This is a genomic window from Pseudofrankia coriaricola, from assembly GCF_001854805.1.
Lineage (GTDB): Bacteria > Actinomycetota > Actinomycetes > Frankiales > Frankiaceae > Pseudofrankia.
Map to the genome: position 1 here is coordinate 173014 of NZ_MBLO01000036.1, position 56624 is coordinate 229637.

A 56624-nucleotide genomic window follows, 5' to 3' on the forward strand; every position below is an offset into this window, starting at 1 on the left:
CCGCTGTCCCACCTGAGCCTGGAGGCCTACGTCAGCGGGTGGTTCGAGCGCTACGCGCGCACGTTCTCCGGCACGATCGCGGGCGGCACCTCCGAGATCCAGCGCACCGTCATCGCCGAGCGGGTGCTCGGACTGCCCCGCGGCTAGAGGGCCAAAGGAGGTGCGAAAATGCTCCTGCTTCGCACCTCCGGCAGCCCCCGTCCTCGGAAGCACCAGAGGGCCAAAGGAGGTGCGAAAATCTCCTCCTTCGAACCTCCGGCAGCCCCCGTCCTCGGAAGCACCAGAGGGCCAAAGGAGGTGCGAAAATCTCCTCCTTCGAACCTCCGGCGGCCCCCGTTTCTCGGAAGCACTGAGGAGCCTCCATGACCATCGACCTGTCACCCGAGCCGGCCGTCGCCGACCTGGCCGAGCGGACCGCGCGGTTCGTCCGCGAGGTGGTGCTCCCGGTCGAGAAACGGCACGCGGCCGCGACACCGTCGGAGGCGGTGCGCCGCGAGCTGCAGGACGCGGCCCGCGACGCGGGCCTGTTCGCGCCGCACGTCGCCGCCGAGTACGGCGGTCACGGGCTGGACATGCGCGGCCGGGCCGCCGTGTTCGAGGCTGCCGGGTACGCCCTGCTCGGCCCGCTGGCCCTCAACATCGCCGCTCCCGACGAGGGCAACATGCACATGCTGGAGCTGATCGCGACGGCGGAGCAGAAGGAGCGGTACCTCCGCCCGCTGGCGACCGGCGAGATCAGGTCCTGCTTCGCGATGACGGAGCCGGCGCCGGGAGCCGGCTCGGATCCCCGGGCGCTCGCCACGCGCGCCGAGCGCGTCGACGGCGGGTGGCGCATCAACGGGCGTAAGTGGTTCATCACCGGGGCCGACGGCGCGGGGTTCGCGATCTGCATGGCCCGCACCTCGGGCACGCCGGGAGACGAGGGCGGCGCGACGATGTTCCTGGTCGACGCGGACAACCCTGGAATGAAGATCGTGCGGCACATCGAGACCCTCGACGAGACCCTGTACGGCGGCCATGCCGAGGTGCTCTTCGACAACTGCGACGTGCCCGGCGACGCGGTGCTCGGCGAGGTCGACGAGGGCTTCCGCTACGCGCAGGTCCGCCTCGGCCCGGCCCGGATGACGCACTGCATGCGCTGGCTGGGAATCGCCAACCACGCCCGAGACATCGCGGTCCGCCGGGCCGGTGAGCGGGAGCTGTTCGGCTCCCGGCTGGGCGAGCTGGGCATGGTGCAGCAAATGATCGCCGACAGCGAGATCGACATCGCCGCCTCCCGAGGCCTCATCCTCCAGGCGTGCTGGGAGCTGGACCAGGGCCGCTCGGGCGCCCAGTCCACGGCGATCGCCAAGACGTTCTGCGCCGAGGCGATCTGGCGGGTGGTGGACCGCTCACTGCAGATCTGCGGGTCGCTCGGGGTGTCCGGTGACATCCCGCTCAGCCGGTTCCTGCGCGAGGTACGCCCGTTCCGGATCTACGACGGCCCGTCCGAGACCCACCGGTGGGCGATCGCGCGCCGCGCCCTCCGGCGCCACGCCCCGGCGGCGGCCCGATGAGCCCCACCGCGGTCGAAGGGCTCGACCTGCCCGCGCTGGAACGGTTCTTCGGCCAGCGGGTGCCCGAGTTCTCCGGCCGGCTGGACGCCACGCTCCTGGCCGGGGGCCGGTCGAACCTCACGTATCTGCTCACCGACGGGACGGGGCGCTGGGTGCTGCGCCGCCCGCCGCTGGGCGGGCTCACCCCGTCGGCGCACGACGTGCTGCGCGAGTACCGCGTGACGGCGGCCCTGTCCGGGACCGACGTCCCCGTGCCCCGCGCCGTCGCCCATGACGAGGGCGACACGCTGGGCGTGCCGTTCGCCCTCGTCGACTACGTCCCCGGCACGGTCATCCGAGGCGAGGACGACCTGCACGCCCTCCCCCAGGCCGACATCGACCGCTGCGCGTACGCGCTGATCGACGTGCTCGCCCGGCTGCACACCCTCGACCCCGAGGCCATCGGCCTGGGTGCCTTCGGCCGCCCGCAGGGCTACCTGGGCCGCCAGATCCGGCGGTGGAACGACCAGTGGCAGCGGGTCGGCACCCGGCCGCTGCCCGACATCGACACCCTGTACGCCCGGCTCGCCGCGATCCAGCCGACGGAGTCCGGGGCGTCGGTCCTGCACGGTGACTTCCGCATCGACAACGTCATCCTTTCCCCCGACGACCCCGCGGACGTCCGGGCGGTGGTGGACTGGGAGATGGCCGCGCTCGGCGACCCGCTCGCCGACCTGGGCCTGCACATCGCCTACTCGGACCCGGCGTTCGCCCCGGTGCTCACCGGCTCGGCGGCGTCGACCAGCCCGCGCCTGCCGAAGGCCGACGCCCTGCTCGACCGCTACGCGACGCTCACCGGCCGGGACCTGAGCGCCTTCTCCTTCTATCTCGCCCTCGGCTACTTCAAGGTGGCGGTCATCGCGGAGGGCATCCACGCCCGGTACCTGCAGGGAGTGACCCGCGGCGACGGGTTCGAGATCGTCGGTGAGGCGACCGCGCCGCTGGCCGCCGCCGGCCTGCGCGCCCTCAAGGGGCCAAAGGCCGCGCGAAAATGATCTTCTTCCACACGCCCGGCAGCCCTCAAAGCAAGATCGCCGAAAGGCGGCCCGAGAAGTCATGATCAATGTCCTGGACCTGTTCCGGCTGGACGGCCGGGTCGCCGTCGTCACCGGCGCGAGCTCCGGTCTCGGCGCCGGGTTCGCCCGCGCGCTCGGCCAGGCCGGCGCCGACGTCGTCCTCGCCGCCCGCCGCGCCGACCGACTCGACAAGATCACCGAGGAGGTGCGGGCGACGGGACGTCGAGCTCTCACCGTCGCCACCGACGTCAGCGATCCCGACCAGTGCACCGCCCTCGCCGAGGCGGCCGTCGCCGAGTTCGGCCGGATCGACATCCTGGTCAACAACGCCGGCATCGGCACCGCGGTGCCCGCCCTGCGCGAGAAGCCCGACGAGTTCCGCCAGGTCATCGACGTCAACCTCAACGGCGCCTACTGGGCCGCGCAGGCGTGCGCCCGGGTCATGGGGCCAGGTTCGAGCATCATCAACATCTCCAGCGTCCTCGGGCTCGTCAAGTCCTATGCCCCGCAGGCCGCCTACGCCGCCAGCAAGGCCGGGCTGATCGGCCTGACCCGCGACCTGGCGCAGCAGTGGTCCGGCCGCAAGGGAATCCGGGTCAACGCCATCGCGCCCGGCTACTTCGCCAGCGAGATGACCGCCGAGATCCCGAAGGACCAGCTGATGACGTTCATCGCCAACACCAGCCCGCTGGGCCGGCTCGGCGAGCAGCACGAACTCGACGCCGCCGTCGTGTTCCTCGCCGGAGATGGCGCCTCCTTCATCACCGGCACGACCCTCGCCGTCGACGGGGGCATGAGCGGGCACTGACCACCGCCGCGTTCCGGCCGATGACCGCGGTCAGCTCGCGTCGGCTGGCTTGTTGACGAACCAGACGAGTTTCTCGGCGAGCTTTTCGCTCTTCCAGCCGTCTGGGGTGCGGACGAAGTCGTGGAAGTAGTAGCCGCCGCAGTAGCTCGGCTCGGCGAAGCCCGGCAGCTGCATCGGGTTGTAGAACTGGGCGATCACGCTGGCGCGGTCGCCATCGAGGTCGATCTCCACGTTGGTGATGTAGTGGATCTTCCACGGCATCTGGCCGAGACCCTGCTCGAGCCAGGTCGCCATCTCGTCGCGCTTGCCGACGGGCAGCTGCGTCGACGTCGACGTGTAGTCAATGACCGCCTCGGGGGTGAACACCGACTTCCACAGGTCGAAGTCGTTCGTGTCCACGCCGCGGGCATACCGTGCCAGCTGTTCCTGGATCTCCAACTTGTCGGCGAGCGCCTGCAGGTCCATTGATGCTCCCATCACATTTCCAAACCGGCCGCCGGAGGCGCGAGGAAGAGAATTTTCGCGCCTCCTTCGGCCCTCCCAGCTAACCGGTCAGCTGACCGGTCAGGTCAGCTGACCGTCAGGCCGTTGTCGACGGCGTAGACGGCACCGGTGATCGACTTCGCCTCACCCGACGCGAGGAACGCGAACAGCGCCGCTATCTCCTCGGGCATGGCGATGCCGCGGTAGCCAGCCATCCGGTGCCTGAGGTCCGAGTCCTGGTCCTCGGGGAATGTCACGGTCCTGGCGATGTTGGTCAGGGTGCCGGCCGGCGCGATCGCGTTCACCCGCAGCGGCGTCTTGATGAACTCCACCGCGAGCGACTTCGTCAGCTGGACAATGCCGCCTTTGCTAGCCGCGTAGGCGGCCGAGTAGGGAACGCCCTGAATCCCGGCGTTGGACGCGATGTTGATGATCGTACCGCCGGCCGCCAGCAGGTGCGGAATCGCGGCCTGGGACAGGAAGAACGGCCCGTCGAGGTTCACCGCCATCGTCCGCCGGTACTGCTCAACCGTCGTATCGGTGGTGTGCGCCGGGCGGTAGATCCCGGCGACGTTGCCCAGCACGTCGAGGCGCCCGAACTCGGACACGGCCGCCGCCACCGCCTCGGCGCACCCGGTCGGGTCGGCGACGTCGACGACCCGGACCGACACCGTCCCGCTCGCCAGCGCCTTGGTCTCGGCCAGTGAGCCCTCGTCGATGTCCACCGCGAGCACCGACGCGCCCTCGCTGGCCAGCCGTATGGTGATCGAACGGCCCATGCCGGACCCGGCACCGGTGATGAGCGCCGCTTTGCCGTCAAATCGTCCCGTCATGGCTGTGTTCTACCTCACGGCGGTGAGGGGCGCACCCGTTGGCGAAGTTTGACGTCGAAGTCGAGAATTCGCGAACCTGTGGTCGAGGCATGCAAACGATGCTGGTCAGGACCCTGGTGGCCCGACGAGCGGATCGAGGTAATGGACCATGTTGCTGGAGCTGGCCCCTGATCAGGAGGTCCTCCGGGAGGCGACCGCGCGGTTCCTCGCGGACCGGGTGCCCCCAGAGGTGATCCGCCGCCTGCGCGAGGACCCCGCCGGCTTCTCGCCGGACTACTGGAGCGCCGGCGCGGAGCTCGGCTGGACCTCCCTGCTCGTCAGCGAGGAGCACGGCGGCGGCTCGATCAGCGGCGGCCCGCTCGTCGACCTGTCCATCCTCGCCCACGAGTTCGGCGCCCGCGCCGTCCCCGGCCCGCTCGCGTCGGCGAACGTCGTCGCGTTCGCGCTGTCCACCTGGGGCGGCGAGGCCCATGCGGCGACCCTCGAAGCGGTGCTGTCCGGCGAGTCGCTCGCCACCTGCGCGCTCGGCGAGCCGGCGACGCCGGGTGAGCCGGCCGGCGTGACGGTCCAGGTCCGCGCCGACGGCGGCGACGTCGTCCTCGACGGGACCGCCCGCCCGGTCGAGTCGGCCGCGCAGGCCGCCCACCTCCTCGTCACCGCGGCCGTCGCCGGCACCGCCGGCTTCGCGCAGCTGCTGGTCCCGACCACGGCCGCAGGGGTGACCATCACGCCGATGCGCACCGTCGACCTCACACGGCGGTTCTTCGCCGTCCAGCTCGACGGCGTGCGGCTGCCCGCCGAGGCGGCCGTCGGCGAGTTCGGCGACGCCGGTGAGCAGGTGGAGCGCCAGCTGCAGGTCGCGCTCGCGCTCGGCTGCGCGGAGACCGTCGGCGCGATGCAGACCGCGTTCGACCTGACCGTGAAGTGGGCGTTCGAGCGCTACTCCTTCGGCCGGCCGCTCGCGTCCTACCAGGAGCTCAAGCACCGGTTCGCGGACATGAAGACCTGGCTGGAGGCGTCGCACGCCATCACCGACAAGGCGGTGGCCGCGGTCGACGCCGGCGCCCCCGAGGCGGCGGAGCTGGTCAGCGCCGCGAAGGCCTACATCGGCGACTACGGCACGGAACTCGCGCAGGACTGCGTCCAGATTCATGGCGGCATCGGCGTGACCTTCGAGCACGACATGCACTTCTTCCTGCGCCGGGTCACCCTCAACCGAGCGCTGTATGGCACCCCCGCCAGCCACCGGGCCCGCGTCACCGGCATCTTCGAGAACCTCAAGGAGCAGGCGTGAGCACCGGAGCCCAGGAGAGCGTCGAGGAGTTCCAGGCCAGGGCGCGCGTCTGGATCCGCGCCAACCTGCGTCCACTGGAGGCGCACGAGGAGGTCGGCATCATGCGGCCGACCCGGACCGACGAGCAGGAGCTGGCCGCGGTCGCCCGCGACCGCGAGATCCAACGGATGCTCTTCGACGCCGGGTTCGCCGGCATCTGCTTCCCGCGCGAGTACGGCGGGCAGGGCCTCACCCCAGCGCACCAGCGGGCGTTCAACGAGGAGATCTCGGGCTACGAGTACCCGCAGCGCCTGCAGGTGCCGACGCTCACGCCGTGCGCCGCGGTGCTGCTCGAGTTCGGCACCGAGGAGCAGAAGCTCGCCCACATCCCAGCCATCCTCAAGGGCGAGGAGATCTGGATGCAGTTCCTGTCCGAGCCGTCCAGCGGCTCGGACGTCGCCGCCGCACTCACCTCTGCGGTACGCGACGGCGACCAGTGGGTGCTCAACGGCTCCAAGATCTGGACGACCGGCGCCTGGTGGTCCGACTGGGGGCTGTGCCTGGCGCGGACCAACTGGGACGTCCCGAAGCACCGCGGCCTCACAGTCTTCATCCTGCCGATCGCGGCGGCGGGCGTCGACGTGCAGCGCATCGAGATGCTCAACGGGATCATGGAGTTCTGTCAGGAGTTCCTGACCGACGTCCGCGTCCCCGACTCCGACCGGGTCGGCGAGGTCGACGACGGCTGGACGGTCGGCACCCGCTGGATGTTCCACGAGCGGATGAGCAGCAGCTCCCCGTACGTGACCAGTCCCGGTACGAGCTCGCATCACCGGATCGGGCCCGACTGGCTGCTCGACATCGCCCGCGACACCGGGCGGCTCGACGACCCGCTGGTGCGCGACCTGATCGGCGAGGGCCGGGTGCTCGACCTGGTCCAGGGCGCCCTGCAATCGCGGCTCGCCCTCGGCATGACGACCGGCAGGCTGTCCGACCAGTCGGCCGCGATCGGCCGGCTCTACAGCGGCGTCGCGGCGACCCGGCTCACCACGATCGCGTTCGACATCGCCGACGGCGCGGGCGCGGCCTGGGCGGAGGGTGACGGCGCGGCGGCCGACGTCGGCGCGGACTTCCTGATGCGCCAGACGGCCACGATCGGCGGCGGCACCACCGAGATGGCCCGCAACGTCATCAGCGAGCGGGTTCTCGGCATGCCCCGCGAGGCCGCGCTCGACCGGGGCCTCGCGTTCCGCGACGTCCCCCGCGGCGCCCGCAACAGCTGAGACGGGGCGAGGCGGGGGCGCGAAACGCCCCCGCCCGTCAGCGGCTCCCAGCTACTTCCCAGTCAGTCGATCGCGGGGACCGCTGCGACACGCTCGGTGACCGTCAGCTCGGACGCGACCCGCGGCGCGGGCATGGCCGGGACGGCAGGCACAGCCGCAGCGGGGGCGGCGTTCGCGGTCCTGCGCGGGAGGGCGAGGGCGATGAGGCAGCTCGCCAGCGCCGCGCCGCCGCCCACCAGCAGGCCGACCCGCAGACCGCTCTCCGACGGGACGACCGCCGAGCCGACCGTGGTCGTCATGCTCGACATCAAAGTGCCGAGCACCGCGCTGGCAACCGACGTGCCGATCGATCGCATCAGGGTGTTCAGACCGTTGGCGGCCGCGCCCTCCTCGGCCGGCACCGCCCGCATGATCAGAGTGGGCATCGCCGCGTACGCGAGGCCGACACCGGCGCTGATCACCGCGCAGAACGCGAGCACGCCGCCGGGGCTGCCCATCAGCGGGAGCGCGAGGACGTATCCGCCGGCCACGACGACCGCGCCGCCGGCCAGCGCGACCCGCGGGCCGCGCCCGGCGATCAGTCGGCCGGCGAACGGCGAGACGATCATCATCGCGAGCCCCGCCGGCGCCATCCACAGGCCGGTGCCGAGCAGCGACTGCCCGAGGCCGTAGCCCGTGGCCTTCGGCAGCTGCATCAGCTGCGGGGCGATCAGCGACTGCGCGTACATCCCGAAGCCCAGCGCCACGGAGGCGATGTTGGTGAGCAGCACGGGGCGCCGGCTCATCGTGCGCAGGTCGATCAGCGGGCTGTCGATGCGCAGCTCGAACGCGCCCCAGGCGACGAGGACGGCGACGCCACCGCCGAGCAGGCCCAGCGTCGTGGTGCTCGCCCAGCCCCAGTCGCCGCCCTTCGAGACGGCGAGCAGCACGCCGACCAGCCCGATCGACAGCAGGACCGTGCCCGGCACATCGAACCCGCCGACGCCGCGCACCGGCGACTCGGGGACCAGGACGGCGACGAGGGCGCCCAGCAGCAGGCCGATCGCGGCGGAGCCCCAGAACAGCACGTGCCAGTCGGCGTTCTGGGCGACCACCGCGCCGATCGGCAGGCCGAGCGCGCCGCCGACGCCGAGCGAGGAGCTCATGATCGCCATCGCGGAGACCATCCGCTTGGGCGGCAGCAGGTCGCGCAGGATGCTCACGCCGAGCGGGATGGTGGCGAAACCGACGCCCTGCAGCCCGCGGCCCACGACCATCGGCACGATCGACGAGCTCAGCGCGCAGATCAGCGCGCCCACGGTCTGGGTGCCCAGGGCGACCAGCAACAGCCGCCGCTTGCCGAACAGGTCGCCGAGGCGCCCGAACAGCGGGTTGGCGACCGCCCCGACGAGCAGGGTGGCGGTGATCGCCCAGAAGGCGTTGGAGGACGAGGTGTGCAGCAGCGTGGGCAGCTTCGGGATCAACGGCACCATCAGCGTCTGCATCAGCGACATCGCGGTGCCCGCGGCCGCGAGGACCGCGATGAGGGTGTTCGCCCGTGCCGACCGGCCCGCGACGCTGGCCGGGGCAGGGGCGGCGGTGGCCTTGCTGGCGCTCATGAGTTCTCCCAGCTGACGCTGCACCCAGGATATGTAGGGTGCATATCATGTGTATCACGCACATCCAGGAATCCAAAGCGCCACCGGCCGCGACATGAGGTGACTTCGCCCACCCGACGTGCCAGAATTCGATTCTGATGACGCAGAACGCAGATCGCCTCCTGGCGGCGACGCCGGGTAGCCCGCCTCCCGAGGCACCGGGCGGCACGTCCTCAGCGGCACCGGACACCCAGCCTCAGCCGGCCGGTGACGTCGCCGCGCGCACGGCGGCACGCACGCTCGCCGCGCGCACCGCCGGCTACACCAACGAGGTGCGTCGGCTGCTCGACGCCGGCCTCGAGGTGATCCGGCGCAACGGCATCTCATCACGCCCCCGGGTCGCCGACATCGTCGCCGAGGCCGGGCTGTCCAACGACGCGTTCTACCGCCACTTCCCGTCCAAGGACGCGCTGGTCACCGCGCTGATCGAGGACGGGAGCGAGCGGCTGGCAAGCTACGCCGCCCACCAGATGAGCAAGGAGCCGACGCCCGCGGGCCAGGTGCGTCGCTGGGTGGAGGCCGTGCTCGGGCAGGCCAGGGGCGAGGTGGCCGCGTCGACGCTGGCCGTGATGTGGAACGGGAGCAGCACCAGGAACGCCACTCCCGGCCTCCACCCGGCCGCCGGGTCGATGTCGGTGCTGCTGTGCGCGCCGTTCACCGCGCTGGGCAGCGAGCACCCCGAGCCGGACGCGACGCTGGCCGCGTACGCCGTCTTCGGCGCGTTGTCGGACTTCCTGTGGCGACGGACCGAGCCCAGCGACGCCGAGATCGATCAGGTCACCGCTTTCTGCCTGCGGGCGGCCCAACCACCGATTCCCCAGCCCAGTCAGGGAGCACGCCCATGAAGGCTGTCCGTTCGGCGGACGGCGCCGTGTCCGTCACCGACGTCGACCTACCGCCAGGTGAGGGCGACGAGCTGCTGACGATGAGGTCCGCGAGCATCTGCAGCTCGGACCTCATGTACATCAGGTACGGCCTGAGCCAGGTCGTCGGCCACGAGCTCGCCGGAGTCCGCGCCGACGGCACGCCGGTCATCGTCGAGGCGGTGTTCGGCTGCGGCACGTGCGACCAGTGCCAGATCGGCCGGTACAACCTCTGCCCAGTCCATTTCACCCGCGCCCTCGGTGCCAACGCCGACGGCGGCATGGCCGAGCAGTTCCGCGCCCCGAGCCCCCGGCTCGTGCCGGTTCCCGACGGACTCGCCGTCACGGACGCGTCCCTCGCCGAGCCGGCCGCCGTCTCCTGGCACGCGCTGCGCCTGGCCGGCACCGGCAAGGACACCACCGTGGCGGTCGTCGGCGCGGGCGCCCTCGGCCTGCTGGCCGTCGCCGGCGCCCGCCGGCTCGGCGCCTCCGAGGTCGCGCTCGACGCGCGCCACCGCCACCAGGTCGAGGCGGGCGAGCGCCTGGGTGCGCGGATCGGCGCGGACGGCCGCTACGACGTCGTCGTCGACGCCGCCGGCACCAAGGAGAGCCTCGCCCGCGCGATCGACCTCGTCGGCCCGCGCGGGACCGTGGTCTCGGTCGCGGTCCACCAGGGCCCGGTCGAGATCAACTGGAGCGCCCTGTTCCACCTGGAGGCCCGCGTCATCCCGTCCATCGGGTACTGCACGCACGACGACGGCGCGGGCGGTAGCGTGACCGAGCTGGCGGAGGCCGCGGCGATGCTGGCGGAGAACCCCGAAATCCCCAAGACGCTGATCACGCACCGGTTCCCGCTCGAGGACGCCGCCGAGGCGTTCCGGGTGGCGGGCGACAAGACGACCGGTGCTATCCGAGTGGTGGTGGAGCTGTGACGACGCTACGGCCCGAGGACCAGTTCCACACCGGGGTCATCGTCGAGGACTTCGAGGGCACCCTCGACCGGCTGACGGAGCTGTTCGGCTTCGAGTGGTGCGACGAGCTGGTGAGCGACGTGGCGGTGCGGATCATGACTCCGGACGGCCCGGTGGACACCACCATCACGACGCGGTTCTCCTACTCGGTGAACGAGCCCCGCCTCGAGGTCATCCGGCCCATTCCCGGAACCGTCTGGGTGCCCGCCGACTCGGGCGTGCACCACCTCGGCTACTGGTCGGACGACGTGCCGGCCGACTCGGCGGCGCTCGCCGCGCTCGGCATGCCGCTGGAGGTCGCCGGCATCGGCCCGGACGGGCAGCCCTACTGGACGTACCACCGGGGCTCCGACGGTCCGCGGATCGAGCTGGTGAGCCGGAGCATCAAGCCGGGGCTGGAGCAGTACTGGGCGAACAGCCGGCGTCCGGCGTGAGCCTGGCGGCGCCCACCGAGCTGGTCGAGCTGACCGGCGGCAAGGGGGTCATGCTCGCCTCGCCGGTGCCGGCCGACGTCGCGGCCGTCGGCTACGTCGAGCACGAGCTCGCCGCGGCCGGGACGGCGACCGCCTACCGCGCCGTAGGCGAGCTTGCGGCCGACGGCCGCTGGGCGTTCGAGCCCGCCGGCACGGCGCCGTACCGCACCCGGGTCGTCGTGCGCCGCCCGGTCACGGCCGAGCGCTTCAGCGGCACCGCGGTCGTCGAGTGGCTCAACGTCAGCTCCGGCCACGACGCCGACGTCATCTGGGCGAACAACCACGAGGAGATCACCCGCCGCGGCCATGCCTGGGTCGGCGTGTCGGCCCAGCTCATCGGCGTCGCCGGCGGCCCGGTGCTCGCCTCGACCATCGAGGGCTCCGACGCGCCGGGGCTCGTGGGCTCCGACCCGGAGCGTTACGGCTCGCTCGCCCACCCCGGCGACGGGTTCGCGTTCGACCTGTTCACCCAGGCGGCCCGCGCGGTCCGCGACGGGACGCTGCTCGGCGGGCTCGTACCGCGGCTCGTGCTCGCCGCCGGCCAGTCCCAGTCCGCCTACGCGATGGTCACCTACGTCAACGGGGTCGAGCCGCTCGTCCACGGGCTGTTCGACGGCTACCTGCTGCACAGCCGGGGGCTGGGTGCGCTGAACCTCGCCGCGCCTGGCCAGCCGGCGGCCCTCCAGGCGCTGGTCGCGACCAGCCCGGTGCTCGTCCGGGAGGACACCGCCGCCCCCGTGCTCATCCTCCAGGCCGAGGGCGACCTGAACCAGGTGCTGCACTCCCTCGGCTCCCGCCAGGACGACCTCGAGCGTGTCCGCACGTGGGAGGTCGCCGGCGCCGCCCACGCCGACCAGCACACCGTCGGCCCGTTCGCCGACCTGCTCGGCTGCGGCGTCGACGTCAACAACGCCCCGATGCACGTCGTCGTCAAGGCCGCGCTGCGCGCGCTGGAGACCTGGGCGCGCGGCGGCACCCCGCCGGCCGCCTCGCCGCGGATAGCGACCGCGGGCGGCGAGATCGTCCGCGACGGCGACGGCATCGCGCTCGGCGGGATCCGCACGCCACCGGTCGACGTGCCGGTCGACGTGCTGTCCGGCATCCCCGGCCCGAACCCGTCAATGATCTGCCAGCTGTTCGGCTCGACGATCGCGCTGCCGGCCGCGCGGGTCGCCGAGCTCTACCCGTCGCGCGCGCAGTACGTGGCGCGTTACGCCGCCGCCGTCGACCGGCTCCTCGCCGAGGGCTTCGCCCTCGCCGAGGACCGCGAGGTCCTCCTCGCCTACGCCCAACCCGACCGGATCTCGTAGCCGCGGGCTTTCAGGCCCCGTCGAGCGAGGAGTGATCCGCGCATGAGCACATCAGCCCAGCCGAACGGCCGCGCGATGACCGGCCCGGCGTCGCCCACCGGCCCGGCTCTCTCGACGCCGCCGCCACGGCCCGGGCTGGTACGCCGGACGACGACGCACGACTCGCTGCGGCCCTCCGGGCTCTCCGGGCCGGTGACGCTCGACGCGCGCGGCCGGGACGTGCGCGTCGAGGCCGACGGTGCCCTGACCGTCCTGGACGCGGCCCGCCTCGACGCCGAGATCGCTTTTCCCCGCCGGGAGGTCACCCGGATCGGCACCGACCCGGACGAGCCCCGGCTCGCGGCGCTCGTCGGCGTCCGGGCGGCGTCGGGCTTCCGGCAGGCGGTCTACGCCGCCCTGCCGGGCGGGCGCGCGAGCCACTCGGTCCGGTTCCAACTGCTCGACGACCTGCCGACGGCGGTGCTGGTCAGCGGCTACGCCACCCAGTGGGTGGCGCCCGGGCCCTTCCCGCAGTGGCGTCAGGGAACGGCCTCGCAGTACCCGGACCTGTGCGCCGGCTGGGTCACCGACGGCACGATCATCCGCGGGATCGAGGCCACCGGGCGGGTGCCGGCCCCGTTCGGCCCGCCGGTGCCGCCGATCGAGGGCGACGACCCGGACGGCTGGCACGAGGTGGCGCCGCTGCCGGCGCACGGGATGCGCCGGCGCCGCCGGCTCGACGTCTGGCGCGCGGGCGCCGAGGCGCGGGTCGAGTGCTTCTTCCGCGACAGCCACGTCGACCCGGACGGCGTCGAGACCGCGGTGCACGAGTACACCGTCCACGCCACGCTCGACCCGGCGACGACGACGTTCACGGCGTGCACGGCGGAGTTCGGCGCACTGCCGTGGCCGGAGTGCCCCCTCGCGCTGGCCAGCGCGGGCCGCCTGGTGGGACAGCGCCCGGACGGGCTGCGCCGCGAGGTGCGGGACACCTTCACCGGGGTCACGACGTGCACGCACCTCAACGACACCCTGCGCTCGCTCGAGGATGTCGGCGCGCTACTCGCCCGCCTACCGGGCTGAGGCGGCCCGCCCCGGGCATGGCCGAGGATCTTCACTCCGACAAGCGTTCCGAAGATCCAAACTTGTGTTCGGCATTGCCAGAATCGTATTCTGCCGAGGACGACCAGGAAGGACGCAGCGATGGCGTGGGACTTCGAGACTGATCCCGAGTACCAGAAGAAGCTGGACTGGGCGAACGAGTTCGTCCGCAGCGAGGTCGAGCCGCTCGACCTCGCGTTCCCGGACCTGCAGTTCGTCCCGCTGGCCGAGAAGCGCCGGGCGCTCATCGACCCGCTCAAGCAGCAAGTCCGCGACCAGGGCCTGTGGGCGACCCACCTGAGCCCCGAGCTCGGCGGCCAGGGCTTCGGCCAGCAGAAGCTGGGGCTGCTCAACGAGATCCTCGGCCGCTCCTCCTGGGCGCCGATCGTCTTCGGCTGCCAGGCGCCGGACACCGGCAATGCCGAGATCATCGCTCACTACGGCACGCCGGAGCAGAAGGAGAAGTACCTCCAGCCACTGCTCGACGGCGAGATGTTCTCCAGCTACTCGATGACCGAGCCGCAGGGCGGCGCGGACCCGACGCAGTTCACCTGTAGCGCCCACAAGGAGGGCGACGAGTGGATCATCAACGGGTGGAAGTACTTCTCGTCGAACGCCAAGACCGCGAGCTTCTTCATCGTCATGGTGGTCACGAACCCCGACGTGAGCGCATACCGCGGCATGTCGATGTTCCTGGTGCCGACCGACACGCCGGGCATCAACATCGTCCGTAACGTCGGCCTGTTCGGCGAGCCCCTGAACGAGGGCTTCCACGCGCTGATCCACTACGAGGACGTGCGGGTGCCGGAGTCGGCGCTGCTCGGCGGCGAGGGCCAGGCGTTCGCCATCGCCCAGACCCGGCTCGGCGGTGGGCGCATCCACCACGCGATGCGCACCATCGGCCAGGCGCAGCGGCTGCTGGACATGACCTGCGAGCGGGCGCTGTCACGCTCCACCGCGGGCAGCAAGCTCGCGGACAAGCAGTTCGTCCAGGGCTTCGTCGCCGACTCGTACGCGCAGCTGCTGCAGTTCCGGCTGCTCGTCATGTACGTCGCCTGGGAGATCGACAAATACCAGGACTACAAGCGCGTCCGCAAGGACATCGCCACCGCGAAGATCGTGATGCCGACCATCCTGCACGACATCGCGTGGCGGGCGATGCAGGTCCACGGCGCGCTCGGCACGACGAACGAGATGCCGTTCTTCAGGTACATCCACGGCGCCGCCGTGATGGGCCTCGCCGACGGGCCGACCGAGGTCCACAAGATGACCGTCGCCAAGCAGGTCCTGCGCGACTACAAGCCGGCCGACGGCATGTGGCCGACCGAGTGGATTCCGGGCAAGCTGGACGCCGCCCGGGCCAAGTACGCCGAGTTTCTTGAGCACGAGGTGGGAAACCTGTGAGTGGCGAACCCGAAACGACGCTGGACTTCACGCGGCTCGCCGCCTGGATGGACGCCCAGGGGCTGCCCGGCGCGGGCGCCCCGCTGGAGCACAAGTTCCTCTCCGGCGGCACGCAGAACGAGATCTACCTGCTGACCCGCGGCGACGCCCAGTGCGTCATCCGGATCCCACCGGCCAAGGCGCCTGCTGACCGCGACAACGGCATCCTGCGCGAGTGGCGGATCATCGAGGCGCTCGACGGCACCGACGTGCCGCACACGGCCGCCGTCGCGGTCTGCACGGACCACTCGGTGCTCGGCCGCACCTTCTACCTCATGGGCTTCGTCGACGGCTGGTCGCCGATGAACATGAAGGACCGCAAGTGGCCCGAGCCGTTCAACAGCGACCTCGAGCTGCGCAAGGGACTGGGCTACCAGCTGGCCGAGGGCATCGCGCTGCTGTCGAAGGTCGACTGGCAGGCCAAGGGCCTGGCGGACCTGGGCCGTCCGGACGGCTTCCACGAGCGCCAGGTCGACCGCTGGCTGAGCTTCTTCCAGAAGGTCAAGGGCCGCGAGCTCGAGGGCATGGACGTCGTCACCGAGTGGCTGCGCAACCACCGCCCGCTCGACTACATCCCCGGGCTGATGCACGGCGACTACCAGTTCGCCAACGTCATGTTCGAGAACGCGGTGCCGGCGAAGCTCGCCGCGCTCGTCGACTGGGAGATGGGCACCGTCGGCGACCCCAAGCTCGACCTGGCCTGGATGGTCATGAACTGGCCCGAGGACACCATGGCCGAGGAGGCGGCGAAATCCAGCTACGTCAACCTGTACGGCATGCCGAGCCGCAGCCAGGTCGTCGAGCACTACGCCAAGGTCTCCGGCCGGCAGGTCGACGACCTCGACTACTACCTGGTCCTGGCCCGATGGAAGATCGCCATCGTCCTGGAGCGCGGGTTCCAGCGGGCCGGCGACGACCCGAAGCTGCTCGCCTTCGGCCCGGTCATCGAGCAGTCCATGAAGGCCGCGGCCGAGTTCACCTCGACCACCGACTACAGCTACTCGGGGCGCTGACATGCTGGCGGCGGTGTGTGCGGAGTACGGCGGGCCGGAGGTCATCGAGGTCAAGGAGATCGACACTCCGCCGGTCGGGCCTGACCAGGTCCGGGTCGGCGTGCGGGCGGCGGCGGTCAACTTCCCCGACGTGCTCGTCGTCGCGAACACCTACCAGGTGAAGGCGCCCGTGCCGTTCGTGCCTGGCAGCGAGTTCGCCGGTGTCGTCGAGGAGGTGGGCGAGGGTGTCACCGGCCTCGCCCCCGGCGACCGGGTGGCGGGGACGGTGTTCGTCGGCGCCTTCGCCGAGCAGGTCGTGTGCCGCCCCGAGTCGTTGCGTCCCATACCGGACGGGGTGGACGACCGGTCGGCCGCGGCGTTCGTCGTCGCGCACCGCACGTCCTACCACGTGCTGCGCTCGATGGCCCGGGTCGAGCCGGGTGACCGGGTGGTGGTGCTCGGCGCGGGTGGCGGCGTCGGCCTCGCGGCCGTCCAGCTCGCCGTCGCGCTGGGCGCCGAGGTGACCGCGGTGGCGAACTCGTCGGACAAGCTCCAGGTCGCCGCGGCGAACGGCGCGACGACGCTCATCGACAACGCGGCCGAGGACCTGCGCAAGGCGCTGAAGGTGGCGCACCCCGACGGTGTCGACGTCGTCGTCGACATGGTCGGCGGGGATCTCTCGGAGGCGGCGCTGCGGGCGCTGCGCTTCGACGGGCGCTTCGTGACCGTCGGGTACGCCTCCGGGACCATCCCGCGGATCCCGCTGAACCTGGTGCTGCTCAAGGGCGCGCACATCATGGGTTTCCAGATGCGCGACTTCGCCACCCACCGGCCGGACGAGCTGGCCCGCGACGACCGGGAGCTCACGGAGCTGCTCGCCTCGGGGAAGGTACGTCCGCACATCGGCGCGGTGTTCGCGCTCGACGACACGGCCGGCGCGCTGCGTCACGTCGCCGACGGCAAGGCGATCGGCAAGGTCGTCCTCGACGTCGCGCCCTGAACGACGCCCGTCGCGGTCAGGCCGGCCTTTGTTGACGTTGCGGTCCGGACCGTTTCCTCGATGCCAGGCCCAGTGACATCGGGCATATATTCATTATGCGGGCGACTGCCCGTGACGGGATGGGGGCGCCCGGCATTCGCCGGGCGCCCCTTTCTGCTGCCAGGCAGTGTGGTCGATAGCATTGGCGCCGATATCGATGCCAAAAGGAGACCCGGGGCCGCGGCAGAACGTTGCCGCGCTCTTCGCCATGACACGTGGAACACCGCGATCGGCGCCGGGCCTCCAAGGTGACGGGCGCGAGGCCCACAAGGCCGGGCGGCCGGCATTCTCGCCAGAGGAGATTTTCCGCAATGTCGTTACCTCTTCGTCGGCGGGCGCTGCGGGCCACCGCGCTGGCGGTCGGCGCCAGCAGCCTGGCCATCGGCCTGGCCGCCTGCGGCGGCTCGGGCGGCAGCACATCCGCCGGCGCGGACTGCAAGACCTCGGTGCCGGGTATCACGCCCACCCAGGTCAAGGCCGGCATGATCTGGAGCGACTCAGGCCCGTCCGCCGCCAGCATGCGCGCCTTCCGGGCAGGCGTGGACGCCCGGTTCGGGAGCGTCAATGAGGAGGAGGGCGGCATCTTCGGCCGCACACTCACCTACGCCTGGCGGGACGACCAGGCGGACCAGGCGCTCAACCTGAGCGGCACCCAGGATCTCGTCAACAACGAGCATGTGTTCGGGATGATCGCGATGCCCAGCGCGAGCGGTGCCGCCTCGGTGGACTGGCTCGGCCAGCAGAAGATCCCGGTGATGGGCCTGGCAAGCGACCCGAGCTGGCTCGGCAAGAACAACATGTTCTCGTGGTTCTACCTGGGCACCGGTTCCGCGACCACCTGGGGCAAGTACATCCACGACCAGGGCGGGACCCGCGTGGGCGTGTTCGTCGTCGGCACGAGCGCGTCCAACAACGACTTCAACCACCAGTACGTGGCGAGCCTGAAGGCCAACGGCATCCAGGTCGTCAGGACGTTCCAGTCCACCAGCGCGGTGACCGACTACCGGAGCGTCGCGCAGCAGATCAAGGCGGACCACATCGACGCCATCGGCGGCGTCCTGCTCCCGGACGCGGCGGCGAGCGTGCTGACCGAGCTTCGCAAGATCGGCGTGACCCTCGGCGGCGGCCTCAAGGTCGCCCTGATGCCGCTGGGCTACGACAGCAGCAGCCTGGCGACGTATGGACAGTCGCTCGCCGGCGTGTCGATCTTCACGGCCATCATGCCCTTCGAGGTCAACACGCCAGGGCAGCGGACGTTCAGGCAGGCGATGAACAACTACTCCCCGGAGGTCCAGCCGCCGACGCAGGACAGCGCGGTCGACGGCTGGCTCTCGGCCGACCTGTTCATCCGCGGCCTGCGCGCCGCCGGTGAGTGTCCGACCAGGGAGTCGTTCATCTCCGGACTGCGCGCCGTGAAGGACTACGACGGCGCCGGAATGACCCCACAGAACACCAACGACCTGTCAACAAACTACCGGGATATCTCGGTCTGCTACTACGCCATCAAGGTCAGCCAGGACGGGAGCAAGTTCGAGGCCGGCAGCCAGCCCGAATGCGGCGCCGCGATCAGCCAGGAGCAGATGAACGCCCTGAACCAGCAGCCCTGATGGGGCCGCCGGACCGGCGCCGATCGGTCACTCCGCGCACTGCGGGCGGGCGGGATCCAGGGAAATTCCGCGTACCGACTCCGAACGACGGCATTTGCCCGTGCTTCGGCCTCATGTGGATTAAGAGTTCACTACTATCGGCCTCACTAGGAAGGGCCAGCCGCGCCCGAACCGACACACCGCCGCGCCGGATCCCCCTCCGTCGGCGCAAGACCGCGGCTGCGTCGGCGTGCGGCCCTCCCCCGCATGGCGGACGCCTGCCCACCCGGGCCGGTATCGCCGCGACACGTCAAAGGAGACGCGGCATGAGGTCGCCAGTTAGAACTCGATTAGTGAGAACGGCGGCGCTCGCGGTGAGCGCCAGCGGTCTGGCCGCATCACTGGTCGCCTGCGGTGACCAGTCGGCCGCGGAGGGAGCGGGAGGGTCCTGCTCGACCACGACGCCCGGCATCACCCCCACCGAGGTCAAGGCCGGGATGGTCTGGAGCGATACCGGGCCGGCGGCGGAAACCATGCGCTCCTTCCGGGCCGGCGTGGACGCCCGCCTCCACGTCGCCAACGAGGAGGACGGCGGCGTCTACGGCCGCAAGATCACCTATGCCTGGCGCGACGACCAGGCAGACCAGCAGCTCAACCTGAGCGCCGTCCAGGAGCTCCTCGACCAGGAGAAGATCTTCGGGCTCATCTACTCCCCCGGCGCCGGCACGCAGTCGGCCAAGCTCCTGCAGGAACGGAACATCCCCGTCACCGGCCTGGGAAGCGACCCGGTCTGGCTGGGGATGAACAACATGTTCTCGTGGGTGTATCTCGGGGRCGGCTCCAGCACAACCTGGGGAAAGTTCGTCCATGACCAGGGCGGCACCCGCGCGGGCGTCTTCGCGATCGACACGAACGCCACGAACGGGGACTTCACCCAGCAGATCGTGGCGAGCCTGAAGGCGAACGACGTCAAGGTCGTCAAGATGTTCTACACCGGTGAGATCACCAGCTGGCAGACCGTCGCCCAGCAGATCAAGGCGAACAACATCGACGCCCTCGCGGGCGTTCTGCTCCCGGACGCGGCCGCCAAGCTGCTCCCCGAGCTCGCCAAGATCGGCATCACCCTCGGCGGCAGCCTCAAGGTTGCCCAGATGCCGCTGGGCTACAGCAACAGCAACCTGACAACATACGGCGCGGCGCTCGCCGGTGCTTCCATCTTCACCGCCATCCAGCCCTTCGAGCTCAACACCGCCGGCCAGCAGAAGTTCAAGCAGGCGATGAGCGACTACGCCCCCGAGATCCAACCGCCGACCCAGGACATGGCCGTCGACGGCTGGATCTCCGCCGACCTGTTCATCCACGGCCTGCAGGCCGCGGGAAAATGCCCCACCAGGGAGTCCTTCATCAGCGGCCTGCGCGCCGTGAAGGACTACGACGGCGCGGGAATGACCCCCGACGCCAGCAACGATCTGTCCACGAACTTCCGCCAGACCTCGACCTGCTACTACGCCATCAAGGTCAGCTCGGACGGCTCCAAGTTCGAGCCGACCAGTACCACGGCCATGTGTGGAAGCGTCATCAGCCCGGAGCAGATGGCCGCCCTGAACCAGCAGCACTGACGGCCGCAGAGGCAACCCGGCTGGCCCTTTGGTGGGGGCTGGCCGGTAAAATTCCGTGTACGGTCTTCGGGACGCCAGCACCTTCCGGCCTCCCGAAGACCTGTCGAGTACCCGCTCACTACTCTTGACGTATACAAGAGGAGAAACCGCCCCGGTCCTGACGCGACGTCGCGTCAGGATCATCGTTTTCGGCGCAGGCAGAGATTGCGTCGATGGGCGACTCTCCCTGGACGGCGGACACCTGACCACCCGGGCAGGCACCGTCGCGATACGCCGAAGGAGCCGCGGCATGTTATCGCCGGCGAAAAGCCGACTAATAAGAGCAGCCACGCTTGCGGTCAGCGCCAGCGGCCTGGCCGCCTCCCTGACCGCCTGCGGCCAGGGAGGCGCGAGCGGAGCGGGCGGGGCGTGCTCGGCCACGGTGCCCGGCATCACGCCCACCGAGGTCAAGGCCGGGATGGTCTGGAGCGACACCGGGCCGGGGGCGGAAACCATGCGTTCCTTCCGGGCCGGCGTGGACGCGCGCCTCCACGTCGCCAACGAGGAGGACGGCGGCGTCTACGGCCGCAAGGTCACCTACGCCTGGCGCGACGACCAGGCCGACCCCGTCCTCAATGTGTCCATGGTCCAGGAGCTCCTTGACCAGGAGAAGATCTTCGGGCTCATCTACGCTCCCGGCGGCGGCAGCGACTCAGCCAAGCTCCTGCAGGAACGCAACATCCCCGTCACCGGCCTCGCCAGCGACCCGGTCTGGCTGGGGATGAACAACATGTTCTCGTGGTTCTACCTCGGGAATGGTTCCAGCACGTCCCTCGGTAAATACGTCCGCGAGCAGGGCGGCACCCGCGCGGGCGTCTTCGCGATCAGCGCGAGCGCCACCAACGGGGACTACACGCAACAGGTGGTGGCCAGCCTGAAGGCCAACAACGTCCAGGTCATCAAGACGTTCCCCACCAGCCAGATCACGAGCTACCAGGCAGTGGCCCAGCAGATCAAGGCGGAAGACATCGACACCCTCACCGGTGTCCTCCTCCCGGACGCCGCCGCCAAGCTGCTCCCCGAGCTCGCCAAGATCGGCATCACCCTCGGCGGCAGCCTCAAGGTCGCACTGATGCCCCTGGGCTACAACAACAGCAGCCTGGCGACATACGGCGCGGCGCTCGCCGGTGCGTCGATCTTCACCTCGGTCCAGCCCTTCGAGCTCAACACCGCCGGCCAGCAGAAGTTCAAGCAGGCGATGAGCGACTACGCCCCCGAGATCCAGCCACCGACCCAGGACCAGGCGGTGAATGGCTGGATCTCCGCCGACCTGTTCATCCACGGCCTGCAGGCCGCGGGGAAATGCCCGACCAGGGAGTCCTTCATCAGCGGCCTGCGCGCCGTCAAGGACTACGATGGCGCCGGCCTGACCCCCAACACCAGCAATGATCTGTCAACGAACTACCGCGAGATCTCGACCTGCTACTTCGCCATAAAGATCAGCAAAGACGGCTCCAGGTTCGAACCCAGCAGCTCCACGGCCACCTGCGGAGACGTCATCACCCCGGAGCAGATGGCCGCGCTGAACCAGCAGCCCTAGAGGGCCAAAGGGTGTGCGAAAATGATCTTCCTTCGCACACCCGGCGGCCGTTGTCCCCAGGATCACTGACGGGTCACGGAACGGCCCGGCCGGCCTCCTGGTGCAGGCGGCCCCGCGAATCCCGCGCACCGGCTCCGGGACGCCGGCAGACGCCGGCGTCCCGGAGCCCCGCGGGGGTAAGTGCTTACTACTATCGACGTCACTAGGAGGAGCCAGCCGCACCTGGGCCGGCACGCCCGCCGCGTCGGATTCTCATCTCCGGCGCGATACCGGGCCGGCGTCGGCGGGAGGCTTCTCTTGCACAGCGGGCGGTCGCCCATCCGGGCGGCCACCGCCGCGACAATGCCGAAGGAAATGCCGAAGGAGCCGCAGTATGCCGCTGCCCACCAGCAAGCGATTATCGAAAGCGGTCGCCCTCGCGGTCAGCGCCGGCGGCCTCGCCGCCTCCCTGACTGCCTGCGGCAACGGAGGCGCGAGCGGAGCTGGCGGGGCGTGCTCGGCCACGGTGCCCGGCATCACACCCACCGGCGTCAAGGCCGGGATGGTCTGGACTGACTCCGGGCCGGGGGCTGCCACCATGCGTTCCTTCCGGGCCGGCGTGGATGCCCGTCTCCACGTCGCCAACGAGAAGGACGGCGGCGTCTACGGCCGCAAGATCACCTACGCCTGGCGCGACGACCAGGGCGACCCGGCACTCAACGTGCCCATGGTCCAGGAGCTGCTCGACCAGGAGAAGATCTTCGGGCTCATCTACGCCCCCGGCGGGGGGCGGGACTCGGCCAAGTTCCTGCAGGAGCGCAACATCCCGGTCACCGGCATCGCGAGCGACCCGGTCTGGCTGGGGATGAACAACATGTTCTCGTGGTTCTACCTCGGAGATGGCTCCAGCACCACCTGGGGCAAGTACATCCATGACCAGGGCGGCACCCGCGCGGCCCTCTTCTCGACGGCCCAGACCGCCGGGAACGGAGACTTCGCCTCGCAGATCACGGCGAGCCTGAAGGCAAACAACGTCAAGGTCGTCAAGACGTTCCTCACCGGCCAGATCACGAGCTACCGGACCCTCGCCGAGCAGATCAAGGCGAACAACATCGACGCCCTTTCCGGCGTCCTGCTCCCGGACGCGGCCGCCAAGCTGCTCCCCGAGCTGGCCAAGCTCGGCGTCACCCTCGGCGGCAGCCTCAAGGTCGCGGTGATGCCGCTGGGCTACGACAACAGCAATCTCACCCAGTTCGGCCGCTCGATCGCCGGCGTGACCATCTTCACCGCCACCCAGCCGTTCGAGCTGAACACCCCCGGCCAGCAGGCGTTCGTGCGGGCGATGAGCGACTACGCCCCTGAGATCCAACCGCCGACGCAGGACCTTGCCGTGGACGGGTGGATCTCGGCGGACCTGTTCATCCGCGGCCTCGAAGCCGCCGGGAAATGCCCCACCCGGGAGTCCTTCATCACCGGCCTGCGTGCCGTCAAGGACTACGACGGCGCCGGCCTGACCCCCGACACCAGCATCGACCTGTCCACCAACCTCCACGAGACCTCGACCTGCTACTACGCCATCAAGATCAACAAAGATGGCACCGCATTCGAACCGACCAGCTCCACGGCCACCTGCGGAGACGTCATCACCCCAGCGCAGATGACCGCCCTGAACCAGCAGCCCTGACGGTTCGGGAACAGCCCGGCCGTCTCCTTGGTGGGGGCGGCCGGGCGAGAATCACGCGCACCGGGCCGGGGCGCCGGCAAAACCGGCGCCCCGGGCACCTCGCTGGGTGAGCGCTCATTACTATCGGCGTCCATGACAAGAGCCAGCCGCACCCGGGTCGCCGCGTCGGCGCACCAGACCCACTTTCTCCGGCGCAGGACCGAGGCCGCGTCCATGCGCGGCTCCTGCGCGCGCCATGGACGCTTACCCGCCCGGGCGGGTACAGCCGCGATATACCGGCGGCGACGCGGCGTGTTATTACCGCCCAGCAACCGATTAATGCGGGCCGCGGCGGTCGCGTTCAGCGCGGGTGGACTGGCCGCCTCCCTGGCCGCTTGTGGCGGAGGCGGCGCGAACGGGGCGGGCGGGGCGTGCTCGGCGACGGTGCCCGGCATCACGCCCACCGAGGTCAAGGCCGGCATGGTCTGGAACGACACCGGGCCGGGGGCCGACGCCCTGCGGGCCTTCCGGGCCGGTGTGGACGCCCGCCTCCACGTCGCCAACGGCGAGAACGGCGGCGTCTACGGCCGCAAGGTCACCTACGCCTGGCGCGACGACGGGGGCGACCCCGCGCGCGACGAGCCCATGGTCAAGGAACTCCTCGACCAGGAGAAAGTCTTCGGGCTCGTCTACGCGCCCGGCGGCAGTCAGGAACCGGCCGAGCTGTTACGGGAACGCGGCATCCCGGTCACCGGCCTGGCCAGCGCCCCGGTCTGGCTGGGGATGAGCAACATGTTCTCCTGGTTCTACCTCGGAGACGGCTCCAGCACCACCTGGGGAAAATACGTCCGCGGCCAGGGCGGAACCCGCGCGGCCCTCTTCGCGCTCGGCTCGAGCGCCTCGAGCGGAGGCTTCACCCAGCAGGTCGCCGCGAGCCTGAAGACAGCCGACATCAAGGTCGTCAAGACGTTCAACGTCACCGAGATCACGAGCTACCAGACGGTCGCCGAACAGATCAAGGCGAACAACATCGACACTCTCGCGGGCGTCCTGCTCCCGGACGCGACCGCCAAACTGCTCCCCGAGCTCACCAAGCTCGGCGTCAACCTCAGGGTCGTCCTGATGCCGACCGGCTACGACGGCAGCACCCTCACCCAGTTCGGCCCCACGCTCGCCGGCACGTCCATCTTCACCTCGATCCAGCCCTTCGAGCTCAATACCGCCGGCCAGCAGAAATTCAAGCAGGCGATGAGCGACTACGCCCCCGAGATCCAGCCGCCGGCCCAGGACCCCGCGGTGAACGGCTGGGTCTCGGCCGACCTGTTCGTCCGCGGCCTCGAAGCCGCCGGGAAATGCCCCACCCGGGAGTCCTTCATCACCGGCCTGCGTGCCGTCAAGGACTACGACGGCGCCGGGATAACCCCCGAGACCAGCATCGACCTGTCCACCAACTTCCGCGAGACCTCGACCTGTTACTACGCCATCAAGATCAGCAAAGACGGCTCCAGGTTCGAGCCGACCAGCTCCACGGCCATCTGCGGAGAAGTCATCACCCCGCAGCAGGTGGTGGCCCTGAACCAGCAGTCCTGAGCCGGCAGTCCGGCGGCCCGGGGTTCGCCCGTCACCCCTCGGCGTGGCGGGCGAACCCTCCCGAGCAGAAGTCCCACACCTCGTCCGTCGTGAGCGGGTGGGCGCCCTCGCTCTCCCCCGCGACCGCGGTCGACTGGGCGAGGAACATCACCGACTGCATGACCATCGCGGCCGCCCGGCGCGGGCGCAGGCTCGTCCGCAGCTGGCCGACCGCGTCGACGCGGGTCATCAGCTCCGCGAACACGCTGAGCATCGGCTCGTGCGCGGACCTGACCTCGGCCGGGTAGGTCATCAGCAGCTGCGTGGCGAAGTCCGTGAACAGCGGGTGGCGGGTGGACGGATCCGGCAGCGAGCTCTCGAACAGCATCCGGATGCCGACCTCGAGCCCGGCCAGCGGGTCGACCTCGGCCGCCGCCGCGGCGCGGATCTCGTCCGCGGAGCGGCGCAGGGCGTTCTCGAACAGCGCCAGCAGCAGCTCGTGCTTGCCGCCGAAGTGCTGGTAGAAGCTGCGCAGCGACTGGTGCGACCGGTCGACGACCTCCTGTACGGTGAAGTCGGTCGACCCCTTCTCCAGGATGATCTCTTGGGCGGCCTCGAGGAACTGCTGCACCTTGCGCTCGGCGCGCAGGCGCGCGGCCTTGGTAGAGCGCTCGACGGCACGCTGCTTCCAAGCTGGCTCGTCACTCAGCGTGCTCAAAGCAAGCTCCTGGTCCTGCGCCATGAGTAGAACGTACTCCTCACCCTGCGTCCAGCCACGTGCGCTCTTTGCTCCCATCCCCCGCGCCACCCGCGAGACCGCTGCTTCCGTCTTCGGAGAATGTTATTCTCCATCGGGTCCGGGCGGAATACCGTCAGGAGGCCCTCCGTGGCTGAGAACCCACCAACCGTCGGGAGCCGGCATGCTCTTTGAGCTGGACTCCGACCAGCAGCTGTGGCGCACGACCGTCCGCGATGTCCTCGCGAAGGAGTGCCCGCCCGCGCTGGTCCGTTCCGTCGCCGACCAGGGCGCGGATCCGGGGCCGCTGTGGCGGACCTACACCGGCCTCGGCTGGACCGAGCTGACCGAGACGACAGAGGCGGTCGAGCTCGCGATCCTGCTCGAGGAGCTCGGCCGGGCCACCGACCCTACGCCCTACCTGGCGACCATGACCTGGTTCACCCCGCTCGCCCCGGGCGTCGTCTCCGGTGACCAGACCGGCACCGCCGTCCTCGAGGGCGTCACCGCCCACCGTGACCCGCACGGCGACGAGGGCTGGATCCTCGACGGCACCGGCCACCACGTCCTCGACGGCGACCGCGCCGACTGGTTCGCTGTGGTCACCGACGCCGGGGTGTTCACCGTGCCCGCCTCCGAGGCGACGGTCCACCGCGAGAACGCCTTCGACCCGCTGCTGCACGTCGCCGACGTCAGCTTCTGGCAGGTCAGGGTCGGCGAGGAGAGCCGGACCGGCGCCGACGTCGACCTCGCCCGCGACATCGCGCTCACCGGCCTCGCGCTGACCATGGTGGGCGCCTGCCGGCGGGTTCTGGATCTCACGCTCGATCACGTGCGCACCCGCCAGCAGTTCGGCGTCCCGATCGGCTCGTTCCAGGCCGTCAAGCACAAGGCCGTCGACATGCACGTGGCGATCGAACGCGCGACCGCGCTCGCCTACTTCGCCGCGCTGACGATCGCCGAACAGGACCCGCGGCGCGCGACCGCCGCCGCGATGGCCAAGGCGGCCGCCGGCGAGTGCACGACGGTCGTGTTCGAGAACGGCTTCCAGCTGTTCGGCGGCATGGGCTTCACCTGGGAGAACGACCTGCAGTTCGCGCTGAAGCGGGCGCTGTCCGGCGAGTTGCTGCTCGGCGGCGCCGACGTCCACCGGGCCAGGGTCGCCGCCGCGCTGCTCGACGCCGACGCGGTGACCCCGGCGGCCAGCATCACCTCGGAGGAGCGCCATGCGGCTGCGGTTTGACGACGACGTCGAGGCGTTCCGCGCCGAGTTCGCGGCCTTCCTCGACGCGAACCTGCCCAGCGTCGAGGAGGCCGCCGAGCGGCCCACCTCCACCGCGCACATGCCGGCGTGGACGAGGCGCTGGCAGCGGCTGCTGTTCGACAACGGCTGGCTGCTGCCGGGCAACCCGCCCGAGTACGGCGGTCGGAACGCCACGCTGCTGCAGCAGTTCGTCCACCTGGAGGAGCTGGGCAGCCGGCACATTTACCACAGCTTCAACCCGCAGGGCCTCGGCATCATCGCCGCCTCCCTGCTCACGTTCGGCACCGAGGAGCAGAGGAAGCGCTGGGCGGTGCCGATCCTCAAGGCCGAGATCACCGCGGCGCTCGGCATGAGCGAGCCGGGCGCGGGCTCCGACCTCGCCGGGCTGCGCACCCGGGCGGTGCTCGACGGCGACCACTTCGTGGTCAACGGGCAGAAGATCTGGACCTCCGGCGCGCACGACGCGGACATCCTGCTTACGTTCGTGCGTACCGACCCGGACGCGCCCAAGCACAAGGGCATCAGCGTCCTGGTGATCCCGACCGACCTCCCGGGCATCACCCGCCGGCCGTTCGGCTCGATCGTGGGCGCGGACGACCTCGACTTCAACGAGGTCTTCTTCGACGACGTCCGGGTCCCGGCGGAGAACCTGATCGGCCAGCTGAACAAGGGCTGGCACGTCGCGAACGGCTCATTGGGCCATGAGCGCACGATGCTGTGGCTCAGCTTCGCCGAGCGGCTCGACGAACTGGTCGACGACTTCCGCCCGACGACGACGCTGGACCGCGACCGATACGCCACCCTCGCGATGGACGCGCAGGCGCTGCGGCTGCTCGGCTCCGCCGCGCTGGCCCGGGCCGCGCGCGGCGAGGAGGACGTGGCCTCGATCTCGGTGCTCAAGCTGTTCGGCTCGGAGTCGGTCCGCACGGCCACCCGGCAGGCGCTGCTCGCCCAGGGTTCCGCGGGGCTGGCCCGCGACGGGCAGACCAGGCCGTTCGAGCACCTGAACCTCGACTGGTTCTACGGGAGCTGGTTCGAGCGGTACGCGCGCAGCTTCTCCGGCACCATCGCTGGCGGAACGTCCGAGATCCAGCGCACGATTGTCGCCGAGCGGGTCCTCGGCCTGCCCCGGGGCTGATCCGTCAGTGGCCCTGAGGACAACGCAGACCTACCAGATCGCTTCGCGATCCGGTAGGAACCCCGGCCGGGCGCGCGAAGAAAGATCATTTTCGCACACCCGTCGGCCCACCAGCCGAACGGTCATGGGAGTACTGACTTGTACATTCTCTACGACGTCGCCGACAACATCGCGACGATCACGTTAAACCGGCCGGAAGCCGCCAACGCGCAGAACGGCCCTCTTCTGGAGGAGCTCAACGACGCCTGGGTCAAGGCGGCCGAAGACCCGGATGTGAAGGTCATCATCCTGCGCGGCGAGGGCAAGCACTTCTCCGCCGGCCACGACCTGAAGCCGGACCCCTCCACCCCGGTGCCCGCGAAGATGACGCTTGAGCACATCTACCAGGTCGAGGCCCGGCGCTACCTGGAGTTCTCGCTGCGCTGGCGCAACATCCCGAAGCCGTCGATCGCCGCGGTCCAGGGCCGCTGCATCGCCGGCGCGCTGCTGCTGTGCTGGCCGTGCGACCTGATCGTCGCGGCGGACGACGCGAAGTTCTCCGACCCGGTGGTCGCGATGGGCATCGGCGGCGTCGAGTACCACGGCCACACCTGGGAGCTCGGGGCGCGCAAGGCCAAGGAGATCCTCTTCACCGGCCGGGCGATCACCGCCGAGGAGGCGGAGAAGGTCGGCATGGTGAACAAGGTCGTGCCACGCGCTGACCTCGACAAGGAGACCAGGGTGCTCGCGGAGCAGATCGCCGCGATGCCGTCGTTCGGCCTGCGCCAGGCCAAGCGCGCCGTCAACCAGACCCTCGACGTGCAGGGCTTCTACGCGGCGATCCAGTCGGTCTTCGACGTCCACCAGACCGGCCACGGCAACGCCCTGTCCGTCGCCGGGTACCCGATCCTGGTCAACCTCGACCAGATGAAGACCACCATCAAGTCCGCCAACTAGGCGGTCCTCACCGGCCAGCCGGCCCCGTCATCATGAGGGCGGCCGGGCCGCGGGCAACCCCGCGGCCCGGCCGCCCTCTGGCATGCCCGGCTACGAGCGTCCGGTCGTCATGGGGAATCCCGACGGACATTGGTGCGCCAGCGGACAACGCGATCTGCCTTTCCCCCGCGACAGATCGTCCACATCGGATGGTTAGGCTGCGATACCAGTCGTTTCCCTGTCCCGCGAGGAGGCCGGATGCTGGCAACGCTGACCGATACCGACCCCGGCGTCGTGGGGCGGTATCGGATCCAGGGACGACTCGGCTCCGGCGGTATGGGTGCCGTCTACCTGGGATTCGACCCGGACGGGCGGCCGGCGGCGGTCAAGGTCATCCGGCCTGACCTGGTGAACGACGTCGAGTTCCGGGAACGGTTCCGCCGCGAGGTCGCCGCCGCCCGCCGGGTGCGCGGCCCTTTCGTCGCCGAGGTTCTGGACGCTGACGTCGACGCGGAGTCTCCGTGGATGGCGACGGAGTACGTCGACGGGGTGACCCTGACCGCCGCGGTCGCCAGGCGGGGCCACCTCGATGGCGCCATGCTCACCGGCGTCAGCAGCGGGCTGGCGAACGCCCTGGCCTCGGTGCACGCCGCCGGCCTGGTGCACCGAGACCTCAAGCCGTCGAACATCCTGCTCGGCCGGGAAGGGCCGAAGATCATTGACTTCGGCATCGCCCGCGCACTCGACGGCACCGTCCACACCAGCACGGGTGCCGTTCTCGGCACGGTCGCCTGGATGGCCCCTGAACAGCTGCGGGGGGAGCGGGCCGGACCGCCAGCAGACATCTTCGCCTGGGCCATGTGTGTGGCCTTCGCCGCCCGCGGCCGGCATCCCTTCCCGGCCGAGGCGCCCGCCGCGACGGCGATCCGGATGTTGCAGGACCACCCTGACCTGACAGACGTCCCGGAGCACCTCATTCCACTGCTGGTGCATGCGCTCGACAAGGACCCGGCCCGCCGGCCCAGCGCGGTCGAAGCGGTCTCCGCCCTCCTCGGCGCCGAGGTCACCAGCCTTGCCGAGGCCGAGCACGCCACCCGTCTGGCGATGGACGGCTCCTGGATCCCGCCGACGCCATCACCGCCACCCCAGATTCCAGATCAGCCTCCGGTCTCGGCTCAGGCCCAGGCGGGACCGTCCGCGGCGGCCGACCGGCCGGTGGATCGGACCCGGGACCGTCACGACCGCCGAACCGGGCTGCGCAACCAGCTCCCCTTGGTCGCCGCGGCCGTCATCCTCATCGTCGGCGCCGCGGCCGCGCTCCTGGTGAAGTACGGCCCGAGCGACCGCGACAAGGATCAAAGCGCTCTCGGTCCGGAGCAGCTCCGGACCGCCGCCGCGAAAGGCGGCAGCCAGTCCGCCGGACCGCTGGCCGGATCGCCGAGCGGTCGGTTCCCGTCCGCCGGGGCCACCGGCGGTGGTGCGGCGGCGGCAATGCCGCCGACTCAGGCGGCGCCGCCCCGGGCGTCGGTGGCCGCGGGACAGCCCGGCCAGGTCGACGGCGCACCGGCGGCGGCCTCGACGCCCGCGCCGAACATGGCACCGGACCAGGCCGCGTCTGCCGCACCGCCTCGGCCAGCCGCGGTTGCCCTCGTCCGCTACAACAACGGCCCCGACCACGCGGCCCTGACCGGTCCCGCGCCGGCCGGCTACCAGAGCGAAGGCGTGCTCGGATCGGTCTACCAGTCCAGTGGTGTGCCGGGCACGCGCCCGCTCTACGCCTGCTGGGCCGGGAGCGACTCGTTCACCTCGACGGCCTCGAACTGTGAGGGACAACAGGTCGCGGGGGTCCTCGGCTGGATCTACGGCTCGGCGCCGTCGACACCGGCCACGAGGGCGATCATCCGGTGCAACACCGGGCGTGGCGACCACTTCGTATCCCTGGACCCGGCCTGCGAGGGCTTGGTGGTCGAGGGCGCGCTGGGCTACGTCATCGCCGGTTGATCAAGCCCTGACATCCCGCGCTCGCAGGCGCTGGTTCCCTGGAGAGCCACGCGGAGCCCCCGCGGCCCGCCACGCCGGGCCATGCGGCCGTTGGACCGCCTCGCGAACGTCTGGCAAGCCGTGGGTGAACGGCACCCGAGCGGCTGGCCGGCGGATCCGGGCGCTCGCTAGAGTCCGCCCCGTGCCCACCGCCCGGCCTGACTCGCCGGTCGATCCAGCGACGGAACGCGGGTCGGCCGCCACAGCGACGGGCGCGGTATCTACCGAAGCGGCGACAGAGAACGCGCGCCCGGCGGACGCCGCGCCTGTCAGCCGGCCAGGCGCCACCGGTAGGCCGGGGATTCCGGTCGTCGCCCTCGTCGCCCTCGCCGCGGTCGCCGTCCCGCTGGTTCTCCGGCTAGTCCACGCCGACACGCCCGGTGTCCGGGCATGGTGCACGGTCTTTCTCGCGGTGACCATCCAGGCCCTTCCTTTCCTGGCCCTCGGTGTGCTGGTGAGCGGCGCGGTGGCAGCGTTCGTCCCGGACGGGGCGCTCGGCAGGGTGCTTCCGCGCCGCGGGACACTCGCGGTGCCGGTCGCGGGGGTGTGCGGGGCGTTCCTGCCCGGGTGCGAGTGCAGCTCGGTACCGGTGGCCAAACGGCTCGCCGACAACGGCGCGCCACCGGCCGCGGCCCTGACGTTCATGCTTGCCGCTCCGGCCATCAACCCGGTCGTCCTGGTGGCGACTGCCGTCGCCTTTCCGAACGCGCCGCGCGTGGTCGTGGCGCGGTTTCTCGCGTCGTTGCTCGCCGCCATCGTGGTCGGGCTGGTCTGGCACCGGTTCGGCACGTCCTTCGCCACGCCGGTCCCTGGCGGGAGGCATCACGAGCACGCCGGGCGGCCGAGCCGCGTCGACCGGCTGAACCGGCTCGCCGAGGTCGCCGGGCACGACTTCCTGCACGCCGGTGGCTTTCTCGTCCTCGGCGCGGGACTCGCCGCGACGCTCAACGTCGCCGTGCCGCGCTCGGCGCTGTCGGCGGTCGCCGACGCCGGGTTTCTCACCGTGCTCGCTCTTGCCGCGCTGGCCGTGGCGCTCGCGATCTGCTCGGAGGCGGACGCCTTCGTCGCGGCCAGCATGTCCCAGTTCCCGCTGAGCGCACGGCTGGCGTTCCTGGTGGTCGGGCCGATGGTCGACGTGAAGCTCGTCGCGATGCAGGCGGGGACGTTCGGCCGCCGCGTCGCCCTGCGGTTCGCGCCGCTGACCTTCCTCGCCGCCCTCCTGTCGGCGGTCGTCGTCGGGGAGATCCTGCTGTGACCACCCAGGCGCCCGGCCACGCCGGACCAGACGGCCACGCCGGGCCGGCCGGCCACACCGAACCAGACGGGAGCACCGAAGCGGGCGGCCACGCCGGACCGGGCCGGTCCGGCGAGGGCTTCCGCGCCGAGTGGGTCGGCCCGCTCGGCGGGCTGGTGCTGCTGGTCGTCGGCATCACCTGCCTGCGCCTGGTCCAGACCGGCGCCTACACGTCCTACGTCCGGGTCGGGATGCGCGTCCCGCTGCTCGCCGCCGGGGCGCTCGTCGCGCTGCTCGGCGTGGTGGCCCTCGTCCGCTACGCCCGCTCCGGCGGGCACGACGACCACCCCGCCGAGGCCGCCGTGAAGGGCTCCCCGGAGAACGCGCCCGCCGCCACCGCGGGCGCCGGCGATCCCGGCCAGAGCGGTCACCACCGTCACGGCCTACCTCGGGTCGCGGCGCTCCTGCTGCTGCCCGCCGCCGTCGCCTACCTCGTCGCTCCGCCGTCGCTCGGCGCCTTCAGCGCCGCCCGGGCCACGGTGACGGTGCCGGCCCCCCGCGCGCTCCCGTACGCGCCGCTGAAGCCCGGCCCCGACGGCACGGTCACCCTCCCGCTGCGCGAGGTCGTCGAGCGCGCCTACGACGGCCGCACCCTGGCCGGCCAGACGCTGCGTGTCACCGGCTTCGTCGTGTCCCCCGCCGGGGGGCGCCTGACGCTGACGCGATTTGTCATTCGTTGCTGCGCGGCGGACGCCGAGCCCGCGGCGGTGAACCTGACACTTCCGCCCGGCGTCGAAACGCCCGCCGAGAACGCCTGGATCACGGTGCTCGCACGCTGGGACGGTGTCCCGCCGTCGGATGACCGGCCCGGTCTCGTCGCGCGGTCCCTCGAGGTCATTCCACCCCCGGCCGACCCTTACGAGACCTGAGCCGACGGCCTTCAGGATGAGGGGCCGCGCGGGCACCATCACGTCCCAATCCGCGTCACCGGTAACGGCCTGTTTACCAACCTGTAGCGCCGCTGTGCGGATCTCGCCGCGCCGGGACGCTAACGTGCACGCGCCCTGTCCACCGTCCGATCGGAGCTACATGAGTCTCCGTCATTCCCGGCGAGCGCGCTGGGGCGTTGTTGGAATCGCCGGCGCGCTGGCGGCCGCGCTGGCCTTCGTCGTGCCGGCCGCGGCCGCGCCGACGAATGCCAATGGCCCTGGCTCGGTGAAGGTACAGATCGTCGGGCTCAACGACTTTCACGGCAACCTGCGTCCACCCACCGGCAGCGGTGGTCTCGTCGGCACGGTGAACGCCGGCGGCGCCGCCTACCTGGGCACCTGGCTGAACAAGCTGCGCGAAGGCCAGCGCAACACCGTCACGGTCTCCGCCGGAGACAACGTCGGCGCGAGCCCCCTCATCTCCGCGCTGTTCCACGACGAGCCGACGATCAGCCTCTTCAACAAGCTCGGCGTCGACATCAGCAGCGTCGGCAACCACGAGTTCGACGAGGGCAAGGCCGAGCTGCTCCGCCTGCAGAACGGTGGCTGCAACCCGGCCGACGGCTGCCAGCTGGGCGAGTTCAAGGGCGCGGAGTTCCAGTACCTGGCCGCCAACGTCCTGGACGAGAAGACGAACAAGCCGATCCTCGCCCCCTGGGCCATCAAGAACTTCCAGGGCGTGAACGTCGGCTTCATCGGCATGACTCTCGAGGGGACGCCCGGCATCGTCACCGCCGACGGCGTGAAGGGCCTGAAGTTCACCGACGAGGTTGCCACGGCCAACGCCGCGGTCAAGGAGCTGCACAAGCGGGGCGTGCACACGATCGTCGTCCTGCTGCACCAGGGTGGCTCGCAGGCGAGCAGCGGCACCTATGACGGCTGCACCGGCCTGTCCGGCCCGATCGTCGACATCGCGAACGGGCTCGACCGGGATATCGACGTCGTCGTCTCCGGGCACACCCACCAGGCGTACAACTGCGTCGTCGGCGGCAAGCTGGTCACCCAGGCCGCGTCCTTCGGCCGGATCCTCACCGACATCCGCCTGACCATCGACAAGAAGTCCGGCGACGTCACCACGGCCAGCGCCCACAACCAGATCGTCACCCGCGACGTCACCCCGGACCCCGGCGTCCAGGCGCTCGTCGACGAGTACGGGGCCAAGTCCGCCCCGCTGGAGAACCGGGTCATCGGGCGGATCACGACCGACATCACCCGGACCGCGGCGCCCAGCGGCGAGACCCCGCTCGGTGACGTCATCGCCGACGCCCAACTCGCCGCCACCTCGGCGGCGGACAAGGGCGGCGCGGTGGCCGCCTTCATGAACCCCGGCGGTGTGCGGGCCGACCTCACCTACGCGCCGTCCGGCTCGGAGCAGCCCGGTGAGGTCACCTATGGCGAGGCGTTCACCACCCAGCCGTTCGCCAACCTGCTGACGGTCATCTCCATCAGCGGCGACGCCATCAAGCGGGTGCTAGAGCAGCAGTACTCCCTCAACCGGGTCCTGCAGCCGGCCGGCATCACCTACACCGTCAGCCAGAGCGCGCCCGTCGGCTCGAAGGTGAGCAACATCGTCATCGGTGGCCAGCCGCTGAACCCGGCCGCCACCTACCAGATCGCCGTCAACAACTTCCTCGCCGGTGGCGGCGACGGGTTCTCCGTCTTCACCGAAGGCAAGAACCCGGTCAACCAGGGCGTCGACCTGGACGCCTTCGCCGCCTACCTCACCGCCAAGTCCCCGCTGGCCCCGCCGGCCACCAACCGCGTCACGCTGGCAGCCTGACCAGCGGCCCAACACTCGACGCAGGGCTTCCCTCAGCGGTGCCGTCGTCCCGGCCATCCAGCCGGGACGACGGCACCGTCCTCGTCCCCTGCCCGTTGGGTCGCCGACCGGGACGACCGTGCGGCCGTCCCGGTCACTGATGGTGGCGCCGTCGCCACGCTGACCGGGGCCGGGAAAAGCCGCGGAGGGGCGCCGCGCACGAGGGCTACAGCTGAGCCAGCCGGGGCGCGGCGCGCTGGGCGCGGATGAGGGCGCCGGCCTGGCGGGTGAGCTCGCGGGTGTTGCCAAGCAGGCCGTCGAGGACCAGCGCCCGGCGGATGTGGTGGTGCAGGGCGTGCTCGGCGGTGAAGCCGATGCCGCCGAGGACCTGCTGGCAGTGCCGGGCGGCGTCAAGCGCCGCCTGGCCAGCTGCCGCCTTGGCGAGCAGGCAGCCCAGCTCGTCCTCGGCGACCGTCAGCGTCGCCTCGGCGCCCTCCAGGGCGACGTAGGTCTCCGCGAGGCGATGGCGCACGGCCTGGAAGGCCGCGATCGGCTTGCCGAACTGGGTCCGGTCGAGCGCGTGCGTGCGGGCGAGGTCGAGCATCGCCCGCCCCGTGCCGACGAGCCACCAGCCGAGCGCCCGTCGGCCCGCGGCGAGCGCCACCGGGTCCGCGGCAGCCTTCCCGCCGTCGGCCGCGTCCGGGTCGACGGCCCGCAGCGGCAGTGCGGCGTCCAGCACCCCACCGTCGCCCCCCGCGTCCGCGCGCTCCCACACGACCTGCCGGCCGCCGGCATAGGGCAGCGCCACGGTGCCACCGACCGGCTGGCCCGCGGCGGCAAGCAGCACATCGTTGACCAGCGAGGCGTGCGCGCCCGTCTCCCCCAGCAACGAGAAGACCAGCGGGACGGCGACCTCGGGCTCCTGGGCGAGCAGGTCCTCCCAGCCGACCTCGGCCAGGGCCGCGTCGAGCGCGGCACCCGCCGGGGTCGCGGTCATGGTCCCGCGCAGCGCCTCGGCGAGAAGCTCCCGTTCCTCCGCGTCCACGGCTACTCCTTTCCGAAGCCTGGCGATTCAGCCATGGTCATCCGATCTGTGTTGGAAGCCCGGTCTTCAGCCCGACAGAGAAAGGATGCCCTTCAATGGCGGGAATTCGACACCTGTTCCTTTCCCGTATAGTGGGGCCATGTGCCGTTTCCGGCTTTACCCGACTGCCGACCAGGTCGCCGGGCTGGAGAAGCACTGCGCCCATGCGCGGTACGTCTGGAATCTGGCCATGGAGCAGCAGTCGTGGTGGAGGGCAGGGCGTGGCCCAGCACCCGGATTCAACGAGCAGTGTCGCCAGCTCACCGAGGCGCGACGAGAAAATCCGTGGCTTGCGGCCGGTTCCCATACTGTCCAGCAGCAGGCGCTGCGAGACTTCGCCGCAGCGATGGCAGCTTTCTTCCGAGGTGGCCACGGCAAGCCAGGTTTTCGCCGACGTGGCCGATCGGAAGGGTTCCGGGTCGTGGGAAGCCGGCCACGACAGTGGGATGTGCAGATCCTGAGCCGCAACTGGGCCCAGCTGCGGGTTCCAAAGGTCGGCTGGGTGCGACTCCGCCGTTCCCGCCCGGTGCCGGAGGCTAGGTCGTACCGGGTCACGAGGGACAGGGCAGGTCGGTGGCACGTGTCGTTCGCGGCCATCCCCGAGCCTGTTCCCGAGCCGGGAAGCGGCAGAGTGGTCGGGGTCGACAGGGGCGTGGCCGTGTCCGCCGCCCTGTCCACCGGCGAGCTGTGGCAGTGCCCCAGTCTGCGGCCGAAACAGTCCGAACGGCTGGACAGGCTGCAACGCAGGCTCGCCAAGGCAAAACCTGGTAGCAGGCGGCGCGACAGGCTCAAGAGCCAGATCGCGCGGCTTCGCGCCCGCGAGACTGACCAACGCAAAGACTGGGTCGAAAAGTCGAGCACGGATCTGGTCCGACGGTTTGACCTGATCCGGGTTGAAGATCTGCGTATCCGGCAGATGACCCGCTCTTGCAAAGGATCTTCTGATGCTCCGGGACGTAATGTCCGGGCGAAGTCTCGACTTAACCGGGCGATCCTCGCCCAAGGCTGGGGAATGCTGGCCCGCCGGCTGCGAGAGAAGGCGCCTAGCAGAGTGGAGGAGATAAATTCCGCGTTTACGTCGCAGACGTGTTCGGCGTGCGGGATCGTGGATCGGGAGGCGCGCGAGAGCCAAGCCGTCTTCCGCTGCCGCGTCTGCGCCTACACCGGCAATGCTGACGTGAATGCGGCTCGCAATATCGCCCGAGGGCATCGGGTGACGGCACGGGGAGGCGGCCCGGTGGGGCAGCCGGTGAACCGTGAACCTCAACGGACCGCACCTCCCTTCGTGACGGTTGCGTAGTCGTTGGAATCCCCTGTCCTTGGGCAGGGGAGGATGTCAATCCTTGCCCAGGTTCAGGAGCCGGCGGGCGACGATGTTGCGCTGGATCTCGGCGGTGCCGCCGTAGATGGTCGCCGCCCGTGAGTACAGGTACTCGGTGCGCCAGTCGCTGTCGGCCAGCTCGATCACGCCGGGCAGCACGTCGCGCGCCGTGTTGGACAGCAGCTGCTCGGCGGTCGCCAGCAGGATCTTGTCCACGGACGTCTCCGGGCCCAGGTTCGCGCCGGCCGCGAGCCGGCGCTGGGTGTTGCGCGAACGGCAGCGGACGGTGTGCAGCGCCAGGTAGGCGGCGCCCACGGCCGCGTCCGTGGTCGCGGTCGGCTCGCTCCCGTCCGTGTCCGCGTCGGCGACCAGCCGGTCGAGCCGGGTGAACAGGTAGGTGATCCGGTGCCAGAAGCAGGTGGACCGCTCGTAGGGGAGCAGGTCCATCGCGAGGCTCCAGCCGTCGCCTTCCTTGCCGAGCATCCGCTCGTGCGGCACGACGACGTCGTCGAAGAACACCTCGGCGAACTCGTCGACGCCGTGCATGGTGCGCAGCGGGCGGACGGTGATGCCGGGGGTGTCCATGTCGACGAAGAACGCGGTGATGCCGGCGTGGCCGGGCGCGGTGCGGGTGAGCAGCACGCACCGCTGCGCGTACTGGGCGAGGCTGGTCCAGACCTTCTGGCCGTTGACGACCCAGGCGCCGTCCTCACGCTGGAGGGCGCGGGTGGTCAGCGAGGCGAGGTCGCTGCCGGAGCCGGGCTCGGAGAAGCCCTGGCACCACTGTTCGCGCCCGGACAGCAGCCACGGCAGCATCTCCGCCGCCAGCTCCCCCTTCGCATACGAGATCATCGTGGGGGCGAGGACCTCGACAAGCGAGTAGTTGGTGGCGTCGGTCAGGTCGCGGGCCGCCACCTCCTCGCCGAGCACGGCGCGCAGCACGTCCGGCCCGCCGAGGCCGCCGGCCTCGACCGGCCAGCCGTAGCGCATCCAGCCGGCGTCGAACAGGGCACGGCGGACCTTGCCGAGCTGGGCGACCTCGGCGTCGAGCGAGTGGTCGGCGGGCTTGGCGAGCCCGGCCGCGTGCTCGTCGAGCCAGGCCCGCACCGCGGCGCGGAACTCCTCGACGGTCGCCGTCTTCCCGTCCACCGGCGGGACGAACCCGGCGGGCACCAGCGAGGTCGGGCTCACAGGTTGATCCGCTCGATGACGTGCGGGATGCCGTGGTCGTGCGCGCCACTGCGGCGGATGAACGTCATGGCCCTGGTCCGCAGCCGCCAGCCGTCGGCGGTGCGCAGGTAGGTATCCCGGTAGTAGCCGATGCGCATGTCGTGCTTGGAGTGCTCGATGAAGCACAGCGGCTGGGTACCGGTCGCGTTGATCCCGTCGTCGGCGAAGTCGATGGCGGGCGTTCCGGTCAGGAACAGGCCCTTGGGAGCGGCCCCCACCAGCGCCGGGAAGTCCTTCAGCGCGAAGGTGTCACCGAAGGCGGTGTAGGTGCCGTCGGGGGTGAAGACCTTGACCAGGCCCTCGATGTCGCCCTGGGTGATGGTCACCGCGTAGCGAGCGAGGGTCTGCTGGATCTCGACAAGATCCTCGATGCGGTTCGGCTTCGCCGCCGCGGTCTCGGGCACTGGGTTCTCAGACAACGGGGTCTCCGGCACGCTGGTCTCGGGCTCAGTAGACAAACTGCTTACCGCCCTTCATCACGAAGGGGACGCGGGTGAAGACCCGAATGTCCTCGAGGGGGTTGTCGCGGACGGCGATCACGTCGGCGAGCAGGCCCTCGCCCAGCCGGCCCCGGTCGGTGACGTCGATGAGGTCGGCGCCGACGATGGTGGCGGCCTGGATCGCCTGCAGCGGCGTCATGCCCCGCTCGACCATGGTGACCAGCTCGTTGCCGTTCTTCCCGTGCGGGATCGCAGGCGCGTCGGAGCCGATGGCGATCTTCACGCCGGCCTCGATGGCGTTGCGGATCGACGCCTTGGCCTTCGGCCAGTCCCGGGCGGCCTTCGCCTGGATCCGCGGGTCGGAGGACTTGAGCACTTCCATGCCGTCGATCAGCGCCTGAGTCGCGACCAGGTAGGTGCCCCGCTTGACCATCAGGTTGATCGTGTCGTCGTCGATCATGAAGGCGTGCTCGATGCAGTCGACGCCGCACTCGACCATCTGGGTCACGGCCTCCGAGCCGTGGGTGTGCGCCGCGACCCGCAGCCCGCGCCGGTGCGCCTCGTCGGTGATCGCGAGCACCTCCGCGTCGGAGTAGTGCTTCGCGCCCGCCGGGCCGGTAAGCGTCATGGTGCCGCCGGAGCCGCACATCTTGATGACCTGGGCGCCGTGCTTGATCTGGTGGCGGACGGCCTTGATGACCTCGTCGACGCCGTTGGCGAGGCCTTCCTCGACGGTGAGCTGCAGGACGTGCGGGGCGAACTGACCGAACATCGTCGGGTCGAGGTGGCCGCCCGTCGGGGTGATGGCGTGGCCGGCGGGCACGATCCGCGGGCCGTCGACCCAGCCGGAGTCGATCGCCTTCATCAGCGCCACGTCGAGCAGGTAGCCGCCGGTCTTGCAGAACAGGCCGAGGTTGCGCACGGTGGTGAAGCCGGCCCGCAGGGTGCGGCGGGCGTTCTGGGTGGCGCGCATCATCCGCAGCGGCGGGTCGTCGCGCATCTGCCCGGTGAACTGGTTCTCACCGGGGCCGCCCATCAGGAGGTTGAGCTCCATGTCCATCAGACCGGGCACGAGGATCAGGTCGCCGAGGTCGATGACCTCACCCTCGGGCTGACCGCCCAGGCCGACGATGTACTCGCCGTCGACCTTGAGGATCCCAGGCCGGATGATCTCCCCGTGGTCGACGTCCAGCAGGCCCGCAGCCTTGAGGGTCAGCATGGAGGCGCTCACCTCTTCCCTTCGAGCCCAGCCAGGATAAGACCAGCCAGGTTAGGAGAATCACGTTCTCAGACTTGAGTGCCAGATTTTCACGCGGGGCGCCGCCGCGTCAAACGTCCCGACCCGGGCCCCAGGCCGCTCCCCAGAGGCCGCGAGCCCTCGACCAGCGCGAACCGGGCCGCGCGTGGGGCCAGAAGCGACACCGAAGATCGATTACATCGTTGATTCTCGTAGGATGAGAAGCTAGTTTCCCTCCACGAGAACAGCGCCGACCAGCCAACGGCCCGCTCGGCGTCGAGGTCACGAAGAAGATGATGGGTGAGCGGCGCTGGGCCGACCCGGCGGAGATCGACGCGGTGTTCGTGAGCGAGGACGCCCAGGAGGGCGCCCGGGCGTTCGCCGAAAGCCGCGCGCCGGTGTGGAAGGGAAGGTAGCCCGGTGAGCATCACCGACACCACGGACACGGCCGCCAGCGCGACGAGCGCGCCCGCCGCGGCACCGCGGCGGCACGAGCACTGGATCAACGGCGCGGCGGTGCCCCCCGCGGGTGGGGCCTACTTCTCCACCCGCAGCCCGGCGACCCGCGAACCGGGCGATGAGATCGCCGCCGGCACGGCGGCCGACGTCGAGCTCGCCGTCGCCGCGGCGGCGGCCGCCTGGCCCGCGTGGGCCGCCCGGCCCGCGGGCGAGCGCGCGGACATCCTGCACGCGGTCGCCGACGCGATGGCGGCGGGGGCGGGGGAACTCACCGAGCTGGAGCGGGCCGCCACCGGCAAGACCGACGGCCAGCTGAAGCTCGAGATCGACATGTCGGTCGCGTACTTCCGGTACTACGCCGGGGTGCTGCGCGCGCTGCACGGCCGCACGATCGACCTCGGCGCCGGGGCGCACGCCTACACCCGGCTCGAGCCCTACGGCGTCATCGGCGCGATCACCCCGTGGAACCTGCCCCTGAACCAGGCAAGCCGCGCGCTCGCCCCGGCGCTGGCCGTCGGCAACGCCGTCGTCGCCAAGCCGAGTGAGTTCACCTCGACGTCGACGGTGCTGCTCGCCCGGCTCGCGACCGAGGCCGGGCTGCCGGACGGCCTGCTCAACGTGGTCACCGGCACCGGGCCCGACGTCGGCAGCCCGCTGGCCACCCACCCGCTGGTACGCAAGGTGGCGTTCACGGGCTCCGTTCCCACCGGGCGCCACCTGGCCAGGGTCGCGGGCGACCGGCTGATCCCGGTGACGCTGGAGCTCGGTGGCAAGTCCCCGGTCGTCGTCTTCGCCGACGCGGACCTCGACCGGGCGGCCGCGGCGGCGGCCGGCGCGATCCAGGCGAACTCCGGCCAGGTGTGCTCGGCCACGACCCGCCTGCTCGTCGAGAACTCGGTCCATGACGAGGTCGTCGCGCGCGTCGTCGAACGGCTCGAGAAGCTCCGGCCGGGCGTCGACTTCGGCCCGATCATCACCGAGGCGCAGTTCACCAAGGTCCTCGCCGCCTTCGCGGAGGCTTCGCGGGACGGCCTCACCCCGCTGACCGGGGGCGCCGCCTACGACGACGGCCCAGGCGCGGCCGGCCAGTACGTGCGCCCGACCGTCTACGCCGACGTACCGCCGACGCACCAGCTCGCCCACGAGGAGGTCTTCGGGCCGGTCCTCGTGACCCGCCGGTTCGCCAGCGAGGCGGAGGCGCTCGCCGTGGCGAACGACACCGACTTCGGCCTCGTCGCGAGCGTCTGGAGCGGTGACATCGCCCGCGGGCTGCGGCTCGCCGAGGGGATCCAGGCCGGCCAGGTCGCCGTCAACGGAGGCCCGCTGACCATCGAGACCCCGTTCGGCGGCTACAAGAACAGCGGCTACGGCCGCGAGAAGGGCCTCGAGGCCCTGCACGACTACGCCCAGACCAAGACCATCAGCCTCTCTCTGGGCTAACACGAAGGAGCACCACCGTGGACGATGCGCTGAGCGCCGCGTACGCGCTGCGCAGGGCCATGCTGGGCGACGCCTACGTCGACCGGCAGACAGGCGAGACCGATCCGGTCGCGCGGGAGTTCCAGGACCACATCACCCGCCAGGCCTGGGGCGTCTGGACTCGCGGCGGAGCCCTCTCCAACCGGGACCGCAGCCTGCTGGTGCTGGCGATGACCGCCGCTCTTGGCCGGATGGAGGAGTTCCGGCTGCATGCCAGCGCGCAGGCGCGGACCGGTGTGACCGACGCCGAGCTGGACGAGCTGCTCTTCCAGGTCGCCGCCTACTGCGGCGCGCCGGCGGCGATCTCCGCCCGCCGTGCCCTGCGCGAGGTGCGCGCCGACCGCGCCGCCCAGGAGGCCGCTCAGGAGACGGCCGCCGCTTCGGACAGCGGGTCCGCGCCCGGCGAAGGGGCGTGACTATGACCTCCCCGACGGTTGGCTTCGTCGGCCTCGGCAACATGGGCGCCGCACTCGCCGACAACCTCGTCAGGTACGGCTTCGACGTCGTCGCCTTCGACGTGGCCGGCCCGGACCGGGCACCCGAGCGCTCCCGGTTCGCGGCCGACCTGGCCGAGGTGGCGCGCGAGGCCGACATCGTCGTGTTCAGCCTCCCGGACGGCACCGTCTCCGAGAAGGTCGCCTCCGAGGTCGCCGGCGCGGCCGACCGCCGCGTCGCCCACATCATCGACACGTCGACGATCGGTGTCGCCGCGGCCGGCCGTATCACCGAGCTGCTCACCGCCGCCGGCATCGGCTACGTCGACGCGCCCGTGTCCGGCGGCGTGGCCGGCGCCAGGGCCCGCAAACTGGCGGTCATGTACGCGGGCACCGACGACGCCGTCGAGGCCGTCTACTCTGTGCTCGCCGGCCTGTCGGACAAGATCCGCCGCGTCGGTGACCGCGCCGGCCTCGGCCAGGCGCTGAAGCTCGCGAACAACTTCCTGTCCGCCACGGCGCTGGCCGCCACCAGCGAGGCCGTCGCGTTCGGCGTCAGGGCGGGCCTCGACATGAAGACCATGATCGAGGTCCTCAACACCTCCAGCGGCCGCAGCGCCGCCACCGACGACAAGTTCCCGAACGACGTCCTCACCGGCCGCTACGGCTCCGGCTTCGCCAACACCCTCATGGCCAAGGACGTCCGCCTCTACCTGGCCGAGGTCCGCGAGGCCGCCACTCCGGACACCGTGGGGGCGACGACCGAGGACATCTGGAAGCGCTTCGCCGAGGCCGAGCCGGGGGTCGACTTCACCCGCATCTACCCCTTCATCGAGGGCCCCGCCTGACGCGAGGCCAGCCCCGTATCCCCTCCGGGCTCGTTGTGGAAGCGCTGGGCGCCGATCCGTGGCCGTCCGCTTCCCGACACAGCAACGTTGTCCGTTCGCCTCGCCACCGTTGCGCCGCATACGGGACGATATGTACGCGGAACGGAGCGAACGGATTGGCCGGTGGGGGGACCCATGGATCTGCCTGAGCGGCCCGACTCGTCGAATGCTCCCGGAAACGGCGGACGCACGGGTGCCGGTCCCGCGGGCGACTCCCCCGACCAGCGCGGCTCCTTACCCCCCAGCCGCAGTCCGCTGGCCGTCGCGATCGGAAATGCCTCCCTGCTGTGCGTCGGATACGTGATGCTGGGCTGGCGGCGGCGGGCGGCCGCCGTCGGCCTGGTGACGCTCGTACTCGTCATCCTTCTCGCCTCGGCGATTCAGACGGTGTGGTTCGAGCTCGTCTTCCTGGCATGGTGGCTGGCCCTTGTCGCGCATGGCTGGTTTCTGGCGGGCGGATGGCCACGGCGCCGGCGGAGGGCGGGCGGAAGAACGCGGCTGGTCACCGCGCTCGCCCTCGCGCTCCCGGTGCTCGCGGCCGTCGTCCTTCTCCGTCTCGACGTCGCGCGGATCAACAGCGACCTGGCGGGGGCGGTCCGGGACGGCGACTGCGGAAAGGCGACGGCGGCCCTGGACCGCAGATCAGCGGCCCACTATCTGGCCGACTCGCCCGGAGCGGCCAGCGGCGACGCCACCGGGCGGGTGTGCGCACGGCTCCGAGTCGCCGCCGCCCAGTTCGACGACGCTCTGGACGGCGACAAGAGCGCACTGACACAGGGATTCAGCGGCCTGTCGGGAGTCCTCGCGGACGCGCCGGGCCACGAGCGCCTGGTCGAGGGCGTTCTGAGCGGATTCCTCGACCGCCTCCCCGTCCACGACGCCTGCGACACGGAGACGATCCTCGACGGGCTGCGCGCGAGGAAACCGACCGGCGACATGTTGGACCGTGCCACCGGCGTCGTCCCCCGGCTGGCACCCGCGGCGATCGTCGGCTGCGGCGACAGTCTCCTGGCCTCCAGTGACTGGGAGCCGGCACGCACCCAGTACCAGCGGCTGCTTGACCAGTACCCGGGCGACAAGCTCGCCGGCAAGGCCACCGATGGGATCAGGAAGGCGACCCAGCAGGTCGAGCTGGCCCACGTCCGTGAGCTGTTGGGAACCGGCTCCGGCGGCGGACAGCCCGCATACTGCACCAACCCGGCGCCGTACAGTGGCGCGGCTCCGCATGGCGGCGACGGGCCGTATCGCACCCTCCTGCGCGGCGACAACACCTACGTCGGCCAACTGCCCGCCGAATGGCTGACCGACGACGTCGCTGACGCGGTGCTCGTGGTCTGCGCCGGCGCGAAGGAGTACGGCGACACGGTTCGGACCTGCTCGTACGAGACGAGCTTCGGCGTGTTCGGCTCCAAGGACGTGGCATTCAAGAAGATCGCGGTGCCGGTCCGCGTCTACGAGGTCCAGACCGGGCGCCTGGTGTCCGACCTCAGGGTGCAGGTCAACGGCCCGAACTGCCCCAGCACGATCAGCTACACCACCTACGGTTCTTTCGACACCGGGCCGCCCTCGGAGATGTACGTCGACGCGTCGGACGCCGACGTCACCGCCGCCGTACGCGGCGCCCTCGCACCCGTGATCGACCCATGACCACCACCGACCGACTGACCGGCTCACCAACTCACCGCGACGGGTGGCGTGGGCCCGGTGGCCGGGCCACGATCGTCGGCGGTCGGTACCTGCTCAGCCGGTCGGTCGCCGCCCGGGCGGCCCGGATGATCGGCCGACCGCAGCTTCGGTGGTCGGGCGTGATGCATCACGTTCCATCGGCGCTCCTGACAGCGTCGCGGCCCGTTCCGGGGTGCCACCCGGGCGGGCCCTTTCATGAACTCAAGCCAGGCTCGGCCGGTGGCGGCGACCGGCCAGCGCGCTACGTGGTCAGCGCCGGCATTCTGCTCGCTGCGTACCGGCGTGCGAGCGCCGCTCGCCATCTCATCGCCTGGTCACTCGACTCGACTGCCCGGTAAGTCCATAGCCCGGCAACCTGGCTGGCGAACGCGGTCAGCGCTTCCGGGGTGACCGTCCAGCAGGCGAGCCCGGCTGCCCACTGTTCGGCCTCGGTCGGGCTGTGGCCCGCGCCGATGAGCCGGATCGCCATGAACGCGGCGTCGACCCAGGGGGCGCCCTGCGCGGGCCAGCCCCAGTCGACCACCCAGACCCGGTCGTCGGCGACGAGGAACTGGTGGGCGTGCAGATCGGTATGCAAGAGCCGGTCGCCGGCGACCGCGTCGCTCACACCGACGGCCAACGTGGCGGCCGTCGCGATGTCGAACCCAGGGACTGCGTCGGCTGGCAGGGCACGCAGGTCATCCCACCAAGCGGAGCGTCGCCATCGGTCGGACAACGGGCGTAGCCCGTCACCGGATCGCCGGCCAAGTTCGTCGAGCACCTCACCGATACGCGGTAGGTCCGCGGAGCCGGGGGTGAGATCCGCCGGACGGCCGTCCGCATGGTCGAACGCGACGAGCAGCCAGCCCGCCGTGTCGACGGCGAACAACGGCGTCGGGGCGACCCCGGCGGCCAAGTGCCCTGATTCGTGCTCGTTTGACAGCCATCGCGCCCGTCGGCCGTCGCCCTCGACCGCTTTGACGAACAGCCGGCGGCCGGCTGTTTCCGCAACCACGGCGAGGTCGCAGCCGTTGCCCACGTCCACCGGTTTGGTGGACGTGACCGGCCCTGTCTGCGCCTCGACCGCCTCGCGGACCTGCGGAGGCAGGTCATCCCATCGCATGGGAGGTCGCATTCCTAGTCGTCGTCCTGGTCGGTCCGGGTATCTCGATTCTCGTTGCCGTCCGAGCCGGAGGCACCGCAGTCGTCCGGGTCGCACCTGCGCTTCGCGGTTGTCGTCCACAGGTCAGGGTCGACGACGAAACCGGATGCCTTCATCGCGGCGATCGTAGCGACCTGGCCACCGGCCGGGCCTTCATCGACGGACGGGTCGACAGGCACGTGATGAATGAACCGGCCACATACGCGGGCGCAGAATGCGGCGTAGTCGCGGGTGAAGAGGATGAACGCGTGCCAGCCGACGTCCACCAGCGGCGACGGCACGAGCCCCTGGGGGCCGCGGTCCGCGCACGTGCCGAGGAACGCCAAAGCTTGGTCGACGATCCGGTCAGCCAGCTCGGCGTGATCCGGATGGTCGGCGGCGACCCGGGCCGCGACCCGGGCGAACTGAGTTTCCCCCTCTGAGCGTGGAGAACATCGCGAACAGAGGGTGAGGCGATTGTCATGGAATCGCGTCGTAGGTTCGATCAGGAGTTCAAGGAAGGCGCTGTCCGTATCGTTCTCGAGACGGAGAAGCCGGTCGCGGCTGTGGCCCGTGACCTGGGGGTTCACGAGACAACGCTGGGAAACTGGGTGAACGCGGCGCGTCGTAGGGAAAAGAAGGGCGAACTGTCCGAGGGCGAGCGGGCGGAGTTGGAGCGGCTGCGGGCGGAGAACGCGAGGCTCGCGATGGAGCGTGATGTCCTCAAGCGATCCGTGGCCCTCTGGGTGAACGAGGCGATGGGCCGGACGGGCCGGTAGAGCTGGCCGGGTTCATCGTTTCCCAGAGGGCCGAGCACCAGGTTCCGTACCGGCTGTCGTGCCGGCTGCTGAACGTGTCGGAGTCCTGGTTCTACAAGTGGCGCCACGGCGACGAGTCGGCGCGCCGGGCGCGGCGTCGGGCACTCGCAGCGGCCGTGCGCTGGCTGTTCCACCTGCACCGCGGCCTCTACGGCTCCCCGCGGATCACCGCGGAGCTACGTGCCCGGGGCTGGTCGGTGTCGAAGAACACCGTCGCGGCGCTGATGGCCGAACTCGGCCTGGCGGCGCGGCGCCGACGGCGTCGCCGGGGCCTGACCAAAGCCGACCGCAACGCCGCGAAACCACCAGACCTGGTCCGCCGCCGGTTCTGCCCGCCCGAGGCCCCTGACCGGGTCTGGGTCGGAGACCTGACTGAGATCCCGAACAGCGAGGGCAGGCTCTACCTCGCCTCGGTCCTGGACCTGCACAGCCGGCGCATCGTCGGGTTCGCCCTTGGCCCTCGGCACAACCCGGCGCTGGCCACCGCCGCGCTACGGGCCGCGATCGCCGCCCGCGGCGGCCACGTCGACGGCGTCGTCCTGCACACCGACCAGGGCGGTGAATACACCGCCACCGACTTCGCCGACACCTGCCAAAAATCAGGCGTCACCCAGTCCATGGGACGCACCGGCTCGGCACTGGACAACGCCGTCATCGAGTCGTGGCACTCCACTCTCGAATTCGAGCTCCTCGCCCGGGCGCAGTTCACCACCCGCGCGCAGGCGAAAACCGCCGTCGCCGACTACATCGACTGGTACAACACCAAACGCCGCCACTCAACCTGCGGCGGGCTTTCCCCGGCCGCCTACGAACACCAGACCCGACCCGGCCAGAACCACCCCGGCGGCCATCCGGAAAAAGACAAGAACATGGAGGCGGCTGGCGCCGCCACTCATCCCCAGACCCAGGTGCCGGTTCGGGAGCGCCGCGCACCATACGAGGCCGCCCCTCCAGGGTCAAGGACCGCTCCGCGGCCGCCTGACGGCGGTGGCCCTACGGGCCATCCTGGACCCCGGAGCCTCTACGGCCTCGCGGCCAGCACAAACAGGGCCAGGTTAGGAACCTGGCCCATCAGACGCGCGACGCCGGGTACACCCACCTACAGACACCAGGCCAAGACCCGGCCCTACCCCAGCCGATCATCTCCACGGTTCGAGGGGAAGCTCGGAACAGCGCCGGGTCGACAAGTTCATGGCCGTGATGCTGCTCGGCTGTGGGCTGTGTTGTCGGGGCAGGTGGGGCGAGGGTGGTCATGGTGCCTCCTGGTGGTGTCGCGCCCGCCCGGGGGGTGATGGCACCCGGGCGGGCCCGAGCCGGTGGGGGGAGGGGGCTCGTTCGACGGGTCGGGTCTGAGCCGGGCGGAGCCGCAGCAGTTGGAACGGCCCGACTTCCCAGGCGGGGAGCATCTTCAGGCCCTCCGCGTACGTCTCCGCTCCTGTGCGTGAGTAGAACGGTGCGAGGGTGCAGAGGACTCGACCGTGGTTGTCGAAGATCGTCAGTCCCCAGAGGTTGACGATCAGCGGCTCGTCGTCCGGGTGGCCGGGGAGATCGGGATCTCCCCGGCCGTCAGCACCACCCGCGGCCGGAGCGCCGGCCGGGAGGGTGGTCCGGTGCCGTGATGGCTCGGCCAGTTCGGATATTTGGTCCATCGGCGCCTCCCGAACTGTCCGTGCCGTTGCCGGCGCCGTTGCCGGCACGACCACTGTCAGGCAGTGTTCGAATAGTCGCTAGACGTGTAACCGTGCTGTGCTGTGATGTGCGGTGTCAGCACAGTCCGCACAGGCAAGGCGGGGGTTCGCATGGGGCAGGATGGTCGTGCGGAACTGGCCGCCCGGATCCGCGAACTACGCGGCGACAAGAGCCAGGCCGCGCTGGCGGCGGCGATTCTGCACGATCGGACAGCGATCTCCCGGGCCGAGACGGACACCGAGGTGCCATCGCCGGCGCTCTGCGAAAAGCTCGACGCGTACTACCGAACCGGTGGCGAACTAGGCCGCCGCAGGCAGACATTGGTAGGCGGGCAGCTAACGGAGGTGAGTCCGACGGACCGTCGAGACCTTCTTGCGGGACTGGTTGCCAGCGCCGGCGAGCTAACCGTCCGGATCCGGACCGGCCGGACGACCCCGGGCCGCAGTGACCTGCTCCTCCTCCAGCACACCATCCGCACCGTGACTGACACGTACGGAGCCACTCCGCACTCAGCGCTGACCCCCGTCGTCGGACGGCATTGGCGCCTCGCCGAGGGGATCGTCGCGGACGCCTGGAAGTCGGACCGCCTCCGCCCCGCGTTCCGCGTCGCGGCCGGCCAGCTCGCCTACCTGCTCTGCCGGCTGTTCTTCAACACGGGCGACACAGCCGGATCGGCCACCTTCCTTGAGCTCGCCGAGGAACACGCCGTTGGTACTGGCGATCCGGCACTCTCCTCCGCCGTCACAGGCATGTGGAGCACCCTCCACTTCTATGCCGGGGACTATCGGGAGGCCGCCGCGGTCGCTGTCGACGGCCGCCGTTGGGGGTATTCCTACGACACGGCGGTCCTCGCCGCCTATGAAGCGCGCGCGCTCGGCGCCCTCGGAGACGACACCGGGGCGATGCGCGCCCTGGAACTGATGGAGCGGTCGCCGATTCCCAGCGCACCCGAGCCGTCGTGCGAGCCCTACGGCACTGCTTGGGGGATGCTCATCGCCGGCGGCACCCTCGCCCGACTCGGCCGGCATGAGGAGGCTTTGCCGATCACAGCCGGGTCCGTCGCCGCATACGACACCAGGTCCGACGCTCCCTATGAAATGCACGCCAACGCGCTGCTTGCCCACTCCCGCGCACTGCTCGGAGCCGACATCGCCGCGGCGGCCGACACAGTCTCCCGGGCACTCGACATGGTCGCCGATCGCCCGACGTACAGCGTGTGGGCCCGGGCCGGCGAGCTAGCCAGCGTCATGGCGCCGCACCGGTCGGTCCAGGCCGTCGCCGAGCTGCGCGGCCGGCTTCGCGAGGCGCCAGCGATGCTCGCCCTCACCGCCGGCCAGATGTCATGACTGCCCCTGCATCGACGGCGAGCGCATCCTTCACGGTCCCCACCGTCACCACCGACCGGCTACTCCTTCGCGCCTGGCACCCGGACGACATCGCCCCCTACTCGGCGATGAACGCCGACGAGGAAACGATGCGCCACAACGGCGGCACCTTCGACACCGCCGGAACCTGGCGCCTGGTCAGCCATTTGATCGGCATGTGGGCATTGCGCGGTTACGGGATGTGGGCCGTCGAGCTTCGGGCGACCGGCGAGTTCATCGGCCGCGCTGGACTGTATGCCGCCTTCGAATGGCCCGCGGTCGAGGCCGCCTGGTCAATCCGCCGGGACCTGTGGGGCCAGGGCCTGGCGACCGAAGCCGCCGCCGCGGCCATCGCCTGGGGCTGGTCGACCCTGCCAGACGACCACTTCATCTCGATCATCGACCCCGCCAACATCGCCTCTCAGCGGGTCGCGGAGAAGGTCGGCTTCACGGTCACTGGGCACGGCAGCGTCGGGCCGTGGAAGGACCAGATTCTCTACCGGCTGGACCGGTCGCCGCCCGGCTGAACTCGCAGTCCCGGGCGCCTGGTCGCAGGCTCGGCGACCTACATGAACGCGACCGGCCCGCCCCGACGCGCGGGACGGACCGGCGGGCGGGTGCCGCTAAAGGCGGACGCCCTTGGCGATTAGGAGGGCGGAGCAGGTGGCGGCCACCCACCTTGCCGCCTCCACCCGCCCACCCAGATCACTGTCGGTGAAGAAATCATGGGTTAGCGTGTCCCCGATCGATCACAGGGGGACACGGGGATGACGCACTACGGCACCCACGACCAAGGTCACGGCTACCAAGGTCCGGGCTACACACAGCCCTACCAACAGACCGGCGGCTACCCACCCGCCTACGGCAACCAGCCACCATCCGGCCCGCCGCCCCGCCCATCATGGAAGCGACGCTGGCCCCTATGGGCCGCCCTCGGAGTCGTCGCCCTGCTGTTCGTGTCCTGTGTCGCCGCCATCGCCAGCTCGGGTGATGGCAAGTCGTCCGCCAGTGCAACACCGACACCGACACCGACAGCCACACTGACGACGACGCCAGCACCGGCTACTTCGGCGGTCACTGTCGCCTCGACGCAGCCAGTCGCCCAGCCGACCGCGAATGCCACACCCGAACTCGTCGCCGTTCCGAACGTCGTCGGAAGCGATCTCCAGTCCGCGCAGGAAACCCTGTTCCCACCGCTGCGGTCCACATCAATCGACGCGACCGGGCAGGGCCGGATGCAGCTGTGGGACCGGAACTGGGTCGTCGTCCGCCAAGACCCGCCAGCAGGCACGCAGGTCGAGGCGCTGACCGACATCAAGCTGTATGTGATCAAGCCAGGTGAGACTGCCCGCTGACGCAAGACCAGGCTGGCAGGTCAACCAATCGCCGGAGGGACATCACGCCGCGGGTAGGGACGTCGAGGGGGCTTGCATGCCGGGTCGGTTCCGCCGCCCACGTCCCGAGACCGACGAGGAGAGGGACGCCCGCCTCGCAGGCACGATCGTCAACGGCCACTGGGAGGCCGTGCAGATTCTCGAACCGATCGAGCTGGAAGATCTCGAACCAGCCGAGAAGATCGCCTACGCGCAGACACTCGCGATCCTGGCGTTGACACATCGGCTGGACAGGCTCGGCAAGGCGGCCAACAGCGACAAGACGGCCAGCAGCATGGACCCGTTGGTCGCGAGACTCGCGGATGCGATCGAGCGGATAGCGAACTTCGGCGTCCCGCCACCGCCCGGCTGACAGCCCCTTGAGGCTCAGGCTGCGTGGTGGACGACGTTGGGCGAGGACCGACGGAAGCGGGTACGGCGGACCGACTCGGTACGGCGCATCCGGTAGGCACGGACCGCCTTCTCGCTGACCCCGTCGCCGAGGCGGGACAACTCGCCACTGGACGGCGACAGGTAGCGGCGGACCGTCCGCGACTAGGTGCCGAGGCGCTTCGCCGCTTCCTCGACGGTCAGTTCGGGGGTCGAGGAGGTCCCGTGTCGCCATTGGCGCTATTGATGATCTAGTCGCCGTGGCGTCGGCCATCCGCTGGTGTCCAGGAGCGGACAAGTGATTCGGCGCGTTGCCGGAACACTGCAGCCACCAGCCCAACGGTGGGACGGCAAGTAGCGAGGAGATCACGGCAAATGTCCACAGTATTGCGTCGGCGGGCGTGCGGCGAGGACCAGGCCAGGAGCGCGGGCGCTCAGCGTGGTCGCCGCCGGCGTCGGGGGCTTCTCGCATCCGTCCTGGCCATCAGCATGGCCGCCGTTGTTCTCGGCGTCGCCTCTCCCGCTCGGGCCGCGTCGCCCTACTACCAGTTCAAGTCCGTGAGGTCCGGGCTCACTCTGGACGTCAACGGGGGGTCGACGGCGCCCGGCGCCCAGGTCATCCAGTGGTCCAGCAACGGCGGCGACAACCAGCGCTGGGCGCTGTTCTTGACCGGCAACCAAGGCCAGGTCGTCAACAAGAAGAGCGGGCTTTGCCTCAACTTCGACGGAGTAGTCGGCCACACCCTGACGCAGGAGCCGTGTGACGGCCGGTTCACCGAGCTGTGGCAGTTCCAGGTCGCGGCGGACGGGACCTTCCAGCTGCGCAACTATTGGAGCGGGCTCTACGCCGACGTCTACGGCGACAGCCTGTGGCCGGGCGCGCCGATTGACGGGTGGTACGGCAACGGCGCGCTTAACCAGCAGTTCGTGTCGGTCTTCTTGGGGTAGCGACGCGACCCCCCAGGACTACCGAGGGATCGGAACCGACTGCGTGGGCGTCCTCGAAGCACTTGGACGCACCGTGTACGACCCCTTCAGTCGGTGACTGGTGGAGCCGCACTTTGGGCAGCGAACCTGCCCGTCCTCGTCCAGCACGCCCTTAATTCACGCCAACGCCCCCCAGTTGTCGTAGCGGAGGACACCCTAGACCGGTGCGCCAGAATTGCGGCGCTACCCCTTGTCGGAGATCGGCGCCGCTGCCAGGTTGGTCAGCAACGAGAAGTTGACCTGGCTCTCCAATCCTGGCGGCTTCCCAGCCGACTACGAGGCCGGCTTCCCCACGCTCTGCGAACTTGCTGACAAGCGGCTCGCCGAGCATGGGTGGCGCCTCGAAGGTGACTGGAGCAGGACCCGGCGGGGTGTCAGCGGACGTTGTAGAGACCGCGACGGGGCCGACGGTCGGCTGAGCCGAAGACGACGAACGCCCCTCCCGGTCTCGGCTGGGAGGGGCGTTCGCGTTGCACACCTCGATGCCAGCGTAGATCGCGGACGTCTGGGGCGCCGGGCCTGGGGGATGCCCCCGAATCGGGGCTTGTCACTCACTGTCGCCGTCGGTCGCGACGGTCCCGCGTGGCGCCGATCAGTCTTCGGACCGGGCTGGACCGTCTCTGGACCGTCGCGCACGCGAGACACCGCGAGACGTGGCTAGATCATGCCGGGTGTAGCTAGCCTGGTCAGAGCCATGATCCGGAATTCGTGCTGGTCGATCACAGGCCGAGGTCCTTGGCGATGATGGTCTTCATGATCTCGCTGGAGCCGCCGTAGATGCGCCCCACCCGGGCGTCGGCCCAGGCCCGGGCGACCGGGTACTCGGTCATGTAGCCGTAGCCGCCGAACAGCTGCAGGCAGGCGTCGGTGACGCGGCCCTGCATCTCGGTGACGAACAGCTTGACCTTAGCCGCGTCCGTCGGGGTGAGCTCGCCCGCGTCGAGCGCGGTCAGTGCCCGGTCGAGCATCGCCCAGCCGGCCTCGACCTCGGTCGCGCAGCCGGCCAGGACGAACTTGGTGTTCTGGAAGTGGCCGATCGTCTTGCCGAACGCCTTGCGGCCGTTCACGTAGTCGACGGTCTGCTGGACGACGGACGCGGCCGAGGCCTGCGCGTTGACGGAGATCGACATCCGCTCCTGCGGCAGGTGGGAGGTCAGGTAGGTGAACCCCTGGCCCGCCTCCCCCAGCAGGTTGGCCGCAGGCACCCGGACGTCGTCGAAGAAGATCTCGCAGGCCTCCTGGATGTGCAGGCCGATCTTCTTCATCTTCCCGCCCCGGGAGACGCCCGGCGTCTTCGCGTCGATGACGAGCAGCGACAGGCCGGCGTGCCGCTGGGCCGGGTCGGTCTTCACCGCGGTCAGGAAGACGTCGGCGTTCAGGCCGCCGGTGATGAACGTCTTCGAGCCGTTCACCACGTACTCGTCGCCCTCGAGGCGGGCACTCGCCGACAGGCCCGCGAGGTCGGAGCCCGCCCCCGGCTCGGTGAGGGCCAGCGCGCAGACCAGCTCGCCGCCGGCCAGGCCAGGCAGCCAGCGAGACCGCTGCTCCTCGTTCGCGTGGTCGACGAAGTACGGCACGCTGATGTCGCAGTGGATGCGCAGCGGGCCGAGGCCCAGGCCCAGGCGGCCGGCCTCCTCGGCGACGACCGCGTTGAACAGGTACGAGGCGCCGCCGCCGCCGTACTCCTCCGGGATGCCCAGCCCCAGGATGCCGAGGTCGCCGCACTTGTTGTAGAAGTCGCGCGGCGGCATGCCGCGCTCCTCCCACTCGTCGAAGTGGGCGACCACCTCCTTCTCGAAGAAGGTCCGGACCGCCGCTCGGAATGCCTCGTGCTCAGGTCCGTAGACCGTGCGTCGCACCGGTCGTCACCCCTTGTTCGCGTTGAGCTTTTCGACGATGGCGGCGAAGTCTGGCGTCTTGAACGACTGCTCCTCGGCGTTCGTCGCGTAGTCGAGGCTCGCCATCACCGCCCGTTCCAGGTGGATGTTCAGCAGCCGCTTCGTCGACTCGACAGCCTGGCGGGGCAGGCCGGCGATCTTCTTCGCACACTCGAGGGCCTCGCCGAACGGGTCGGCGACGATGTGGTTCGCCAGACCCATCTGCAGTGCCCGCTCGGCGGGGATCTTCGCGCCGGTGAGCGCGTACTCCTTCGCCCAGTGCAGGCTCGTGTGCAGCGGCCAGGTGAGCGGGCCGCCGTCGGCCGCCACCAGGCCGACCTGCACGTGCGGGTCGAGCAGGTACGCCCGCTCGGCCAGGTAGACGATGTCGGACAGCGCCACCAGGCTGCAGCCGAGGCCGGCCGCCGGCCCGTTGACCGCGGCGACGACCGGCACCCGGCAGCGCGCCATGCCGAGCACGAGCTCCCGGCCGTGCATGATCGTCAGCCGCTGCAGATCGGGGTCATCCCTCAGTCGCTTCAGGTAGGCGAAGTCACCGCCGGCCGAGAACGCCCGCCCGGCGCCCGTGATCACCGCGGCCCTGGCCTCCAGGTCCTCCGACAGCAACGTCCACACCTTGGCGAGGCCGAGGTGCAGCTCGTGGTTCACCGCGTTGAGGTTGTCCGGCCGGTTCAGCGTGATGATCCGGATCGGGCCGTCGGCCCGGACCTGGATCTCGTCCGGCAGGTCGTACAGGTTGTCCGACATCGTTGTCCGTCCCTTCCGGCCAGGTCAGCTCGTCGGCAGGCCGAGGATGCGGCCTGCGATGATGTTCTTCTGGATCTGGGACGTGCCGCCCATGACGCTCTGCGCCCGGCTGTACAGATAGGCCTCGAGGTTCTCCCGGTCCCTGGTGCCGGTGACGGCCAGCGCCGCGTGGCCCACGGACTGCTCGACCCAGGTCATGAGCAGCTTGTCCAGCGAGCCGTCCGAGGTGTGCGTGACGCCGTCGAGCTGCTCGGACAGCCGCCGGCGCACGTGCAGCCGCAGCATCTCGGCCTGCACCGCCGCCCAGCGCAGGTCGTCGGGCACCTTCCCGCCGGCGGCGTCGGCCGTCTGCGCGAGCGAGCGGACGAGCTTGCCGTAGCGGGCGGAGAAGCCCAGCGTCGACGGCTCGCGCTCGTGACCGACGACGGTCATCGCGAGCTTCCAGCCGTCGCCGGGCTTGCCGACCATGTTGGCGGCCGGCACCCGGGCGCCGTCGAAGACGACCTGGCCGAACTCGGCCGACACCCCGTTGATCATCTTCAGGGGCCGCTGCTCGACGCCCGGCTGGTGCATCGAGACGATGAAGCCGGAGACGCCCTTGTGCCGGGGCACGTCCGGGTCGGTGCGGGCGAGCACCAGGCACAGGTCGGCGACGTCGGAGTAGCTCGTCCAGATCTTGTGGCCGTGGATGACGTACTCGTCACCGTCGAGCTCGGCCCGGGTGGTCAGCGAGGCGAGGTCGGAGCCGGCGCCCGGCTCGCTGAAGCCCTGGCACCACCGCTCGGTCCCGTTGATCATTCCGGGCAGGAAGC

53 protein-coding genes (2 of these 53 only partly in view) are annotated in these 56624 nt (G+C 70.6%); 39 read left to right on the forward strand and 14 right to left on the reverse strand.

Going from position 1 to position 56624, the window contains the following annotated elements:
- From BCD48_RS07055 to BCD48_RS07070, 4 genes are all read left to right on the forward strand, one after another.
- On the forward strand, positions 1–147 hold the final stretch of the coding sequence (locus BCD48_RS07055) for an acyl-CoA dehydrogenase family protein (protein WP_071047475.1). The gene continues 1029 nt to the left of window position 1, outside the view; the window shows 147 of its 1176 coding nt (coding positions 1030–1176); its start codon lies beyond the left edge, outside the window; it ends in the stop codon at positions 145–147.
- A gap of 215 nt (positions 148–362) precedes the next feature.
- Positions 363–1556: an acyl-CoA dehydrogenase family protein gene (locus BCD48_RS07060; protein WP_071047476.1), complete on the forward strand. Its 1194-nt coding sequence runs from the start codon at positions 363–365 to the stop codon at positions 1554–1556.
- The gene (locus tag BCD48_RS07065; RefSeq protein ID WP_071047611.1) at positions 1553–2590 is read left to right on the forward strand and encodes a phosphotransferase family protein; all 1038 of its coding nucleotides are present in this window, start codon (positions 1553–1555) and stop codon (positions 2588–2590) included. Before BCD48_RS07060 ends, BCD48_RS07065 begins: the two co-directional genes overlap by 4 nt.
- Positions 2591–2651: 61 nt before the next feature.
- On the forward strand, positions 2652–3419 hold the full coding sequence (locus BCD48_RS07070; RefSeq protein ID WP_071047477.1) for an SDR family NAD(P)-dependent oxidoreductase: 768 nt from the start codon (positions 2652–2654) through the stop codon (positions 3417–3419).
- 30 nt (positions 3420–3449) lie between these two features.
- Here BCD48_RS07070 and BCD48_RS07075 read toward each other — a convergent pair whose 3' ends face one another.
- Together BCD48_RS07075 and BCD48_RS07080 are read right to left on the reverse strand one after the other, a co-directional pair.
- Entirely contained in the window at positions 3450–3884 is a 435-nt protein-coding gene (locus BCD48_RS07075) for a nuclear transport factor 2 family protein (RefSeq protein WP_071047478.1), read from the reverse strand.
- A 104-nt stretch (positions 3885–3988) separates the two neighbouring features.
- Positions 3989–4735: an SDR family NAD(P)-dependent oxidoreductase gene (locus BCD48_RS07080; RefSeq protein ID WP_071047479.1), complete on the reverse strand. Its 747-nt coding sequence runs from the start codon at positions 4733–4735 to the stop codon at positions 3989–3991.
- A gap of 148 nt (positions 4736–4883) precedes the next feature.
- Between BCD48_RS07080 and BCD48_RS07085 the strand changes: the two genes are divergently transcribed.
- Positions 4884–6029, forward strand: coding sequence for an acyl-CoA dehydrogenase family protein (locus tag BCD48_RS07085; RefSeq protein ID WP_071047480.1), 1146 nt, complete (start codon positions 4884–4886; stop codon positions 6027–6029).
- Positions 6026–7291: an acyl-CoA dehydrogenase family protein gene (locus BCD48_RS07090; RefSeq protein ID WP_071047481.1), complete on the forward strand. Its 1266-nt coding sequence runs from the start codon at positions 6026–6028 to the stop codon at positions 7289–7291. Before BCD48_RS07085 ends, BCD48_RS07090 begins: the two co-directional genes overlap by 4 nt.
- Positions 7292–7353: 62 nt before the next feature.
- Here the strand turns inward: BCD48_RS07090 and BCD48_RS07095 are convergent, their stop codons facing one another.
- Positions 7354–8889 (reverse strand): MFS transporter, encoded by a 1536-nt coding sequence (locus tag BCD48_RS07095; RefSeq protein ID WP_071047482.1) that lies wholly within the window; start codon positions 8887–8889, stop codon positions 7354–7356.
- A 137-nt stretch (positions 8890–9026) separates the two neighbouring features.
- Here BCD48_RS07095 and BCD48_RS07100 point away from each other — a divergent pair, with 137 nt between their 5' ends.
- From BCD48_RS07100 to BCD48_RS07160, 13 genes are all read left to right on the forward strand, one after another.
- Complete coding sequence (locus BCD48_RS07100; protein WP_071047483.1) at positions 9027–9773, forward strand: TetR/AcrR family transcriptional regulator; 747 nt, start codon at positions 9027–9029, stop codon at positions 9771–9773.
- A complete protein-coding gene (locus BCD48_RS07105; protein WP_071047484.1) occupies positions 9770–10723 on the forward strand; it encodes a zinc-dependent alcohol dehydrogenase in 954 nt (317 codons plus the stop codon). Before BCD48_RS07100 ends, BCD48_RS07105 begins: the two co-directional genes overlap by 4 nt.
- Positions 10720–11196: a VOC family protein gene (locus BCD48_RS07110; protein ID WP_071047485.1), complete on the forward strand. Its 477-nt coding sequence runs from the start codon at positions 10720–10722 to the stop codon at positions 11194–11196. Before BCD48_RS07105 ends, BCD48_RS07110 begins: the two co-directional genes overlap by 4 nt.
- Positions 11193–12545, forward strand: coding sequence for an alpha/beta hydrolase domain-containing protein (locus BCD48_RS07115; protein ID WP_083418276.1), 1353 nt, complete (start codon positions 11193–11195; stop codon positions 12543–12545). The genes BCD48_RS07110 and BCD48_RS07115 overlap by 4 nt, the downstream gene beginning before the upstream one ends.
- 42 nt (positions 12546–12587) lie before the next feature.
- Positions 12588–13607 carry a DUF2889 domain-containing protein gene (locus BCD48_RS07120; RefSeq protein WP_083418277.1) on the forward strand — a complete coding sequence of 340 codons (1020 nt, stop codon included), beginning with the start codon at positions 12588–12590 and terminating at the stop codon, positions 13605–13607.
- 120 nt (positions 13608–13727) lie between these two features.
- Positions 13728–15029: an acyl-CoA dehydrogenase family protein gene (locus tag BCD48_RS07125; protein WP_071047486.1), complete on the forward strand. Its 1302-nt coding sequence runs from the start codon at positions 13728–13730 to the stop codon at positions 15027–15029.
- Positions 15030–15076: 47 nt separating this feature from the next.
- Positions 15077–16081, forward strand: coding sequence for a phosphotransferase family protein (locus tag BCD48_RS07130; protein ID WP_071047614.1), 1005 nt, complete (start codon positions 15077–15079; stop codon positions 16079–16081).
- Between the two features lies 1 nt (position 16082).
- Complete coding sequence (locus BCD48_RS07135) at positions 16083–17060, forward strand: NADPH:quinone oxidoreductase family protein (RefSeq protein ID WP_071047487.1); 978 nt, start codon at positions 16083–16085, stop codon at positions 17058–17060.
- Positions 17061–17410: 350 nt separating this feature from the next.
- Positions 17411–18706 (forward strand): ABC transporter substrate-binding protein, encoded by a 1296-nt coding sequence (locus BCD48_RS07140; protein WP_071047488.1) that lies wholly within the window; start codon positions 17411–17413, stop codon positions 18704–18706.
- 305 nt (positions 18707–19011) lie between these two features.
- Positions 19012–20304 carry an ABC transporter substrate-binding protein gene (locus tag BCD48_RS07145; protein WP_071047489.1) on the forward strand — a complete coding sequence of 431 codons (1293 nt, stop codon included), beginning with the start codon at positions 19012–19014 and terminating at the stop codon, positions 20302–20304.
- 289 nt (positions 20305–20593) lie between these two features.
- Positions 20594–21883: an ABC transporter substrate-binding protein gene (locus BCD48_RS07150; protein WP_071047490.1), complete on the forward strand. Its 1290-nt coding sequence runs from the start codon at positions 20594–20596 to the stop codon at positions 21881–21883.
- Positions 21884–22256: 373 nt separating this feature from the next.
- Positions 22257–23546 carry an ABC transporter substrate-binding protein gene (locus BCD48_RS07155; protein ID WP_071047491.1) on the forward strand — a complete coding sequence of 430 codons (1290 nt, stop codon included), beginning with the start codon at positions 22257–22259 and terminating at the stop codon, positions 23544–23546.
- A 318-nt stretch (positions 23547–23864) separates the two neighbouring features.
- Positions 23865–25115, forward strand: a complete 1251-nt coding sequence (locus BCD48_RS07160) for an ABC transporter substrate-binding protein (protein WP_071047492.1) — start codon at positions 23865–23867, stop codon at positions 25113–25115.
- Between the two features lie 31 nt (positions 25116–25146).
- Here BCD48_RS07160 and BCD48_RS07165 read toward each other — a convergent pair whose 3' ends face one another.
- The gene (locus BCD48_RS07165; RefSeq protein WP_071047615.1) at positions 25147–25812 is read right to left on the reverse strand and encodes a TetR/AcrR family transcriptional regulator; all 666 of its coding nucleotides are present in this window, start codon (positions 25810–25812) and stop codon (positions 25147–25149) included.
- Between the two features lie 202 nt (positions 25813–26014).
- Here BCD48_RS07165 and BCD48_RS07170 point away from each other — a divergent pair, with 202 nt between their 5' ends.
- From BCD48_RS07170 to BCD48_RS07200, 7 genes are all read left to right on the forward strand, one after another.
- Positions 26015–27073 carry an acyl-CoA dehydrogenase family protein gene (locus BCD48_RS07170; RefSeq protein WP_071047493.1) on the forward strand — a complete coding sequence of 353 codons (1059 nt, stop codon included), beginning with the start codon at positions 26015–26017 and terminating at the stop codon, positions 27071–27073.
- On the forward strand, positions 27057–28232 hold the full coding sequence (locus BCD48_RS07175) for an acyl-CoA dehydrogenase family protein (protein WP_071047494.1): 1176 nt from the start codon (positions 27057–27059) through the stop codon (positions 28230–28232). Before BCD48_RS07170 ends, BCD48_RS07175 begins: the two co-directional genes overlap by 17 nt.
- A gap of 138 nt (positions 28233–28370) precedes the next feature.
- The gene (locus BCD48_RS07180; protein ID WP_071047495.1) at positions 28371–29168 is read left to right on the forward strand and encodes an enoyl-CoA hydratase; all 798 of its coding nucleotides are present in this window, start codon (positions 28371–28373) and stop codon (positions 29166–29168) included.
- Between the two features lie 237 nt (positions 29169–29405).
- On the forward strand, positions 29406–31148 hold the full coding sequence (locus BCD48_RS48770; protein ID WP_071047496.1) for a serine/threonine-protein kinase: 1743 nt from the start codon (positions 29406–29408) through the stop codon (positions 31146–31148).
- A 124-nt stretch (positions 31149–31272) separates the two neighbouring features.
- A complete protein-coding gene (locus BCD48_RS07190) occupies positions 31273–32442 on the forward strand; it encodes a permease (RefSeq protein ID WP_083418278.1) in 1170 nt (389 codons plus the stop codon).
- Positions 32439–33350, forward strand: coding sequence for a TIGR03943 family putative permease subunit (locus BCD48_RS07195; RefSeq protein ID WP_071047497.1), 912 nt, complete (start codon positions 32439–32441; stop codon positions 33348–33350). Before BCD48_RS07190 ends, BCD48_RS07195 begins: the two co-directional genes overlap by 4 nt.
- A gap of 160 nt (positions 33351–33510) precedes the next feature.
- Positions 33511–35190: a bifunctional metallophosphatase/5'-nucleotidase gene (locus BCD48_RS07200; RefSeq protein WP_071047498.1), complete on the forward strand. Its 1680-nt coding sequence runs from the start codon at positions 33511–33513 to the stop codon at positions 35188–35190.
- A gap of 205 nt (positions 35191–35395) precedes the next feature.
- On the opposite strand, the gene BCD48_RS07205 is transcribed toward BCD48_RS07200, so the two are convergent.
- Positions 35396–36214 carry an acyl-CoA dehydrogenase family protein gene (locus BCD48_RS07205; RefSeq protein ID WP_083418279.1) on the reverse strand — a complete coding sequence of 273 codons (819 nt, stop codon included), beginning with the start codon at positions 36212–36214 and terminating at the stop codon, positions 35396–35398.
- Between the two features lie 139 nt (positions 36215–36353).
- Here BCD48_RS07205 and BCD48_RS45660 point away from each other — a divergent pair, with 139 nt between their 5' ends.
- On the forward strand, positions 36354–37553 hold the full coding sequence (locus tag BCD48_RS45660) for an RNA-guided endonuclease InsQ/TnpB family protein (protein ID WP_083418280.1): 1200 nt from the start codon (positions 36354–36356) through the stop codon (positions 37551–37553).
- A gap of 36 nt (positions 37554–37589) precedes the next feature.
- On the opposite strand, the gene BCD48_RS07210 is transcribed toward BCD48_RS45660, so the two are convergent.
- From BCD48_RS07210 to BCD48_RS07220, 3 genes are read right to left on the reverse strand one after another with little or no spacing between them, the layout of a single operon-like run.
- Positions 37590–38765, reverse strand: a complete 1176-nt coding sequence (locus tag BCD48_RS07210) for an acyl-CoA dehydrogenase family protein (protein ID WP_083418281.1) — start codon at positions 38763–38765, stop codon at positions 37590–37592.
- Positions 38762–39223, reverse strand: a complete 462-nt coding sequence (locus BCD48_RS07215; RefSeq protein WP_241841567.1) for a nuclear transport factor 2 family protein — start codon at positions 39221–39223, stop codon at positions 38762–38764. The genes BCD48_RS07210 and BCD48_RS07215 overlap by 4 nt, the downstream gene beginning before the upstream one ends.
- 28 nt (positions 39224–39251) lie before the next feature.
- Complete coding sequence (locus BCD48_RS07220; protein ID WP_071047500.1) at positions 39252–40463, reverse strand: metal-dependent hydrolase family protein; 1212 nt, start codon at positions 40461–40463, stop codon at positions 39252–39254.
- Between the two features lie 311 nt (positions 40464–40774).
- Here BCD48_RS07220 and BCD48_RS54780 point away from each other — a divergent pair, with 311 nt between their 5' ends.
- The 5 genes from BCD48_RS54780 (at position 40775) to BCD48_RS07240 (ending at position 45387) form a co-directional block, all read left to right on the forward strand.
- Positions 40775–40897: a hypothetical protein gene (locus BCD48_RS54780; RefSeq protein ID WP_274536499.1), complete on the forward strand. Its 123-nt coding sequence runs from the start codon at positions 40775–40777 to the stop codon at positions 40895–40897.
- Positions 40898–40901: 4 nt separating this feature from the next.
- Positions 40902–42380, forward strand: a complete 1479-nt coding sequence (locus tag BCD48_RS07225) for an aldehyde dehydrogenase family protein (RefSeq protein ID WP_241841568.1) — start codon at positions 40902–40904, stop codon at positions 42378–42380.
- A gap of 17 nt (positions 42381–42397) precedes the next feature.
- Positions 42398–42835, forward strand: a complete 438-nt coding sequence (locus tag BCD48_RS07230; protein WP_071047501.1) for a carboxymuconolactone decarboxylase family protein — start codon at positions 42398–42400, stop codon at positions 42833–42835.
- 2 nt (positions 42836–42837) lie between these two features.
- The gene (locus tag BCD48_RS07235) at positions 42838–43701 is read left to right on the forward strand and encodes an NAD(P)-dependent oxidoreductase (protein WP_071047502.1); all 864 of its coding nucleotides are present in this window, start codon (positions 42838–42840) and stop codon (positions 43699–43701) included.
- A gap of 174 nt (positions 43702–43875) precedes the next feature.
- Entirely contained in the window at positions 43876–45387 is a 1512-nt protein-coding gene (locus BCD48_RS07240; protein ID WP_083418283.1) for a tetratricopeptide repeat protein, read from the forward strand.
- A 280-nt stretch (positions 45388–45667) separates the two neighbouring features.
- Here the strand turns inward: BCD48_RS07240 and BCD48_RS53270 are convergent, their stop codons facing one another.
- Together BCD48_RS53270 and BCD48_RS07250 are read right to left on the reverse strand one after the other, a co-directional pair.
- Positions 45668–46528, reverse strand: a complete 861-nt coding sequence (locus tag BCD48_RS53270) for a hypothetical protein (protein ID WP_083418284.1) — start codon at positions 46526–46528, stop codon at positions 45668–45670.
- A gap of 14 nt (positions 46529–46542) precedes the next feature.
- A complete protein-coding gene (locus BCD48_RS07250) occupies positions 46543–46920 on the reverse strand; it encodes a glycine-rich domain-containing protein (RefSeq protein WP_491677120.1) in 378 nt (125 codons plus the stop codon).
- 108 nt (positions 46921–47028) lie between these two features.
- On the opposite strand from BCD48_RS07250, the gene BCD48_RS07255 reads away from it, so the two are divergent.
- Together BCD48_RS07255 and BCD48_RS48780 are read left to right on the forward strand one after the other, a co-directional pair.
- Positions 47029–47325 carry a transposase gene (locus BCD48_RS07255; protein ID WP_071047505.1) on the forward strand — a complete coding sequence of 99 codons (297 nt, stop codon included), beginning with the start codon at positions 47029–47031 and terminating at the stop codon, positions 47323–47325.
- Between the two features lie 14 nt (positions 47326–47339).
- Positions 47340–48656 carry an IS3 family transposase gene (locus BCD48_RS48780; RefSeq protein WP_274536500.1) on the forward strand — a complete coding sequence of 439 codons (1317 nt, stop codon included), beginning with the start codon at positions 47340–47342 and terminating at the stop codon, positions 48654–48656.
- Here BCD48_RS48780 and BCD48_RS50520 read toward each other — a convergent pair.
- A complete protein-coding gene (locus tag BCD48_RS50520) occupies positions 48615–49013 on the reverse strand; it encodes a hypothetical protein (protein ID WP_131803823.1) in 399 nt (132 codons plus the stop codon). The genes BCD48_RS48780 and BCD48_RS50520 overlap by 42 nt on opposite strands.
- 150 nt (positions 49014–49163) lie before the next feature.
- Here BCD48_RS50520 and BCD48_RS07265 point away from each other — a divergent pair, with 150 nt between their 5' ends.
- From BCD48_RS07265 to BCD48_RS07285, 5 genes are all read left to right on the forward strand, one after another.
- Complete coding sequence (locus tag BCD48_RS07265) at positions 49164–50399, forward strand: helix-turn-helix domain-containing protein (RefSeq protein WP_071047507.1); 1236 nt, start codon at positions 49164–49166, stop codon at positions 50397–50399.
- A complete protein-coding gene (locus BCD48_RS07270; protein ID WP_071047508.1) occupies positions 50396–50944 on the forward strand; it encodes a GNAT family N-acetyltransferase in 549 nt (182 codons plus the stop codon). The genes BCD48_RS07265 and BCD48_RS07270 overlap by 4 nt, the downstream gene beginning before the upstream one ends.
- 240 nt (positions 50945–51184) lie before the next feature.
- Positions 51185–51772, forward strand: a complete 588-nt coding sequence (locus BCD48_RS45670; protein ID WP_083418285.1) for a PASTA domain-containing protein — start codon at positions 51185–51187, stop codon at positions 51770–51772.
- Between the two features lie 76 nt (positions 51773–51848).
- Positions 51849–52163 carry a hypothetical protein gene (locus tag BCD48_RS07280; protein WP_071047509.1) on the forward strand — a complete coding sequence of 105 codons (315 nt, stop codon included), beginning with the start codon at positions 51849–51851 and terminating at the stop codon, positions 52161–52163.
- Between the two features lie 506 nt (positions 52164–52669).
- The gene (locus BCD48_RS07285; RefSeq protein WP_157910445.1) at positions 52670–53128 is read left to right on the forward strand and encodes an RICIN domain-containing protein; all 459 of its coding nucleotides are present in this window, start codon (positions 52670–52672) and stop codon (positions 53126–53128) included.
- Positions 53129–53886: 758 nt separating this feature from the next.
- On the opposite strand, the gene BCD48_RS07290 is transcribed toward BCD48_RS07285, so the two are convergent.
- The 3 genes in view from BCD48_RS07290 to BCD48_RS07300 are tightly spaced (at most 24 nt apart) and all read right to left on the reverse strand, a layout consistent with a single transcriptional unit that may run on beyond the window.
- Entirely contained in the window at positions 53887–55026 is a 1140-nt protein-coding gene (locus BCD48_RS07290; RefSeq protein WP_071047511.1) for an acyl-CoA dehydrogenase family protein, read from the reverse strand.
- A 6-nt stretch (positions 55027–55032) separates the two neighbouring features.
- Positions 55033–55812 carry an enoyl-CoA hydratase/isomerase family protein gene (locus tag BCD48_RS07295; RefSeq protein WP_198543129.1) on the reverse strand — a complete coding sequence of 260 codons (780 nt, stop codon included), beginning with the start codon at positions 55810–55812 and terminating at the stop codon, positions 55033–55035.
- A 24-nt stretch (positions 55813–55836) separates the two neighbouring features.
- Positions 55837–56624: the 3' portion of an acyl-CoA dehydrogenase family protein gene (locus tag BCD48_RS07300; RefSeq protein WP_071047512.1), read on the reverse strand. It continues 313 nt past the right edge of the window; 788 of the gene's 1101 nt are visible here — the last part of the coding sequence; its start codon lies off the right edge, out of view; its stop codon occupies positions 55837–55839.

Excerpts from the sequence above, each read along its gene's own strand:
- BCD48_RS07060 (WP_071047476.1), top strand. The coding sequence starts at position 363 with ATGACCATCGACCTGTCACCCGAGCCGGCCGTCGCCGACCTGGCCGAG.
- BCD48_RS07065 (WP_071047611.1), top strand. The coding sequence starts at position 1,553 with ATGAGCCCCACCGCGGTCGAAGGGCTCGACCTGCCCGCGCTGGAACGG.
- BCD48_RS07070 (WP_071047477.1), top strand. The coding sequence starts at position 2,652 with ATGATCAATGTCCTGGACCTGTTCCGGCTGGACGGCCGGGTCGCCGTC.
- BCD48_RS07075 (WP_071047478.1), bottom strand. The coding sequence starts at position 3,884 with ATGGACCTGCAGGCGCTCGCCGACAAGTTGGAGATCCAGGAACAGCTG.
- BCD48_RS07080 (WP_071047479.1), bottom strand. The coding sequence starts at position 4,735 with ATGACGGGACGATTTGACGGCAAAGCGGCGCTCATCACCGGTGCCGGG.
- BCD48_RS07085 (WP_071047480.1), top strand. The coding sequence starts at position 4,884 with ATGTTGCTGGAGCTGGCCCCTGATCAGGAGGTCCTCCGGGAGGCGACC.
- BCD48_RS07095 (WP_071047482.1), bottom strand. The coding sequence starts at position 8,889 with ATGAGCGCCAGCAAGGCCACCGCCGCCCCTGCCCCGGCCAGCGTCGCG.
- BCD48_RS07100 (WP_071047483.1), top strand. The coding sequence starts at position 9,027 with ATGACGCAGAACGCAGATCGCCTCCTGGCGGCGACGCCGGGTAGCCCG.
- BCD48_RS07105 (WP_071047484.1), top strand. The coding sequence starts at position 9,770 with ATGAAGGCTGTCCGTTCGGCGGACGGCGCCGTGTCCGTCACCGACGTC.
- BCD48_RS07120 (WP_083418277.1), top strand. The coding sequence starts at position 12,588 with ATGAGCACATCAGCCCAGCCGAACGGCCGCGCGATGACCGGCCCGGCG.
- BCD48_RS07125 (WP_071047486.1), top strand. The coding sequence starts at position 13,728 with ATGGCGTGGGACTTCGAGACTGATCCCGAGTACCAGAAGAAGCTGGAC.
- BCD48_RS07130 (WP_071047614.1), top strand. The coding sequence starts at position 15,077 with ATGGACGCCCAGGGGCTGCCCGGCGCGGGCGCCCCGCTGGAGCACAAG.
- BCD48_RS07135 (WP_071047487.1), top strand. The coding sequence starts at position 16,083 with ATGCTGGCGGCGGTGTGTGCGGAGTACGGCGGGCCGGAGGTCATCGAG.
- BCD48_RS07140 (WP_071047488.1), top strand. The coding sequence starts at position 17,411 with ATGTCGTTACCTCTTCGTCGGCGGGCGCTGCGGGCCACCGCGCTGGCG.
- BCD48_RS07150 (WP_071047490.1), top strand. The coding sequence starts at position 20,594 with ATGTTATCGCCGGCGAAAAGCCGACTAATAAGAGCAGCCACGCTTGCG.
- BCD48_RS07155 (WP_071047491.1), top strand. The coding sequence starts at position 22,257 with ATGCCGCTGCCCACCAGCAAGCGATTATCGAAAGCGGTCGCCCTCGCG.
- BCD48_RS07160 (WP_071047492.1), top strand. The coding sequence starts at position 23,865 with ATGCGGGCCGCGGCGGTCGCGTTCAGCGCGGGTGGACTGGCCGCCTCC.
- BCD48_RS07170 (WP_071047493.1), top strand. The coding sequence starts at position 26,015 with ATGCTCTTTGAGCTGGACTCCGACCAGCAGCTGTGGCGCACGACCGTC.
- BCD48_RS07175 (WP_071047494.1), top strand. The coding sequence starts at position 27,057 with ATGCGGCTGCGGTTTGACGACGACGTCGAGGCGTTCCGCGCCGAGTTC.
- BCD48_RS48770 (WP_071047496.1), top strand. The coding sequence starts at position 29,406 with ATGCTGGCAACGCTGACCGATACCGACCCCGGCGTCGTGGGGCGGTAT.
- BCD48_RS07200 (WP_071047498.1), top strand. The coding sequence starts at position 33,511 with ATGAGTCTCCGTCATTCCCGGCGAGCGCGCTGGGGCGTTGTTGGAATC.
- BCD48_RS45660 (WP_083418280.1), top strand. The coding sequence starts at position 36,354 with ATGTGCCGTTTCCGGCTTTACCCGACTGCCGACCAGGTCGCCGGGCTG.
- BCD48_RS07220 (WP_071047500.1), bottom strand. The coding sequence starts at position 40,463 with ATGCTGACCCTCAAGGCTGCGGGCCTGCTGGACGTCGACCACGGGGAG.
- BCD48_RS54780 (WP_274536499.1), top strand. The coding sequence starts at position 40,775 with ATGATGGGTGAGCGGCGCTGGGCCGACCCGGCGGAGATCGACGCGGTG.
- BCD48_RS07235 (WP_071047502.1), top strand. The coding sequence starts at position 42,838 with ATGACCTCCCCGACGGTTGGCTTCGTCGGCCTCGGCAACATGGGCGCC.
- BCD48_RS07240 (WP_083418283.1), top strand. The coding sequence starts at position 43,876 with ATGGATCTGCCTGAGCGGCCCGACTCGTCGAATGCTCCCGGAAACGGC.
- BCD48_RS53270 (WP_083418284.1), bottom strand. The coding sequence starts at position 46,528 with ATGCGATGGGATGACCTGCCTCCGCAGGTCCGCGAGGCGGTCGAGGCG.
- BCD48_RS07255 (WP_071047505.1), top strand. The coding sequence starts at position 47,029 with ATGGAATCGCGTCGTAGGTTCGATCAGGAGTTCAAGGAAGGCGCTGTC.
- BCD48_RS50520 (WP_131803823.1), bottom strand. The coding sequence starts at position 49,013 with ATGGACCAAATATCCGAACTGGCCGAGCCATCACGGCACCGGACCACC.
- BCD48_RS07265 (WP_071047507.1), top strand. The coding sequence starts at position 49,164 with ATGGGGCAGGATGGTCGTGCGGAACTGGCCGCCCGGATCCGCGAACTA.
- BCD48_RS07270 (WP_071047508.1), top strand. The coding sequence starts at position 50,396 with ATGACTGCCCCTGCATCGACGGCGAGCGCATCCTTCACGGTCCCCACC.
- BCD48_RS45670 (WP_083418285.1), top strand. The coding sequence starts at position 51,185 with ATGACGCACTACGGCACCCACGACCAAGGTCACGGCTACCAAGGTCCG.
- BCD48_RS07280 (WP_071047509.1), top strand. The coding sequence starts at position 51,849 with ATGCCGGGTCGGTTCCGCCGCCCACGTCCCGAGACCGACGAGGAGAGG.
- BCD48_RS07285 (WP_157910445.1), top strand. The coding sequence starts at position 52,670 with ATGGCCGCCGTTGTTCTCGGCGTCGCCTCTCCCGCTCGGGCCGCGTCG.
- BCD48_RS07295 (WP_198543129.1), bottom strand. The coding sequence starts at position 55,812 with ATGTCGGACAACCTGTACGACCTGCCGGACGAGATCCAGGTCCGGGCC.